Origin of the sequence: Chondromyces apiculatus DSM 436 (assembly GCF_000601485.1) — a bacterium.
Taxonomy (GTDB): Bacteria; Myxococcota_A; Polyangia; order Polyangiales; family Polyangiaceae; genus Chondromyces; species Chondromyces apiculatus.
Window position 1 is genome coordinate 1 of the sequence record NZ_ASRX01000074.1, and the last position, 57,478, is coordinate 57,478.

The 57,478-nt window shown below is 69.8% G+C and carries 50 protein-coding genes (1 of these 50 cut by a window edge); 22 read left to right on the forward strand and 28 right to left on the reverse strand.

Features of this window, described 5'->3' with window-relative positions; all coding sequences use genetic code 11:
• Nucleotides 1-286: 286 nt before the first annotated feature.
• Together CAP_RS34750 and CAP_RS34755 are read left to right on the forward strand one after the other, a co-directional pair.
• A complete protein-coding gene (locus tag CAP_RS34750; RefSeq protein WP_044248904.1) occupies nt 287-1,570 on the forward strand; it encodes a hypothetical protein in 1,284 nt (427 codons plus the stop codon).
• A gap of 193 nt (nt 1,571-1,763) precedes the next feature.
• The gene (locus CAP_RS34755) at nt 1,764-2,903 is read left to right on the forward strand and encodes a hypothetical protein (RefSeq protein WP_044248906.1); all 1,140 of its coding nucleotides are present in this window, start codon (nt 1,764-1,766) and stop codon (nt 2,901-2,903) included.
• Between the two features lie 172 nt (nt 2,904-3,075).
• Here CAP_RS34755 and CAP_RS34760 read toward each other — a convergent pair whose 3' ends face one another.
• From CAP_RS34760 to CAP_RS34785, 6 genes are all read right to left on the reverse strand, one after another.
• Nucleotides 3,076-3,567 (reverse strand): hypothetical protein, encoded by a 492-nt coding sequence (locus CAP_RS34760; protein ID WP_231511865.1) that lies wholly within the window; start codon nt 3,565-3,567, stop codon nt 3,076-3,078.
• A gap of 334 nt (nt 3,568-3,901) precedes the next feature.
• Entirely contained in the window at nt 3,902-5,071 is a 1,170-nt protein-coding gene (locus CAP_RS34765) for a hypothetical protein (protein ID WP_044248911.1), read from the reverse strand.
• A 96-nt stretch (nt 5,072-5,167) separates the two neighbouring features.
• Nucleotides 5,168-5,548, reverse strand: a complete 381-nt coding sequence (locus tag CAP_RS34770) for a response regulator transcription factor (protein WP_044248913.1) — start codon at nt 5,546-5,548, stop codon at nt 5,168-5,170.
• 200 nt (nt 5,549-5,748) lie between these two features.
• On the reverse strand, nt 5,749-6,726 hold the full coding sequence (locus CAP_RS34775) for a hypothetical protein (protein WP_052376531.1): 978 nt from the start codon (nt 6,724-6,726) through the stop codon (nt 5,749-5,751).
• The gene (locus CAP_RS34780) at nt 6,726-7,562 is read right to left on the reverse strand and encodes a hypothetical protein (RefSeq protein ID WP_044248916.1); all 837 of its coding nucleotides are present in this window, start codon (nt 7,560-7,562) and stop codon (nt 6,726-6,728) included. Before CAP_RS34780 ends, CAP_RS34775 begins: the two co-directional genes overlap by 1 nt.
• On the reverse strand, nt 7,559-9,919 hold the full coding sequence (locus tag CAP_RS34785) for a TonB-dependent receptor (protein WP_081865580.1): 2,361 nt from the start codon (nt 9,917-9,919) through the stop codon (nt 7,559-7,561). Before CAP_RS34785 ends, CAP_RS34780 begins: the two co-directional genes overlap by 4 nt.
• Nucleotides 9,920-10,015: 96 nt before the next feature.
• Here CAP_RS34785 and CAP_RS34790 point away from each other — a divergent pair, with 96 nt between their 5' ends.
• Nucleotides 10,016-10,513 (forward strand): hypothetical protein, encoded by a 498-nt coding sequence (locus tag CAP_RS34790; RefSeq protein ID WP_044248919.1) that lies wholly within the window; start codon nt 10,016-10,018, stop codon nt 10,511-10,513.
• A gap of 2 nt (nt 10,514-10,515) precedes the next feature.
• Nucleotides 10,516-11,802 carry a hypothetical protein gene (locus CAP_RS34795; protein WP_044248922.1) on the forward strand — a complete coding sequence of 429 codons (1,287 nt, stop codon included), beginning with the start codon at nt 10,516-10,518 and terminating at the stop codon, nt 11,800-11,802.
• Between the two features lie 469 nt (nt 11,803-12,271).
• Here the strand turns inward: CAP_RS34795 and CAP_RS34800 are convergent, their stop codons facing one another.
• The 9 genes from CAP_RS34800 to CAP_RS34840 form a co-directional block, all read right to left on the reverse strand.
• Complete coding sequence (locus tag CAP_RS34800) at nt 12,272-12,826, reverse strand: hypothetical protein (protein WP_044248925.1); 555 nt, start codon at nt 12,824-12,826, stop codon at nt 12,272-12,274.
• Between the two features lie 192 nt (nt 12,827-13,018).
• Complete coding sequence (locus tag CAP_RS34805; protein WP_044248928.1) at nt 13,019-13,492, reverse strand: hypothetical protein; 474 nt, start codon at nt 13,490-13,492, stop codon at nt 13,019-13,021.
• A gap of 166 nt (nt 13,493-13,658) precedes the next feature.
• Nucleotides 13,659-15,059 carry a hypothetical protein gene (locus CAP_RS34810; protein WP_197041488.1) on the reverse strand — a complete coding sequence of 467 codons (1,401 nt, stop codon included), beginning with the start codon at nt 15,057-15,059 and terminating at the stop codon, nt 13,659-13,661.
• 131 nt (nt 15,060-15,190) lie between these two features.
• Complete coding sequence (locus tag CAP_RS34815) at nt 15,191-16,012, reverse strand: heme ABC transporter ATP-binding protein (protein WP_442340133.1); 822 nt, start codon at nt 16,010-16,012, stop codon at nt 15,191-15,193.
• Nucleotides 15,982-17,046 (reverse strand): FecCD family ABC transporter permease, encoded by a 1,065-nt coding sequence (locus tag CAP_RS34820; protein ID WP_052376533.1) that lies wholly within the window; start codon nt 17,044-17,046, stop codon nt 15,982-15,984. The genes CAP_RS34815 and CAP_RS34820 overlap by 31 nt, the downstream gene beginning before the upstream one ends.
• Nucleotides 17,043-17,936 carry a heme/hemin ABC transporter substrate-binding protein gene (locus CAP_RS34825; protein ID WP_052376534.1) on the reverse strand — a complete coding sequence of 298 codons (894 nt, stop codon included), beginning with the start codon at nt 17,934-17,936 and terminating at the stop codon, nt 17,043-17,045. Before CAP_RS34825 ends, CAP_RS34820 begins: the two co-directional genes overlap by 4 nt.
• Nucleotides 17,933-19,060, reverse strand: a complete 1,128-nt coding sequence (locus CAP_RS34830; RefSeq protein WP_081865582.1) for a hemin-degrading factor — start codon at nt 19,058-19,060, stop codon at nt 17,933-17,935. The genes CAP_RS34825 and CAP_RS34830 overlap by 4 nt, the downstream gene beginning before the upstream one ends.
• On the reverse strand, nt 19,057-20,154 hold the full coding sequence (locus CAP_RS34835; protein ID WP_231511866.1) for an HmuY family protein: 1,098 nt from the start codon (nt 20,152-20,154) through the stop codon (nt 19,057-19,059). The genes CAP_RS34830 and CAP_RS34835 overlap by 4 nt, the downstream gene beginning before the upstream one ends.
• Complete coding sequence (locus tag CAP_RS34840; protein WP_231511867.1) at nt 20,151-22,223, reverse strand: TonB-dependent receptor plug domain-containing protein; 2,073 nt, start codon at nt 22,221-22,223, stop codon at nt 20,151-20,153. Before CAP_RS34840 ends, CAP_RS34835 begins: the two co-directional genes overlap by 4 nt.
• Before the next feature lie 128 nt (nt 22,224-22,351).
• On the opposite strand from CAP_RS34840, the gene CAP_RS46210 reads away from it, so the two are divergent.
• The 4 genes from CAP_RS46210 to CAP_RS34860 are packed head-to-tail and all read left to right on the forward strand — an operon-like array spanning nt 22,352 to nt 28,701.
• Nucleotides 22,352-23,629, forward strand: a complete 1,278-nt coding sequence (locus CAP_RS46210; protein ID WP_156041416.1) for a hypothetical protein — start codon at nt 22,352-22,354, stop codon at nt 23,627-23,629.
• A gap of 14 nt (nt 23,630-23,643) precedes the next feature.
• Nucleotides 23,644-24,915: an imelysin family protein gene (locus CAP_RS34850; protein ID WP_052376536.1), complete on the forward strand. Its 1,272-nt coding sequence runs from the start codon at nt 23,644-23,646 to the stop codon at nt 24,913-24,915.
• On the forward strand, nt 24,908-26,392 hold the full coding sequence (locus CAP_RS34855; RefSeq protein WP_081865583.1) for an HTTM domain-containing protein: 1,485 nt from the start codon (nt 24,908-24,910) through the stop codon (nt 26,390-26,392). The genes CAP_RS34850 and CAP_RS34855 overlap by 8 nt, the downstream gene beginning before the upstream one ends.
• Entirely contained in the window at nt 26,359-28,701 is a 2,343-nt protein-coding gene (locus CAP_RS34860) for a TonB-dependent receptor family protein (protein ID WP_156041417.1), read from the forward strand. Before CAP_RS34855 ends, CAP_RS34860 begins: the two co-directional genes overlap by 34 nt.
• Here CAP_RS34860 and CAP_RS34865 read toward each other — a convergent pair.
• From CAP_RS34865 to CAP_RS34885, 5 genes are all read right to left on the reverse strand, one after another.
• The gene (locus CAP_RS34865) at nt 28,630-30,132 is read right to left on the reverse strand and encodes a sensor histidine kinase (RefSeq protein ID WP_044248936.1); all 1,503 of its coding nucleotides are present in this window, start codon (nt 30,130-30,132) and stop codon (nt 28,630-28,632) included. The genes CAP_RS34860 and CAP_RS34865 overlap by 72 nt on opposite strands.
• Nucleotides 30,129-30,818: a response regulator transcription factor gene (locus tag CAP_RS34870; protein WP_044248939.1), complete on the reverse strand. Its 690-nt coding sequence runs from the start codon at nt 30,816-30,818 to the stop codon at nt 30,129-30,131. The genes CAP_RS34865 and CAP_RS34870 overlap by 4 nt, the downstream gene beginning before the upstream one ends.
• A gap of 24 nt (nt 30,819-30,842) precedes the next feature.
• Entirely contained in the window at nt 30,843-31,061 is a 219-nt protein-coding gene (locus tag CAP_RS34875) for a hypothetical protein (protein ID WP_044248989.1), read from the reverse strand.
• 106 nt (nt 31,062-31,167) lie between these two features.
• Complete coding sequence (locus tag CAP_RS46215; protein ID WP_081865584.1) at nt 31,168-31,815, reverse strand: Spy/CpxP family protein refolding chaperone; 648 nt, start codon at nt 31,813-31,815, stop codon at nt 31,168-31,170.
• Between the two features lie 248 nt (nt 31,816-32,063).
• Complete coding sequence (locus tag CAP_RS34885; RefSeq protein WP_044248942.1) at nt 32,064-33,950, reverse strand: hypothetical protein; 1,887 nt, start codon at nt 33,948-33,950, stop codon at nt 32,064-32,066.
• Between the two features lie 144 nt (nt 33,951-34,094).
• Between CAP_RS34885 and CAP_RS34890 the strand changes: the two genes are divergently transcribed.
• The 4 genes from CAP_RS34890 to CAP_RS34905 all read left to right on the forward strand — a co-directional run bounded on the left by CAP_RS34890 (nt 34,095) and on the right by CAP_RS34905 (nt 38,864).
• Nucleotides 34,095-34,637 (forward strand): hypothetical protein, encoded by a 543-nt coding sequence (locus tag CAP_RS34890; RefSeq protein WP_156041418.1) that lies wholly within the window; start codon nt 34,095-34,097, stop codon nt 34,635-34,637.
• On the forward strand, nt 34,634-36,232 hold the full coding sequence (locus CAP_RS34895) for a GMC family oxidoreductase (protein WP_044248948.1): 1,599 nt from the start codon (nt 34,634-34,636) through the stop codon (nt 36,230-36,232). Before CAP_RS34890 ends, CAP_RS34895 begins: the two co-directional genes overlap by 4 nt.
• Before the next feature lie 447 nt (nt 36,233-36,679).
• Entirely contained in the window at nt 36,680-37,693 is a 1,014-nt protein-coding gene (locus tag CAP_RS34900) for a threonine aldolase family protein (RefSeq protein WP_231511869.1), read from the forward strand.
• Nucleotides 37,694-37,724: 31 nt separating this feature from the next.
• Nucleotides 37,725-38,864 (forward strand): tetratricopeptide repeat protein, encoded by a 1,140-nt coding sequence (locus CAP_RS34905; RefSeq protein WP_156041419.1) that lies wholly within the window; start codon nt 37,725-37,727, stop codon nt 38,862-38,864.
• A 39-nt stretch (nt 38,865-38,903) separates the two neighbouring features.
• On the opposite strand, the gene CAP_RS34910 is transcribed toward CAP_RS34905, so the two are convergent.
• Nucleotides 38,904-39,314: a hypothetical protein gene (locus CAP_RS34910; protein WP_044248953.1), complete on the reverse strand. Its 411-nt coding sequence runs from the start codon at nt 39,312-39,314 to the stop codon at nt 38,904-38,906.
• Between the two features lie 194 nt (nt 39,315-39,508).
• Between CAP_RS34910 and CAP_RS34915 the strand changes: the two genes are divergently transcribed.
• Nucleotides 39,509-40,315: a hypothetical protein gene (locus CAP_RS34915; protein WP_044248954.1), complete on the forward strand. Its 807-nt coding sequence runs from the start codon at nt 39,509-39,511 to the stop codon at nt 40,313-40,315.
• 364 nt (nt 40,316-40,679) lie between these two features.
• On the opposite strand, the gene CAP_RS52860 is transcribed toward CAP_RS34915, so the two are convergent.
• The gene (locus CAP_RS52860; protein WP_044248955.1) at nt 40,680-40,871 is read right to left on the reverse strand and encodes a hypothetical protein; all 192 of its coding nucleotides are present in this window, start codon (nt 40,869-40,871) and stop codon (nt 40,680-40,682) included.
• Between the two features lie 940 nt (nt 40,872-41,811).
• On the opposite strand from CAP_RS52860, the gene CAP_RS52865 reads away from it, so the two are divergent.
• The 5 genes from CAP_RS52865 (at nt 41,812) to trxA (ending at nt 47,244) form a co-directional block, all read left to right on the forward strand.
• Nucleotides 41,812-42,447: an FHA domain-containing protein gene (locus CAP_RS52865; RefSeq protein ID WP_197041490.1), complete on the forward strand. Its 636-nt coding sequence runs from the start codon at nt 41,812-41,814 to the stop codon at nt 42,445-42,447.
• Nucleotides 42,447-43,904, forward strand: coding sequence for a Stp1/IreP family PP2C-type Ser/Thr phosphatase (locus CAP_RS46220; protein ID WP_052376538.1), 1,458 nt, complete (start codon nt 42,447-42,449; stop codon nt 43,902-43,904). The genes CAP_RS52865 and CAP_RS46220 overlap by 1 nt, the downstream gene beginning before the upstream one ends.
• A 101-nt stretch (nt 43,905-44,005) precedes the next feature.
• On the forward strand, nt 44,006-45,541 hold the full coding sequence (locus CAP_RS34935) for an ABC transporter permease (protein WP_081865585.1): 1,536 nt from the start codon (nt 44,006-44,008) through the stop codon (nt 45,539-45,541).
• Nucleotides 45,538-46,539, forward strand: a complete 1,002-nt coding sequence (locus CAP_RS34940) for an ABC transporter permease (RefSeq protein WP_044248957.1) — start codon at nt 45,538-45,540, stop codon at nt 46,537-46,539. Before CAP_RS34935 ends, CAP_RS34940 begins: the two co-directional genes overlap by 4 nt.
• Before the next feature lie 63 nt (nt 46,540-46,602).
• Nucleotides 46,603-47,244, forward strand: a complete 642-nt coding sequence (gene trxA / locus CAP_RS34945) for a thioredoxin (protein WP_044248959.1) — start codon at nt 46,603-46,605, stop codon at nt 47,242-47,244.
• 7 nt (nt 47,245-47,251) lie between these two features.
• On the opposite strand, the gene larC is transcribed toward trxA, so the two are convergent.
• Both larC and larB read right to left on the reverse strand, forming a co-directional pair.
• Complete coding sequence (gene larC / locus CAP_RS34950) at nt 47,252-48,457, reverse strand: nickel pincer cofactor biosynthesis protein LarC (protein ID WP_231511870.1); 1,206 nt, start codon at nt 48,455-48,457, stop codon at nt 47,252-47,254.
• A gap of 173 nt (nt 48,458-48,630) precedes the next feature.
• Complete coding sequence (gene larB / locus CAP_RS34955; RefSeq protein ID WP_044248960.1) at nt 48,631-49,386, reverse strand: nickel pincer cofactor biosynthesis protein LarB; 756 nt, start codon at nt 49,384-49,386, stop codon at nt 48,631-48,633.
• An 83-nt stretch (nt 49,387-49,469) separates the two neighbouring features.
• Between larB and CAP_RS51350 the strand changes: the two genes are divergently transcribed.
• Together CAP_RS51350 and CAP_RS34960 are read left to right on the forward strand one after the other, a co-directional pair.
• Nucleotides 49,470-50,294, forward strand: coding sequence for a hypothetical protein (locus CAP_RS51350; RefSeq protein ID WP_156041421.1), 825 nt, complete (start codon nt 49,470-49,472; stop codon nt 50,292-50,294).
• A gap of 90 nt (nt 50,295-50,384) precedes the next feature.
• Nucleotides 50,385-51,767 (forward strand): TldD/PmbA family protein, encoded by a 1,383-nt coding sequence (locus CAP_RS34960; RefSeq protein WP_231511871.1) that lies wholly within the window; start codon nt 50,385-50,387, stop codon nt 51,765-51,767.
• Between the two features lie 452 nt (nt 51,768-52,219).
• Here the strand turns inward: CAP_RS34960 and CAP_RS34965 are convergent, their stop codons facing one another.
• Both CAP_RS34965 and CAP_RS49140 read right to left on the reverse strand, forming a co-directional pair.
• Entirely contained in the window at nt 52,220-52,876 is a 657-nt protein-coding gene (locus tag CAP_RS34965) for a helix-turn-helix domain-containing protein (RefSeq protein WP_044248962.1), read from the reverse strand.
• 213 nt (nt 52,877-53,089) lie between these two features.
• On the reverse strand, nt 53,090-54,547 hold the full coding sequence (locus CAP_RS49140; RefSeq protein ID WP_197041491.1) for a lamin tail domain-containing protein: 1,458 nt from the start codon (nt 54,545-54,547) through the stop codon (nt 53,090-53,092).
• A 160-nt stretch (nt 54,548-54,707) separates the two neighbouring features.
• Here CAP_RS49140 and CAP_RS34970 point away from each other — a divergent pair, with 160 nt between their 5' ends.
• Nucleotides 54,708-55,067 carry a helix-turn-helix domain-containing protein gene (locus tag CAP_RS34970; RefSeq protein ID WP_044248964.1) on the forward strand — a complete coding sequence of 120 codons (360 nt, stop codon included), beginning with the start codon at nt 54,708-54,710 and terminating at the stop codon, nt 55,065-55,067.
• 39 nt (nt 55,068-55,106) lie between these two features.
• Here CAP_RS34970 and scpB read toward each other — a convergent pair whose 3' ends face one another.
• Together scpB and CAP_RS34980 are read right to left on the reverse strand one after the other, a co-directional pair.
• Complete coding sequence (scpB, locus tag CAP_RS34975; protein WP_231511872.1) at nt 55,107-55,898, reverse strand: SMC-Scp complex subunit ScpB; 792 nt, start codon at nt 55,896-55,898, stop codon at nt 55,107-55,109.
• Between the two features lie 322 nt (nt 55,899-56,220).
• Nucleotides 56,221-57,309, reverse strand: coding sequence for a segregation and condensation protein A (locus tag CAP_RS34980; RefSeq protein WP_081865587.1), 1,089 nt, complete (start codon nt 57,307-57,309; stop codon nt 56,221-56,223).
• A 104-nt stretch (nt 57,310-57,413) separates the two neighbouring features.
• On the opposite strand from CAP_RS34980, the gene CAP_RS46225 reads away from it, so the two are divergent.
• A protein-coding gene (locus CAP_RS46225; RefSeq protein WP_052376540.1) for a serine/threonine-protein kinase crosses the window boundary here: on the forward strand, nt 57,414-57,478 show its beginning. Its footprint extends 2,296 nt past the window's final position; the window shows 65 of its 2,361 coding nt (coding positions 1-65); it begins with the start codon at nt 57,414-57,416; the stop codon falls past the right edge of the window.

The following is a 57,478-nucleotide window of genomic DNA, read 5'->3' on the forward strand; positions in this document are numbered from 1 at the left end:
GCCTTTCCCCCGGCCGTCAGCGCCACCCCGGCCCCCCGGGATGCGCCTGCCGCACGGGCGCCGCCCCCCCATTCCCCGGCCACTTCTGCGCGGGCGAGGTCCCCGCCGACCATGCCCAGGGTCCCACGAGGTGCTGCGGTGGCCACGCCGCCACCCTTACACGACCTCCCCCGAGGTCGACCAACTTCCGAGGGGGTATGGAAATGGGCAGGCAACTGGTTTAACGGTGGAACCCGATGCGTCGGGAGCAGAGCGCGCGACAGGTCGTAAGCCGCCTGGAGAAACGATGAACGAGTACACCCGGCGGGAAGAAGTACGGGCCACGTTCATCGCGTCCGCCATCCTCGTGATCTGCATCGCGCTGGCCGTGTTCCGGCTGGTCAGGGTCGAGGGGCGTCTCGTCCCCGATCCGAGCGCCAGGCGGCAAGCGCAGGAGTCCGAGGCGCGCGTGGGCACCGCCACGAGGTGCGTCACCGCCGCGACCCAGAGCGCGGACGCGGTGAAGTACTTCGGCAAGTTCGCCGACCAGATGAAGATGGGCGTCCCGCTCCCGCCGCCCGAGGACCCGCGGGTGCGCCGCCAGCCCAACCGCCGCGCGCCTCCTGCGCCTCCCCTCGCGCCCTGGAGCGGCACAGCCGAGCAGCTCCACAAGCAAGCCCGCGCCGTCACCGCCTGCCGCGAGCACACCCTCGCCGGCCTCGGCGCCCCCCGGCCCGATCTCGACCCCATCTGGAAGACCTTCACCGACGTCGAGGCCCTGCAGGCGCCCTCCGCCGGTGACAAGACCGCCGAGGACAAGGCGGCGCGCCAGCTCTACGAGACGGTGAAGCCGCTGCTCCAGCCCGACGCGCTCCAGCCGCTCGTCAAGGTGACCCAGGAGGTGGAGGCCCGCACCAAGACGGACAGCGAGCGAGACAAGGCCCGCGCCGCCACCGCCGTCGTCCGCGAGCCGCTCCCCGAAGGCCTCCTCAACCGCCGCACCGCCGTGAGCCTCGGCGTGGGCCTCACGGTGATCGCACTCCTCGTGAGCTACCTGAGCGTGCGCGTCGCCTCGATGCGCCGCCTCGGGACGCTGGTGCCCCTGCGCGACGCCGCCCGCACCGGCAGCCCCGGGGCGCAGACCGCCGCCATCCTCAAGGCCGCCGCCGCGCACAACGGCGGTGAGCCAGGCCTGGTCATCGGCTCGGCCGTGGGCGGCCTCCTCGCCGCCCTGCTCAAGCCCGCCGACGCCGATCTCTTCGTGGCCGGCGTGATGGCCGGGCTCCTCATCGGTCTCGCCATCCAGTGGGCCATCCGCATCGGCATGGGCGCCCGCAAATGGCGCGCCCGCGCCGCCGAGCTGTCCGAGATCGAGAAGCCCGCCATCCCCATCGTGCTGGTGATGAGCGACGTGCACCCCGGCCTCGAAGGCAAGTTCATCGAGTACCTGCGCTCCCTCAGCCCCGAAGAGGCCGCCTCCGCCGTCGAGAAGCTCGCCTCCCAGGCCGAGGAGCGCATTCTCGCCTCCGCCGAGGCCCAGCGCGCCGCCCTCCACGCCCAGGCCGCCGCCAACGCCGGCTACCCGATGTGACACGCCCGCGCCTGTGACGCGGCACTCACGCGTCCCCACACCAACGCCGGGGGTGCATTCGCGTACCACTCCGGAGGAAACTCCCCCCCTCCCTGCTCACCGTCCCGCCCGCCCGTGGTTCGCGGTGACCCCGGGAACGCCCCGACGGACATAAACTCGACCCCGAGCCCGGATCATGGAAAGGAGTTGGCCCATGGGAGAAGCCTCGACCCAGGTCAGGACGGAAGCCCCGAAGACCGGCCCGCTCCAGCCGACCCCCAGGCGAACGCCCCGGCTGCTGCGCGCAGCCGCGTGGCTCTCCCTCCTCGGCATCCTCGGGACCCACCCCGCCACGGCCCAGGACGCCGAGCCCTCCAAGGACATCGCCGCTTCCCTCTCTGCACAGGTCGCCAACGCAGAGCCGGAGCCCCTGCCCCTCGCCGAGCCCCGCGGAAGCGAGGAGAGCGCCGCCACCGACGCGGAAGCCAGGCCCCGCAAGACGAGCAGCCGCGCCACCCCCGCCAAGCAGCGCCGGGGCGGCATCAACCCCTGCATGACCCCCGACCCTGGCTGGGGCGTGCACGATCACTGGTCCCGCGCTCCCTCGATGGGCCAGATGATCTCTCCCCACAAGGGCGGGATCACCAAGAGCGGGGCGTTCGACGTGATCATCCACTTCCACGGGCACGAGGCCGTGCGGAAGGAGTTCGTGAAGACCCCGACCGGGATGGTGCTCGTCGGCATCGATCTCGGGATCGGCTCCGGCGCCTACGCGAACGCCTTCGCCTCCCCCGGTACCTTCGAGCGCCTGCTGGCCAGCATCGAGGCCGGGATGGCCAGCAAGACCGGGAAGAAGAACGCCCACATCCGCAAGCTCGCACTCTCCGCGTGGAGCGCCGGCTACGGGGCCATCGAGCAGATCCTGCGCCAGCCCTCAGGAAAGAAGGTGGACGCCTTGGTGCTCCTCGACTCCCTCCACGCCGGCTACGCCGACGAGCAAACCAAGGCGCTGAAGTCGCTTCAAATCGAGCCCTTCGTGGAGTTCGCGCGCAGCGCCGCCAAGGGCAAGAAGTTCATGTTCCTCAGCCACTCGTCGATCATCCCCCCCGGGTACGCCTCGACCACCGAGGTCGCCGAGTTCCTGGTGAAGCGCATCTCCGGCAAGCTGAAGAAGTCGAAGCGCGAGGACGTGCTCGGTCTCGACATGATCCAGCGCTTCGATCGCAACGATCTCCACGTCCGCGGCTACACCGGCGACGACAAGCCCGACCACTGCGCCCACATCGGCCTCATGGCCGACATCGTGCGCGTGCACTTGCAACCCCGCTGGAAAACCCCCAAAGGCCGCCTTTAAGTACTACGGTACTGCGTACCCTGGAGCAGGGACCCAAGGTCCCTACGGTACTGCGTACCCTGGAGCAGGGACCCAAGGTCCCTACGCTCCCGATGGTCGCTACCCCCTGCGCCTCCGCACGAGGTCCGTGCAGCAAGTGCGGGACGAAGGCGGCTAGGGAAACGGGTGTGAGCTAGGCATCGGGCATCGACGCGAGGTCCATCTGCACCGTCACGAAGGTGCCGTAGCTCATGATGGTGATCGAGTCGCTGTCGATGATGAGGATCCTCACGCACCGCATCGGCGAGGGTACGAGCAGGTCCCGGTAAGGGTCCTGCACCTCGGCGTCATCCGTGGGCAACGCCGCGCGCAGGAAGGCGTGCAGCCGCGTCCTGTGCCCCAGGATCACGCTCGCCGAAGGCAGCGCCGAGAGGTGCACGGAGCCTTCTCCGCCTCTCCCGGCAACCCGACCCGGGTTCGTCTTCAGCGCATCCTGGAAAAGCACGTGGGCCTCCGGAGCCACGATCAGCACCGCGAGATCCGTGACCTCTACGCCGTTGTCCGTGCAGAAGCGCTCCACCTTGGTGCAGACGTTGGTCTCCATCGACTGGAAGAGGCGGAGCCGGCTCCGCTGCCCCTCCGAGACACCAGGCTCCTGCAGATACCGGTCGAGGTTGGATCGCACGGTTCCATCGCAGTCGTTCATCATGTGGCCTTGCTGCGACCGTTGGGCGGGATGGAGGCCCCATGCCTGCTCCTGTCCCCCTGCCCACGGCTTCGCTCCCCCTGCCCCGACGTGATGCACGGACGCGGCCACCAGCCGCTGTCTCCCCCGCGCGCAGCGACTGCCCAGCCGGAGCGCCGCCGGAGACGAGGGTGCATGCAGCACTGGGCCAAGGCATGCAGCCACGACACGCGGCACGCAGTCCATGCAGCGTGCAGAGCAAGCGTCACGCGGCAGCGCACGCCCTGTCAGGTGTGGTGAGCGCGGCGGGAGCGCGAGGCCCCGCCATGAGCTTTCAGGGCGCCGCGGCAGCCGTGGGCGCCTGGAAGCGACCGACGAGCTCGGACTGCAAGACGGCCCGCTGCTGATTCCCCGGCGGAGCGCCCGGGGGTACGACCTGCGCGACCAGCTTCTGCCGGATCTCCCCTTCACGCGGCACGAGCCCCGCAGCATCCCAGACGATGGTCCCCTTGCCCGCAGACTCGAAGGCGTCGAGGGGCGTGCTGACCTCCTGCCCCGGACCCATGGTGAGCTTCACCGTCCCTTCCTCCGCGTACTGACGGGAGTCCACGCTGAAGGACACCGTGCCATTCGCCTCGATCTTCTCGACCTTGAAGACCCGGTAACGGAGCACGGGGATCTTCGCCCCCGTCCAGACGAACCGATCGGCCACCATCCACGTCGCCCCCACACCCACCGGCTTCTCCGGCAGCGGCGGCGTGAGCAGCGCGACCGTCTCGGCAAGCGCATCGAGGATCGGTGCGAGCCCAGCATCCACCCCCTTCGCCATCTGGATCGTGAGCCCGCTGAACGCGTTGGTCGGCGAGAGCTGGTAGCGGATCTCGCTGCCCTTGAGCTTGCCGAACTCCTCGATCAGCTCTTTCGGCAGCCCCCCCGGGCTCATCGACGCCGGCACCGCCGACGTCACCTTGGCGATTACCGCGCTCCCCACCGGCGCCGGCGCCGGCGCCGCCTCCGCGCCTGCTGCGTCCTTCTTCGGCTTGTCCCCCTTCGCCTTCTCGATCTTGAACGACATCCCGAAATCGATGGTCGGCAGCCCCTGGGGCCCGCCCGTGCGCACGCTGAGCAGGACGGAGGTCTTCTGCTCCTTGCCGTCAGGCTTGGACGTGAGCAGCACCCGCGGCTCGCTGCCGTCGGTGAGCATCTCCGTCTTGTAGTTCATCGCCTTGGGGAGCGCGGCTTCCCCCGCGCCCGGCGCGAAGACCCCGTTCTCCGGCGGCCCATCTCCCGCCTTCGGCGTCGGCGGAGGCCCACCCACGGCGACAGCCGAGGCCAGCGCTGCCCCCAGGCGCCCGGCGTTCGGCGCCAGCGAGGCATCTTCCGCCCCGGCGTCGCTCACCGACACGCTCTCCTTCTTGTTCTCCTCCTCGCACCCGGCCACGAGCCCGAGCAGGGAGACCATCACGAGGGTCCTGGCGAAGCGTCCGCGCATCCCGATCTGCATGGGCCCGCGGTGTAGCCCCGGACCTCGGGCGCGGTCAACCCACGGGACAGCATGCTCCCCCGCGTCCCCACGTCGGGACCTCGACGTCCCGCGTCTTCAGCCCGCCGGACGCTGCGCTGGCTTCAAGCTGCCGATGTACTCCAGCAGTTCCAGCGGCCGGAACGGCTTCGCATGGTAGGCCGTCGCCCCCGCGAGCGTCGCGCGCTCCCGCGACTCCTTGTCGTCGAGGGCACTGATGATGACGATCGGCAGACCCTTGGTGACCGGATCACTCCGCAACCGGGTGCACACCTCGAAGCCATCCATGGTGCCGGGCAGCATCAGATCGAGGAGCACCACGTCGTAAGGCTCCTTCAAGGCGAGCTCGATGGCCTCGGCCCCGGTCCGGACGCCCGTGACCTCGTGGCCGCTGGCTCCCACCAGCGCCTCGATCATGCGCCGGATGGCGTCTTGATCCTCGCAGAGAAGAATTCGCATGGCGGCGCGAGCGGAGGGTCGCATCCGTCGTGGCAAGCGGTCAAGGAGAACCCGTGCCCGTCCTCCTCCACGTCGACGGAGCAATGCGTCACGAGGTACGCGGCGCGGGCGCTCCGGCAGCTCCGGAAGCAGCCCGGCGGTAACCCTGCGGTGCCTGGTCCCGCCGCACCCCACCCGCTGCCAGTGCGTCCGCGCTTCCTTCAGCGCTTCAGCGCCTGCACCGAGCAGAGCCCGAGCCCGTTCAGGTGCGCCTGCGAGGCCGCCGAAACCCGCACGAACTCCTGCAGGTTCTTGTCGGGCAGCGGGATCGATCCCGGGTTGTACACGAGCGCCTGCCCTGCCTCGTCGCGCAGCGGCTCCCCCTCCGGATCGGTCAGGTCGGCGAGCCGCTGCCCCGCCAGCTCCTGGAAGGTGATGGTGGTGTCCCCGTCCTTGTTCGCCCCCCACATCGGATCGAACCGGAGCTGCGACTGCTCCGCGCCGAGCGTGTCCCAGAACAGGTGGTCGACGTGGAACGTGAGCTCCGCCTCCGTCGTCGCGCTGGGCCTCACGATGACCCCGTCGGTCCCATCGAGGCCGTTGGTGCAGTTCCGGTTGCGGGTGGGGTTGACGATCCCCCACGTGAAATCGAAGCGCCCCCGCTCGGCGTGCGTCGCCTCTCCGTCGATGTAGAACGTGAAGCCGCCCGCCTTCATCAGCGAAAGATCCTCACCCGACACCCCCTCCAGCGCGACGCTCTCCTCCCCCGCCTCGACCACGCTGAAGCTCACGCTGTCCCAGCGGCGCGCCGCGAGCCCCTCGATCTCCTCCGCCGTCGGGTCGCCCGTGTGCAGGTCCGCCACGTAGCGCGCCCCCGAGGCGCTCCCCACCTCGCCATCGAGCCCGGCCACCTCGATGTCGCCGAACGACACCAGGTACTTCCGGAACGCGATCGACCAGCCATCCCCGAACCGGATCTCCACGCCCTGCTCCACGTACGGATACCCGTCGCGCGCCGCCCCCTCCCCGCTCACCCGCACGCGCAGGCTCCCCGTCCCGCCGTCCTCCTCCCCGCCGCACGCCGCAGCCCCGCAGGCGAGGAGCAGCATCCCCACGCCCGCGAGCCCCCGCGCACCCGCGCTTGCCACCCGTCGCCCCCGCGACTGCACGCCGGCCCCGCTCGCATTCTCCGTCGCCATCAGCGCTCTCCCTCTCCACCCTCGACGAGCCGCGCGGTGAACGCCGACCCTGGCGCGCCCGCGGGCGCAAGGCTCCGCGCCCCGATGTACCAGGCCCGCTCGATCTGGCTCCCCGGCGCGATGGGATAGCGCCCCTCCGCGTCGGGCTCGCCGTCGAGCAGCACCTCGAAATTCGCCTCCCGCAACCACGACGACGGGTGCACCGCGACCACCACCGTCGCCCCCTCGTCGATCACCCCGTCGAGCGGCACCCCCTGCACCTTCCGCTGATCGCCCTCGGCCGGCAGATCCAGCCCTCCCGCGAACGGGATGCGCGTCCCCTCGCGCTCGGCGACGCCGCTCACGTAGAGCTGGTAGCCGTGCAGCCGCTCCCGATCCGGCAAGCTCGCGCGCGGCGGGTCGAGGTGCACCGTGAGGGAGCGCGCCGCCCCCGCGATGCCCGGCCCCTCGAACGTCGGAAACGACGCCGGGTCCAGCAGGTCGAGCAGCGTCTGCCCCAGCCACTCGCCCTTGGCCACGCCTCCGTCGTAGTGGCTGTCCCCCGGGTGCGCGTGCGCCTCCGGCACGAGCCACCGCAGCGGCAGGAAGCGCTCGTCGCGCCGCGCGTACACCGGGGCGTTCTCGTAGACGAACACCGGCCCCACCGCCGCGAACGCCTCGTCGAGCGTCACCTCCCAGCCCGTCGCCGTGGTGAAGTGCCCGAGCGGCTCCCCGGCCTCTCCCTCGGCGTGCACGGCGATCGCCATCCCGATCATCTGGCCCCCCGTGTCCGGCGCGCACCCCGCCGACACCCAGGCGAGCATCACGGCGCACCCAGCACGACGCCACAGGCTCATGACTCTGGCTCCTCCTGATCCAGGTAGGCCGTGAGTGTGCCCAGGATCTGGAAGGGCGCACCCGCGATCACGTGCCGCGCCGGGAGCTGCGAGGCGGGCGCCTCCGGGTCGGCGAAGTTGCTCGGGTAGTTCAGCTCCACCTCGCGGTTCCGCCGGTCGAACAGGTTGGTCATCTCCGCGCCGACCTCGAACCACCGCCACCGGAGCCGCGCCGCCGCGTCGATGGTCCCGTACGCGGCCCCGAGCTGCTCGAACGGCAGCGGCCGCCGATCCACGAACTGGAGCCCCACCGCCGCCGACGCCCGGAACTGCTGCCCCCGCACCGTGAAGGGATACCGCTCCGAGGCGTCGAGCCGGAACACGAACCGCGGCACGTACGGGAGCCGCGACCCCGCCGCGAGATCGAAGGGGCTCGCGTCGCCCGGCGGCAGGTACGCCTCCGCCCACGTCAGGCTCGACGCCACGTCGAACCCGATCCCCGGGTGCGCGATGCGCCCCCACACGGTCGCGCCGAACCTGCTCGACGCCCCGATCGGCGTGTTGCGCCCCCGCTGCTCGTCGAAGACCAGATCGTTCGAGACCCGCGTCGCGAACCCCGACAGCCGCGCCTCTGCCGACAGCGGCCCGCCCAGCGTCCGCGACACGAGCGCCGTCTCCGCCGCGACCACCCGCGCGAACGGCGCCGACTCCCCGTCCGACAGCGCCTGCGCGTCGCTCGACCGCGTCCCGAGCCCCAGCGACGTCATCCACGACAGCCAGGGGGCCACGATCACCGTCACCACCCCCCGCGGCTGCACCGCCACCCCGAACGCCTCGCTCCGCGTCGACGGCTCCCGCGTCCCCACCCGGTCCACCTCGGGTTGCTTGCGGTCCTCCACCCCGAACATGAACGAGTCGAGCCGCAGCCCGGCCCGCAGCGTCAGCCACCGCAGCGGCCTCGCGTGGATCGACGCATACGCCGCCGCGTTCGTGATCCTCAGCCCGTTGTCGAAGTCCCGGGCGTAGGGCACCCCGTCTGCGCGGCGCAGCCGCCGCAGCATCGCGTCGGCGCTGTCGTGCCGGAAGAAGTACCCGAGCTCCACCTCGTGGCGGCGCTCCAGCCAGTCCACGTACCGCGTGTAGCTCCCGCGCGAGCCCACGGTCACCGCGTCGTAGACCTGCTCCGTCCCGTCCCCCCGCTGCGCCGCGCCGTCGGTGGTCACGTCGAGCTCGTAGCCCGTAAAGTTCTCGCGGCTGCGCAGGTTCTTCACCGTGGCGAAGACCTGCGCATCGAGCGCGCTCTCGTCCCCCTTCTTCTCGAGCTGCGCGCTCAGCCCGTGGCGCTGCACCGACCCCCCCTGGTTGGGATCGTACGTGCAGAAGAACTGGTCGTCGAAGTCCTCCCCGCACCCGGGCACCTGACGTGTCACCAGATCGTCGAGCCGGATCACCCCCGCCGTGTCGTACCGGGTCGCGTAGCTCGTCGCCAGCACCCGCAGCCTGGTGTCCTCGTCGAGCGCCCACCCGATCTGCGCGAGCGCGCGCGCCGCCTGGTGCGCCCGGTTCTTCCCCCACCCGTCCCCGCGCACCCACTCCACCCCCACGAAGGTGTCGGCCCCGAACCCCCGCGGCCCCCACAGCGCCAGAAGCTCCGTGCGCCCGAACGTCCCGTACCCCGCCCGCGCCGTGACCCCTCGTTCCTGCAGCCCCAGCGTGTACTCCGCCGATCCCGCCACCGCGAAGTCCCCTTGCCGCACGTCGAACGGCCCCTCCACCACCCGCAGCCTGTCCACCAGCCGGCTGATGAGGAAGTTCGTGTCCGCGAACCCGTGCCCGTGCGGGTTCGACGGCTCGTTCAGCGGGATCCCCTGCAGCGAGAACTCGATGTCCTGCCCCTCGCCGGCGTCGAACCCGCGCAGGAACACCGCCGACGGGTGCCCCTCCCCGCCGTGGTTCGCGAGGAACAGGCCAGGCGCGAGCGTGAGCAGGCGCTCTGCCGAGGTGCGCGGCACGTCGATGAGCTGACCGACCACGATCTGGTAGTCGCTCCCCGCGCGCGGCGCAGGCCCACGGCGCGAGCCGCTCACCATCACCTGCAGCGGCCCCGACGCAGGCGGCTCCCCTCCCGCCGCCGGAACCGCTTCTCCCCCATCGGCGGGAACTCCGTCCGCGGGATCCCCCTCCAGAGCCGCCCCTTCGGCAGCCGCCGCATCGGCGGGAGTCCCCTCCGCGGGAGCCCCGTTCACGGGCGCGCCTTCCGCGTCGGCGGCAGGCGGCGTGGACGCTTGCTGCGGCTGGGCGAGGGCTGGGGCAGGCGCCAGTGCGAAGAGCGTCAGGAACGCCCCCGCGCCCGGTCTCAATATGCAACGGAGTTGCATGTGCTTACTGAGTTGAGATATTCCACGGTTGTGTTTGGAGCACAAGCGCTACGCGCACCGATGCGGGCCTCACGACCCCCCTGGTTCCGGCTCTCGATGACGGGATTCCTGGTCCTCCTCGCGGCGGCCGGGTGCGGCGACGGCGGCGACGGCGGCGACGGCGGTGAGGCGCCCGCGGTCGGCTGCCAGATCGAGGGGAGAGACTACGAGGTCGGGGAGCAGGAGATCGCGCACGCGTGCGGTCACGTCGAGGAGGGTCCGTATGGCGCTCTCCCCTCCGGCGACGACCTCGCCAACCTGCACATGCTCTACACCGTGGCCCTCGACGACGACGGCGCCGGTGCCTTCGGCGGCACCCTCACCCTCACCGCGCGGGAGACGTCGACCCACGTCTTCTATTACCTGTCCGACGTCCCCGCCGCGTACCACGACGCCGCCGGGGAGGACCTCTGCATCGCCCACACCTTCGTGCCCACCGGCTGCGACGCCATGCGTCGCGTGGACCTCGTCGACCTCGTCGATCAGGAGGCGATCGAGATCCTCCTGGGCCCCTCGACCGAGGCGTACGCCAGGGTCGTCGCAGAGAGGAAGTGACATTGCGCCCCCCGACGCGCCTCGGCCTCTGGCTCTCCCTGCTCCTCTGCGCGTCGGGCGCTGCGGCCTGCGACGGCGGCGACGACGGCGACCCCGCCGCGCCGACACCGCCCATCCACCCTGCGTGGCGCCGGACCCGCCTCGTCGTGGCCGACGCCGACGCTCCTCAGATCGAGGTGATCGACATCGAGTTCGGCGAGAGCGTCGGCACGCTCCCCCTCGCAGTACCCGCACTGGATCTCGTCGTCTCCGGCTCCGGCGAGCACGTGCTCGCCACTCACCTCGGCGGCGCGGACGTGATCTACCCCGGCATCTCGCTGCTCGACCACTCCGAGGGCGCGACCGACTCCGACGCGGCCCACATCCACGTCTACAAGTTCCCTCCCCGCCTCCTCGACTACGCCCTCACCGGCACCGGCGTGCCGCGGGCGATGGCCTACGCGCACCGCTTCTCGGTCCTCTTCCCCGGCGAGCTGAACGTGCGCTCGCCGCTGGCCCTGAGCTTCGACGAGCAAGCGTTGCTCGCCGAGCCGCCGACGCCCCCCGAGGCCTGGGAGATCCCCATGACGGCCCGCATCGACACGGCGATCCCGCTCGGCGACGACCTGCTGGTGGCAGGCGACACCGGCCTCATGGCGCGCTCCGGCGACGACGCCTACGTCGAACTCGCGCGCGACTGCCCCACCCCGCCCGTGGCCCGCGCTGGCGGAAGCGTCGCCGTCGCTTGCAGCGAGGAGCTGGTGAGGGTGGAGCCCCCCGCGAGCCACGAGACCACGCGCACCTTCTTCCACGAAGCCGGTGCTCCGCGGCCCCTCGCGCTCACCGGCCACGTCGCGCGGGCGCTGGTCCTCGCCTACGCCGGGGGCACCAGCGTCGACCGCCACGACTTCACCGGCGATCCCCTCTCCTCACCGCACACCCGGTCCGCGCTCACGCTCCCCGCCGAGGCTTGCGACCTCGCGCTCGACCCCGCCCACGGCGAGACGCTGACGGTGCTCTCCCCCGACGGCGTGGTCCGCCTCCTCGACGCCGACGACGGCGCGCTCCTCGCCGAGCAGGCCGTGGTGGCGCCCTTCTCCTGCGCCGACGCCGTGCGCCCCCGCCTCGCCCAGGCCCCCGCGCGCGCCTACGTCTCCGATCCAGCCCGCCGCGAGATCCACGCGCTGTCCCTCGACGGCGCCCTCGACCCCGTCGGCATCTGGCCCCTGCAGGTGGTCCCCTCCTCACTCGCCGTGGCGGGCATCGACGAGGCGACCCGCAACCTCGGCGACCTCTCCGACACGCCGTAGCTCCGGCGCCAGCGTCGTCCGCACCAGGGGATGGCGCGCACTCCGATCACCTCGGCAGCCCAGGCATGCCTCCGCACACCTGCCGAGGCCCGCCTGGGCTGCCGAGGTGCCCTCCGAACACGCGGCGATGGTCACCTGGGTTGCCCAGACATGCCTCCGCACACCTGCCGAGGCCCGCCTGGGCTGCCGAGGTGCCCTCCGAACACGCGGCGATGGTCACCTGGGCTGCCCAGGCATGCCTCCGCACACCTGCCGAGACACGCCTGGGCTGCCGAGGTGCTCTCCGAACATGCCGCGATGGTCACCTGGGCTGCCCAGGTGTGCCTCGGCAGGTGTGTCTATGGTCACCCAAGCAGCAAAGGTCAGACGTTTCAGCGGGAACGGAGGATCGTCGCGGGTGAGATGGGCTCAGGGCGGAGAGAGAGGATCTGCCCCGAGGGGGGTAGGTGGGCGCAGAGGTGGGACGCGCTCAGTGCTCGTGCGCGGCTTCCTCGACGAGGATGATCACGCTGTCCATCGAGGTGGGGCCGATGGTGAGGGTGTAGATGGCGCCATCCATCGGGAAGACCTGCTTGCTCTGCATGAGCGAGCAGGTCTCGGAGCAGGAGCTACCGCGGCAGGTGTCCTCGGCCGAGAGGAGGTCGCCGGCGCCGTCCTGCACCGTGACGGCGATGTCGGCGGTCGCGATGAACGCGAGGTCCGCCGCTTGCGCGACCCGGTAGGTCACCACGCCCTGGAAGCCGCCGACGCCGTTGTCCGGCAGGGTGATCTTGTAGGCCACGTGGGTCTCCGCGAGCTCGGGCGCGCCGGTCGCGGTCTCCGTGGCGGTGATGTCCTCGAAGGGGCCCTCTTCGAGGTGCTCGCAGACGTGGTCGTCGACCGCGTGATCGTCGGTGCTGCTGCTGGTGCTGCTGCTGCCCGTGGTCTGGTTGGTGCCGCTGCTGCCGTCGTCGCCATCGTCGTCACCGCCGCAGGCGACGAGGGCCAGAGAACTCAGGAGGATCATCGCGAAGCGAACGTTCATGGGGAGTCTCCTCGGAAGGTGGCGCGAGGCTATCGCCGCCTCGCATCGCGTCGAGCCGACGTACCATCGCGAAAGGCAATTGCAATCAAATATCAGGTGCGCTCATCGCTTGCGCCCTTGAACGCATGATGACGTGTCTCCGGCGTCCTCGGAATCCCCCGCGTCCTCCGCGTCCTCCGCGTCCTCCGCGCATCACCCTGTGGCGTCGTCGCCGCGCACGGGCAGGATGGGGGCCCAGGTGAGACGCGCGAGCAGCTTGTCGTCGATGAGCATGCCCTTGTCGCTGAAGACGAGGACGTTGCGCGTCTCCTTGTCATGGTCCTCGGCGACGAAGAGGATCCCGCGGCCCTCGCCGTTGTACCCGAGCTGGACGATGGCGTTCTTGAGCCAGCGGCCGCCGCCGCTGATGGTGAGGTCCTCGGGTAGCGAGTAGAAGCCCTGCGCGGGGAGGCGCTTCAGCGTCTCGGTCCAGCTCATGGAGCGCAGGACGATGACCGGCTCTCCCCAGAACCAGCGGTTGCGCCTGTTCTGGCCGGGCCGCACCACGAACGGGGTGCCGTTGTCACGGGCGCCGACGTAGACGAGGACGTTGGCGGGGATGGCCTCCTCCTGTCCGGGGTAGGCGGCGGTGGTGCGGTAGAGGCCGGGCTCGGGTGCTTTGATCATGGAAGCGATCCTCCGTGGTAGGTCGTGGTGAAAGGCCGCGGTCGCGCCGCGGCTGCCTCCTCAGTGCACCAATCGGGGCGCGGATGCACCCGTCACGATCTTGCCCTCGGTGAAGATGGGGCGGGGCTTCAGCCCGGGCGCGGGTGCGCGGGTGGGAGCGTGCCGGTCAGCGCGCGAGCTTCATGACGGTGCCGGAGGTCTGGTTGACCCAGTAGATCGCGAGGTCGTCGGCAGCGATGAGGCGGGGCTTGCCCTGGCCGGTGAGGATCACCTGCTCCGCGGCGGGCGGGGACGAGGAGGTGCGGGTGATGGTGCCCTGCTGGTGGTTGGTGAAGTACACGTCGGGACCAGCGACGGCGAGGCCGTACGCGCCGGCGGAGGCGGAGGTGGCGAGGACCTCGGTGGGGCCGCCTGCCATGGGGGCGCGGACGATGCTGGGGCCAGCGCCGGTGTTGACCCAGTAGACGTGATCGCCCTGGGTGGCGACGTAGAGGGGGAGGTCCTGCAGCTCGGCGATCCGCGAGGGAGGGCCGCCGCCGAGGGGGAGGTACTCGATGACGCCGACGTCGGCGGAGGCGACGGCCCAGAAGAGGCCCCCGTTGCCCAGGGCGACGCCGTACGGCTTGGTGCCCGGCGCGGAGAACGCGACCTCGAACTGCTGCAAGGGGCCGGTGACCGGATGGCGCATGATGGTGCCGTCGTTGTTGGCCCAGTAGACGTGGGTGTCCGTGACGGTGATCCCCTTGGGGTTCATCGGTCCGCTGGCGAGGGTCTCCTCGGCGCCGCCGGCGACGGGCACGCGGCGGACGGTGCCGCCGCTGTAGTTGGTCCAGTAGACCCAGCCACCCGCGACGGCGATGCCGATGAAGGGGTAGGTCTGGCCCGCGGCGAGCACCTGGACGTCGCCGCCCATCTTGGGGATGCGCGCGACGCTGCCGCTCGGGGAAGACGCGACGCCCGCGTTGGTCCAGTAGACGTGGGTGTCGTCGAGGGCGATGGTCCAGGGGTTGCTCTGCTGTGTGGCGAGCACGATGGGCTGACAGGTGCCCGCGACGCAGGCGCCGCCGAGGCACGAGTGGCCGCAAGCGCCGCAGTGTTCGGGGTTGTTCGAGGTGTCCGTCTCGCAGACGGTGACGGGATCGGCGTCGCACTCGGCGAGCGGCGCGATGCACCCCACGCCGCCGCCGCCAGTCCCACCGACACCATCCCCTCCCGCACCGCCAACGCCGCTGCCGCCAACGCCGCTGCCGCCAACGCCGCTGCCGCCAACGCCTGCGCCGCCGACACCTGCGCCACCGACGCCGCTGCCACCAACGCCCGCGCCGCCGACGCCTGCGCCACCGACTCCGGCACCGCCAACCCCATCGCCGCCGACACCGCTACCGCCAACGCCTGCGCCGCCTGCGCCGCTGCCACCAACGCCGGCACCGGCACCGGCACCGCCGACGCCGGCTGCGCCGCTGCCACCGCTCCCGCCCACGCCAGGGCCGTTGCCGCCCGTGCTCGACGTGCCCAGGCCGGTGTTGCCCGGGGTGCTGTCGTCGCCGCAGGAAGCCGTGGTCGTCATCAGTCCAAGGAGGAGCGATGCCGCTCCGAACCGCAATTCCCTCATGATCGTTCCTTCTGTGCCTCTGTCGGGCGCGCGGGGGCGCCGTGGTGTCGTGGGGTTCGAGGTGGTGATGCCGTGATGTGGCAGCGTCAGATGTCGTCGGTCTCGACGAAGACCAGAGGATGTCCGGGGGCCGTGGGGGCCTTGAGGATCTGGGCGACGACGGAGAAGACGTCGCGGAGGAGGTCGGGGGTGAGGACGTCCGCAGGGGAGCCCTCCGCGACGAGGTGGCCCCGCGAGAGGACGCCGATGCGGTCGGCGTACTGGGCGGCGAGGACGAGGTCGTGGAGGACGAGGATGACGGCGGCGCCGCGCTCGGCCTCCTCGCGGGCGATGCGGAGGACGCGGTGCTGGTGGGCGAGGTCCTGGCTGGCGATGGGCTCGTCGAGCAGGAGGCAGCGGGGGCCCGCGGTGTCGGTCGGGGGGAGCTGAGCAAGGACGCGGGCGAGCTGCACGCGCTGGCGCTCGCCGCCGGAGAGCGTGGTGTAGATGCGGGCCTCGTGGGCGCCGAGGCCGACGCGGCGGAGGGCCTCGCGGGCGATGCGGAGATCGTCAGGGCCCTCGCTGCGAGCCGCGTGGGGGGCGCGGCCCATGAGCGCGACCTCGAGGGCGGAGAAGGCGAAGCGGAGGGAGGCTTCCTGGGGGAGGACGGCGCGGGCGCGGGCGAGGTCCTCGGGGGGGAAGGCGCGCAGGGGGCGCTCGGCGAGGAGGACGTCGCCGGTGGTGGGGGGAAGGTCGCCGGAGAGGACGCGTAGGAGCGTGGATTTGCCGGCGCCGTTGGGGCCGACGAGGGCGAGGACTTCGCCGCGGGCGACGCGCAGGGAGACCTCGGTGAGGAGGTCGGCGCGGCCGATGCGGATGCCGACGGCGCGGGCCTCGATCATACGCGACCCGCGCGGGCGCCGCCCCAGAGGAGGGCGAGGAGGAAGGGGGCGCCGAGGAGGGCGGTGAGGATGCCGATGGCGAGCTCGCGGGGGGCGATGGCGGTGCGGGCGAGGAGGTCGGCGAGGAGCAGGACGATGGCGCCGACGAGGGCGGAGCCGGGGAGGACGGCGCGGTGGTCGGGGCCGACGACGAGGCGGACGAGGTGGGGGGCGATGAGGCCGACGAAGCTGATCAGGCCCGCGACGGACACGGCGGCGCCGACGCCGAAGGCGGCGAGGGCGATGACGTTGCGCTGGACGCGGTCGACGCGCACGCCGAGGTGGCGGGCTTCGATGTCGCCGAGGAGGAGGAGGTTCAAGGGGCGGGCGAGGCGCTGGAGCAGGAAGACGCTGACGATGAGCGGGGGGGCCGTCCAGCGGAGGGTGTCCCAGGAGGCGCCGCCGAGGCTGCCGAGGGTCCAGAAGGTGATGGTGCGGAGCTGTGCGTCGTTCGCGGCGTCGATGACGAGGCCAACGCCCGCGAAGGCGAGGGCGTTGATGGCGATGCCGGCGAGGAGGAGGGAGCCCGGGTGGCCGTCCTCGCGGCCGATGCGGAAGGCGGCGAAGGCGGCGAGGAGACCGCCGGCGAAGGCGGCGACGGGGATGAGGGGGACGCCGGTCCCGACGGCGCCGACGAGGAGGATGGCGAGGGCGGCGCCGAAGGAGGCACCGCTGGAGATGCCGATCAGGCCAGGGTCCGCGAGGGGGTTGCGGAGCAGGCCCTGCATGGCGGCGCCGCTCGCGCCGAGGCAGGCGCCGACGAGGATGCCGAGGACGATGCGAGGCAAGCGGATGGCCCAGAAGACGGCGACGTCCTGGGAGGTGACGTGGACGGGGAGGACGAGGCCGAGGGGGCGAAGGGCGATGGCGAGGACCTGGGCGAGGGAGAGGGGGACGGCGCCGATGGAGGCGGCGAGGAGCGTGACGAAGGCGAGGAGGGCCGCGAGGGTGAGGAGGATGGTGCGCCTGCCCGCGGGGCGACGCGCGGCGTGGGCAAGGGCAGAGAAGGCCGCCGAGGTCATGGCGTGCGGAGCTTCTGGGCGAGCTCGCGGGCGGCGGCGGGCGTGCGGGGGCCGAGGCCGAGGAGGAGGAGGTCGTCGAGGGTGACGACGCGGCGGGCCTTGCCGGCAGGGGTCTGGGCGAGGCCGGGGAGGGCGAGGGTGCCGTCGATGCCGCCGAGGGAGGCGAGGCCGCGGCTGGGGACGAGGATGACGTCGGGCGCGGCAGCGGCGATGGCCTCGGCGGACATGGCTTTGTAGCCGGAGATCTCGGCGGCGGCGTTGACGCCTCCCGCGAGGGCGATGAGGGCGTCGGGCGGGGTATCGGCGCCGCCAACGAGCTGGGTGCCGGCGCCGCGCGCGTAGATGAGGAGCACGCGAGGGCGCGTGGGGAGCGCGGCGAGGTCGCGGCGGGCGGCGTCGAGGTCGGCGGTGACGGTGCGGGTGAGGGCCTCACCTGCTTCCTTGCGGCCGAGGGCGTCGGCGACGGCGCGGATGCGCTCGGGGATGCGGTCGAGCTGGGGGTCGGCCTGGATGACGCGGGTGGGGACGCCGGCAGCCTGGATCTGGGCGATGGCGGTGGGGGGGCCTGCCTCGGAGGAGAGGAGGACCAGCGTCGGGCGGAGGGCGAGGATGCCCTCGGTGGCGATGGTGCGCTGGTAGCCAACCTTGGGGAGCTTGGTGGCCTCGTCGGGGTAGAGGCTGGAGGTGTCGACGCCGACGACGTCGGGGCCTGCGCCGAGGGCGAAGACAAGCTCGGTGACAGGGCCGCCGATGGAGACGATGCGGGCCGCGGAGGGGGCGCCTTCGGGAGGCGCGGCGCCGTCGCGGCAGGCGAGGAGGAGGAGGGCGAAGACGAGCGCGACGAAGGCGTGGCGCGCGGGGCGGGTGACGTGCGGGGTGGCGGCCGTCACGGGGTGGGCTCCGCGGCGGCGAGGAGGTCGCGCCAGGCGGTGGACTCGGGCTGGCCAGGTTTGCGCTTGCCGAAGAGGTAGGCGACGGTCTCGCCGGCGGCGTCGAAGAGTTCGAGCGAGGTGACCGGGCCGTCCTCGGTGGGCTTGCGGACCACCCAGGCCTGGGCGAGGCGCTCGGTGCGCACGTGGAGGTTGAAGCGGGGGTCGAGGATGTTGAGCCAGGCGCCGAGGGTCTCGACGCGGGCGATGGGGCCGGTGTGGATCTGGATGGCGCCGCGGCTGCCGACGAAGATCATGATCGGCAGGGCGTCCGCTGCGGCGGAGGTGAGGGCGCGGGTGAGGATGGTGGGGGAGACAGGGCGGGCGCGCTCGGGGCCGCCGAGGCGCAAGGCCTGGGTGCGGGTGACGCCGAAGCGGCGCAGGAGGCCGAAGAAGCCGTGCACGTCGGTGAGGGCGTCCCAGGCTTCGCGCAGGCCAGCGGTGTCGATCTCGCCATCGGGCTGCTCCTCGGGGTGAGGTGGGGGTGGGCTCGGCTGGAAGCCGGGGCGCTGGTCGTCGCTGCGGTAGGCGGCGCAGAGGGCGTCGTAGGCGGGAACGCGGTCAGGGTCTTCGAGGTAGACCTTGTGGATGGAGTCGCCCTGGCGGTCGAAGAACTGGAGGCTCCGGCGGATGCCGCGGGGTCCTTCTTCGCGGACGGCGAAGCAGGTGGCCCAGTGGTCGAGGAAGAGGCGGAGGTCGATCTCCTCGCCGACGACCTGGCCCATGCGGCCCGAGATCTCGACGCGCTCGTAGCGGCCCTTGCGCTCGATCACGGCGGTCTCGTTGCGGGTGATGGTCTTGACCTCGCCGAGGGAGGGGATGCGCAGGAGGAGGACGGCCATGTCGCCCGCGAGCCGCTCGACGCCCGTGCCGCTCTCGATGTCGGCGCCGCAGCCGGTGGAGAGGAGCTCGGCTTCGCTGACGCCGAGGGCCGCCGCAGCATCACGGGTGAAGGCACGGGGGTGGGCGCTGCGGTAGTCGGCCCAGCGCGCGCGGAGGTCCTTCCCGACCTGAGGATCGGGCCCGGTGGGGAGGGTCTGCGCGGCGTCGGGGGCGGCTGCAGGCTTGACCTGAAGGGCGGTCACGGCGCGGCCCCCTCGCGGCGGACGCGCAGGACGACGCGGCCGGGGGTGTCCTCGGTGGCGCCTTCGAAGCGGTCGATGCGCACGATGAAGCGGGTCTCGCCGTCGGCGGCGCGCACGACCCAGGTGCCCGCGGCGGGAGCGGGGGTGGCGCCGCTGCGATCGAGCCAGAGGTCGGAGAAGGCGCTGACGACGCGGTCGCCGCGGTACTGGAGCGCGGGGTCGGCGAGGTCGGCGTAGTCGATGGCGTCGAAGCGCGCGATCTCGGACTCGGGGGTCTTCGCCTGGAGCTGTTCGAGGGTCTCCGCGTCGGACTCGGCGCTCTGCAGATCGATGGCGCCCACGCCGCGGGGGCCGCCGAGTTCGCCGTTCACGATCACCATCTCGCGGCGGAAGCAGAGGTGCCAGTCGGAGGAGGAGGCGGACTCGGACGGGGTCTTCGAGACGACGGTGCCGGTGCCGAGGTCGACGCACTCGCTCGGCGCGTCGACGGGGCCGCCCGCGCCGCCAGCGTAGGCGTTGACATCCTTCAGCGACACGGTGGGGCCGATGCCGCTGTCGAGGACCTCGGCGTAGCGGACCTGGTAGAGGGCGCTGGCGGGAGCGCCCTGGATCTCACCGTAGTAGCCGAGGAGCTGGACCTTCCAGAGGCGGCTCCCGTCCTTGATGGCGTGGACGTGGTAGCGGCTCCACAGGCGGTGGGTGTTGCCGTCGTAGAAGTACCAGCCGAGGAAGGCGCCCCCCAGCTCGTCGGCGGAGATGAAAGGGATCTGGGGGACCTCGCCGGTGTCGAAGACCTCGGGTTCGAGGGGGCCGAAGGCGCCGCCGTCACCCGCGCCGGAGGGGCCGCTGTTGGTGAAGACGTCGTAGCCGGAGAGGGCGAGGTCCCAGTCGGTGGAGGTCTCTCCGCCAGCCACGACCTCCGGGACGTCGAGCTTGACGTAGGCGTGGCCGGTCGCAGGGACCTCGACCACCAGCTCCTGGTCTTCACCGGCGGTGGTGGTCTGTCCGTCATCCCCCACCTCCTCGGTGCACGCTGGACAGGCGAGGCCCAGCGCGACGGCAAGCATCATCCACGATCGTTCGTACTGCTTCATGGCTCCTCCGATGGCATCTCGGCGATGAGGCCGAGGTAGATGGTGCGGCCGTCGAACGGCCTTTGATCCCCTGTACGCCCTGGATCCCGGCGGGACGCCAGCGCATTGCGCACGCCAGCGTAGATCTGGGCCCCTGTCCACAAGGTGCGGGCGAGGCGCACGTCGAGGGTGTTGAAGCCGGGAGAGCGCAGGTTCTCGTCGACGAAGGTGTCGCTCACGACCCGGAAGCGGGTGACGAGTTCCAGCTCGGCGGGAAGCTCGGCGCGCAGGGCGGCCATCACGGTGTGGGGTGGGCGGCCGCTGAGGGGACGCTGGTTGGTGTCGTCGCGCGTCCACAGGTACGCATAGCCGACCTCGGCGCTCAGCCAGCTCACGGGACGCAGGGTGGCCCGCACGTCCACGCCCGCGGTGCGGGCGCGCGCGACGTTCTTGTAGGAGTAGGCATCGATGCCGCCGGACGAGGCGGAAGGGTCGAGGGCGAAGTCGATGAGGTCGGAGATCCAGGTGGTGAAGCCGCCCGCGCGGAAGCTCACTTCGTCACTGACGGTGAGGGAGGCGTCGCCAGTGACGCCCCAGGAAGCCTCGGGGCCCAGGTCGGGGTTGCCGATGACGCGGTAGCCGTAGAATGAGTGGTCGAAGAGGAAGCCGAGCTCCTTGGCGCTCGGGGCGCGGAAGCCGCGGCCGCCAGCGAGGCGGAGCGAGAGGCGGGACGTGGGGCGGTAGGCGAGGGCGAGGCGCGGGGCGACAACGGCGCCGTAGCGCAGGTGCATCTCTCCGCGCACGCCGGGCATGATGGTCAGCTCGTCGAAGGGGCGCCACGCGAGCTGTCCGTAGAGCGCGCCGACGCCGAGCCGGGTGCGCGGCACCTCTTCCTCTTCGTGGACGGCGATGGCGTCACCCACGGCCTCGGCCCGGGAGAGCGACTGGGAGAGCTCCTCCATCTCGGCGCGGGCGCCGATGACCCAGGTGCGCGTCTGTCCGTCCACCAGCGTGGCGATGGACTCCAGGCTCTGCATGGTGCCCTGGCGCTCGCGCAGCTCGTCGATCGGCGAGTCGCGGCGGTCCTTGCGGTTCTCCTGGGAGATCCACTGCCTGCCCGCGGTGAGGCGTAGGCCGGAGCCGCCACCGAGGTCGACCTCCTCGGTGAGGTGGACGGCGAAGCGGTCGGAGACGGAGGGGAGGTCGAGGACATAGGATCCGAGGCCGGGGATGCTCTGGACCTCGACGCCGTCGGAGTCGTCGCGGAGCCAGCGCGCGCGGGCGCGGAGCTTGATGCGCGGGGAGAGGGTGGCGCCTGCACGCAGGCCGATCATGTGCTGGAGGCGCGCGGGGGCGAGGAGCGCCGGGGTGCCGTCGTCGAGGGGGACACCTGCGCGTTGCTCGAGCGCGACGTCGGCGCCGGCCCAGAGTCGGTCGCCGCGGTAGGCGCCGCTCCCCTGGACGAGGCCTCCGGGGCGCAGGCGGCCTTCCAGGCGTACGCGCCCGCTCGCGCCCGTGAGTGCGGGAGGCGCAGAGAGGATGTTGACGACGCCGCCGATCGCGCTGGCGCCGTAGAGCGCGCTCATCGGTCCAGCGACGACCTCCACGCGCGAGACGTCGGCGAGGGGGAGGGAGGAGAGGTCGATGGCGCCGCCGACATCGCCGATGACGCGCTCGCCGTCTTCGAGGACGAGGACGCGGTCGCGATCGAAGCCCTGGATCTGGATGGCGCTGGGGTTGCCGAGGGAGCCGTAGGCGCCGGGGTTGACCTGCACGCCGAGCTGTCCTTCGAGGGCCTCGGCGACGTTGGTGGCGCCACGGCGCTCGGCTTCGGCGCGCGTCACCAGGTCGGTGCGCACCGTGGAGCGCTGGATGGACTCGGGTGTGCGCGTGCCCGTGACCACGACATCGATGGGCGCGGCGGGTGCGGCGTCGGTGGTCCCTGCGGCCTGCGCACGCGCGATGCCCGGGCCGAGCAGCGCGCACAGGGCGATCCCGAAGGCCGCCGCGCCCCTCTGCTGCTCTCTGGCCTCACACCCACACACCAGCAACGTCGTGACTCCGACCTGCGCCGAGGAAAGTTGGCTCAACGCGCCAGGCGAAGATAGGGAACTTGAAAACCACTTTCAACATATGTAGCGTGCCGCGCGTTCCTCAACATTCCGCAACATTCCTGCGGACGGCTTTCGCTCTTCCACTCGCTGTTAAGGAGAATCCGATGCTTCGATCTGTGCTCGTTCGTGCTCTCACGCTGACCCTGCCCCTGACGATGCTCGCCGTTGCTTGCGACGACGGCGGGGACGAGGGGTCCACGGAGGCCACCACGACGACCACCTCCTCCTCCACCTCCGGACCGGGCGGCGCCGGTGGGGAGGGTGGCAACGGTTCTGGCGGCAACGGTGGTGAAGGGGGCTCGGTCCAGGATGCGTGCGCCCCCGCCGATCCGGACACGTACGATGGCGCGAACTTCGAGACCAACGCGGCCGCGGAACTCGCGCTGCGGACCCACCTCACCAACCTGAACCAGGCGATGCGGAACGCGGAGATCGACCTGACGGTCACGCCGTCGGCCGACGAGCTGCTCGAGCTCTACGACGCCGGGACGCCGAGCCTCCTGGAGCTCACCACGGACTACTACGGGGACCAGATCCTGTCCGTGCTGGAAGCCTTCGCCGAGGCCGCAGGCAACACCTGGACGCCCGCGGAGCCGCCGGTCCCGCCGGGGGGCCAGTACGGCGCGTACATCTTCTCGGAGTACGGCACCGACCTGCGGCAGGCCGTCGAGAAGGGGCTGTTCGGGGCGGTGTTCTACCACCACGCGGTCACCCTCGCGGGCGGCACGATCGACGAGGCGACCATCGACCGGATGCTCGCTGCGTTCGGCGCGCACCCGACGTTCCCGGGTGACAGCGAGACGACCGATCCGGCGGTGAACCCGAACCCCGATCGCATCGGCGCCCAGTACGCCGAGCGCCGGAGCCCGAAGTCTGCCGACGGGCCGAACCGCCCCGCCGATCCCGCGAACCCCGGCCCCTACTTCCGCATCAAGGCGGACTTCATCAAGGCCCAGGCCGCGGCGCGCGCGGGCTCGGCGTGCGACGCGGAGCGGGACGAGGCGATCCAGCGCATCCTGCAGGAGTGGGAGCGGGTCAACGCGGCCACGGTGATCTACTACATGAACAGCGCGTCCACGCAGCTCACCACGGACGGCGCGCCGACCGCCACGCTCGCTGCGGGGCTACACGGCTACGGCGAGGGGACGGCGTTCCTCCACGGCTTCCGCGGGCTGCCCGTCGAGGGTCGGATCATCACCGACGCGCAGCTCGACACGCTGCTCGGCAGCATCGGCGCGGCGCCCGGCGAGACGCCCACGTCCTACCGGCTCATCACCGACCCGGCCGCGTCGGTGCCGAACCTGGTCGCGGCGATCGGTGAGATCGCCACGATCTACGGGTTCACGCCCCAGGACGTCGACGCCTTCAAGGTCAACCACTGAGCCAGGGTCGAGGGATGCGCACTTCCCGGAGCGGGCTCTTGCTCACTGGCGCGCCGATCGCCGCTGCCGTCGCGCTCTACGCGCTGTCGAGCGGCTGCGAGCGGGTGTCGTACTACTCCACCTCGGGCAGCGCTCCATCGGGGACAGGCGCAACCACGACCACGGCGGCGAGCACCGGGCCCGGCGGTCCGTCGGGTGAGGTGACGCGGTCGCAGGTGCTCGCCGCGGTGGGCACCTGCGCCGCTGCGCTCTACACGAGCGTGGCGGCCGCGGCGGTGGAACTCGACACGGCCACACAGGCTGCGTCGGGCAGCGATGTCGAGGCCCGCGCCACCGCGCGCGAGGCGTGGGGGAAGATGATGGATCTCTGGCAGCAGGCAGAGCTGCTCAGGATCGGCCCCGCCGGCCCCACGGCGCTGCCGCAGGGACAGTCGCTGCGGGACTACGTGTACTCGTGGCCTCTCACCAGCCGCTGCCTCACGGAGCAGACGATCGTGTCGAAGGCCTACGAGGCGAGCAGCTTCGCGCAGACGGCGCTCATCAACGTGCGGGGCCTGGCCGCGACGGAGTACCTGCTCTTCTACGAGGGAGCGGACAACGCCTGTGGCGCGAGCGCCACCATCAACTCGGCAGGCACGTGGGCCGCGCTTGGCCCCGCCGAGCTCGCGGCCCGCAAAGCGGCTTACGCTGCGGTGGCGACGGCCGACGTGGTGGCGAAGACACGGCAGCTCGCCGACGCGTGGGCGCCCGACGAGGGGAACTTCGGGGCGGCCCTCGCGAACGCCGGAGAGTCTGGCTCACCGTTCTCGAGCGCGCAGATGGCGCTCAACGCGGTGAGCGACGGGATGTTCTACGTGGAGCGGGAGGTGAAGGACCTCAAGATCGGCCGGCCCCTCGGGCTTTACGAGTGCGCGACCGACACCTGCCCCGAGGCGGTGGAGTCGCGCTACGCGCGCGTCGCCATCCGCCACGCACGCAACAACCTCGCCGGCTTTCGCCGCATCTTCGCCGGCTGCGACGAGGGGGATCAGGTGGGCTTCGACGATCTGCTCACCGCCTCGGGCTCCGGCGCGCTGGCGGAGCGCATGCGCGCGGACGTCGACGCAGCCATCACCGCCGCCGAAGGGTTCTCGGATCCCGACCTGATCGGCGCGCTCGCCAGCGACCGCGCCCAGGTCGAGGCGCTCCACGCGAGCGTCAAGAAGATCACCGACGCGCTCAAGACCGAGTTCGTCTCGGTGCTCGATCTGGAGATCCCGCAGGTGGTCGAGGGGGACAATGACTGAGGAGGGCGGCGGAACGCCCTCGGGTCCGCGGCGGGCGTGGCTCGACCGGGCCCAGGCCGTGCTGCTCGCGCCAAAAGACGCGGCAGGTCTCGCGGCGTTCCGCTTCCTCTTCGGGCTCCTCGGCTTCGTCAGCGCCCTGCGCTTCCAGGTGTACGGGTGGGTCGACGATCTCTTCGTCACCCCCCGCTTCACCTTCCATTACTTCGGTGCGGGGTGGGTGGCGCCGCTGGGGCCCGCGGCGACGCACGCGCTGTTCCTGGCCCTGACGGTGCTGTCGGCGTGCGTCGCGCTCGGCCTCTTCTACCGCCCCGCCGTCGTGCTGCTCTGCCTGGGCTTCACGTACGTCCAGCTCCTCGACGTCACCAACTACCTCAACCACTACTATCTGTTCAGCCTCCTGGCCGCGCTCATGGCGCTCATGCCGCTGAACACGGCCCACGCCCTCGATGCGCGCCTGTTCCCGCGCATCCGGCGGCAGGCGTTCCCCGCGTGGTGCACCTACCTGCTGCGCTTCCAGGTCGGCGTGGTGTACACCTTCGCCGGCCTCGCGAAGGTCACGGAGGACTGGCTCGTCCACGCGCAGCCCCTCCAGATCTGGCTCGCCGCGCGCACGGATCTGCCGCTCCTCGGCCCCCTCCTCACGCTCCCCGAGGCCGCGCACGTCATGAGCTGGGCAGGGTGCCTCTTCGATCTGTCGGTGGCGTGGTTCCTCCTCGCGCCGCGCACCCGCCCCTTCGCATACGTCGCCCTCCTCGTCTTCCATGCGCTCACCAAGCTCCTCTTCCCGATCGGGATGTTCCCGGCGATCATGGTCGTCGCGGCCATGGTCTTCTTCTCCCCCGGCTGGCCTCGCCGCTTCTTGCCAGCACGGTGGGCGGCGCGCCTCTTCAGCCCAGACACACCCCTCGCGGCGTCCCCTCCCCTCGCTGGTGCCCCTTCCACAGCCACCGCGTCCGCCTCGCCGTGGCTCGGGCCAATCCTCGCCCTGACCGGCGTCTACATGGCCCTCCAGCTCTTCTTGCCGCTGCGCACCCACCTCTACGGAGGCAACGTCCTCTGGCACGAGCAGGGCATGCGCTTCTCCTGGCGGGTCATGGTCCGGGAGAAGAACGGCAGCGTCACCTACCGCGTGACGAACCCCACGACGGGCCGCACCACCGAGGTCCACCCCCGCAAGTACCTCGATCAGCGGCAGCAGCGTGAATTCTCGGCGCAGCCCGATCTGATCCTGCAGCTCGCGCAGCACATCGCCGATGATGTCGGGAACCGCGACGGGGTTCGTCCCATCGTGCAGGTCGACGCCATCGCTTCTCTCAACGGACGCCGCCCTGCGCGGCTCATCAATCCCGACATCGATCTCGCCCGTACCCCTGATTCGCTCGCCCGCGCTGCGTGGATCATGCCCGCCCCGAACGAGCCTCCTCCAGTCATCCGCCCCGTCGCATGGAAATCTGCAAGCTACGACGCCTCCCGCTGATCGCCCCGCTCTTCGCCGTCCTCCTCGCCGCGCCCGATGCGGGCGCCCAGGGCTCGCCCGACGTGCCACAGGATGCCGGACAGGTGCCGCCCACGGACGCCTCTCCTCCTGCTGCCCCGGAAGCCGCCGCACCTGTCGACCCGAGCGGTGACGCCGCGGTCGAGGTGGCCGCAGGAGGCACCCCCGCCGCCGATGCGGAGCCCGAGCTCCAGGACCCCACCGAGGTCACCGTGGTCGGCACCCGCGCGCGCGAGACCAGCGGCTCGGCGCACGTCATCCGATCGAAGCAGCTCGAACGCTTCGAGTACGACGACCCGCACCAGGTCCTGACCAGCGTCCCCGGCATCTACGTGCGCGGCGAGGACGGCTTCGGCCTCCGGCCCAACATCGGCATGCGCGGCGCCATCTCCGATCGCAGCAAGAAGCTCACCCTCATGGAGGACGGCGTCCTCTTCGGCCCCGCGCCCTACAGCGCGCCCGCGGCGTACTACTTCCCGCTCATCACCCGCATGAGCTCCGTGCGCGTGGTCAAGGGACCGTCCGCCATCGTCTACGGACCGCACACGGTCGCTGGGGCCATCGACCTCGTCACCGCGTCCATCCCGGAGGGGCCCAAGGTGATGCTCGACCTCGCCGCCGGGCAGTACTTCTCGCGCAAGATCCACCTCCGCGCGAGCACCTCCGACGAATCGGGGCGCTTCGGCGTCCTCGTCGAGGGGGTGCACCTCGGCAACACGGGCTTCAAGGATCTCGATGGAGGCGGCGACACCGGCTTCACCCGCAACGAGTGGATGGCCAAGGGCCGCTACGACCTCGGCACGGATCACGGCATCCACCAGGAACTGGAGCTCAAGGTCGGCTACTCGAACGAGGTCTCCAACGAGACGTACCTCGGCCTCAGCGACGCCGACTTCGAGGCCACGCCCTACCGCCGCTACGCCGCGAGCAGGCTCGATCGCATGGAGTGGAACCGCACCCAGATCGCGCTCACCCACCGCCTCCAGTTCGGCCCCGCGGTCGACCTCACCACCACCGCCTACCGGAACGACCTGCACCGCATCTGGAACCGCGTGCACAGCTTCCGCGGCGCCGCCTTCTCCACGGTCCTCGGCAACCCTGCGGACCCGCGCAATGCGCTCTTCTACAACGTGCTCACGGGCTCCATCCCGGCCACGACCTCCGAGGAGTCGCTCCTCATCGGCCCGAACGACCGCACCTTCGTCTCCCAGGGAGTGCAGACCACGCTGCAGTGGAGGCCCCGCACCGGCCCCATCACCCACCGCGTCGAGGTCGGCACCCGCGCCCACTACGACTCCATCGAGCGCCTCCACGAGCGCGACGGCTACATCCTGGAGGGCGACGCGCTGGTCGGCGACGGCACCCCCACCGTCGTCGAGGCCCGAAACCTCGCGTCGACGCTGGCGCTCTCGATGTACGCCGTCGACGCCGCCACCTGGGGCCCGGTCACCCTCACCGCCGGCGCCCGCCTCGAGTCCATCCACGGGCGCTTCGAGGACTACCTCACCGACGTGCGCTCCGGCGGCATCCAGCAGGTCGTCCTCCCCGGCGCCGGCCTCTTCGTGGCGCTCCCCCACGAACTCGGGGCGTTCGTCGGCGTCCACCAGGGGTTCTCGCCCATCCCTCCCGGGCAGAGCGATCTCGTCAAGCCCGAGAAGAGCGTCAACTACGAGGCCGGCGTCCGCTGGTCACCGCGCCGCTTCCGCGCGGAGCTGATCGGCTTCTTCAACGACTACTCGAACCTCGCCAACGTGTGCACCTACTCCACGGGCTGCATCAACGACGGCATCGACCAGCAGTTCGACGGCGGACAGGCCGACGTGTACGGGCTCGAAGCCTACGTCGAGAGCGAGCAGGAGGTCGCCGAGGGCATCACCATCCCCGGGCGGCTCGCCTACACCTTCACCCGCGCCATCTTCACGAACGACTTCAGCTCCGCCGACCCCATCTTCGGCACGGTCTTCGAGGGCGACACCGTCCCCTACGTCCCCACCCACCAGCTCTCGGCCTCCGTCGGCGTCGAGGTGGGGCGCATCGGGGTCAACGTCGCGGGGACCTACGTCAGCGAGATGCGCGAGATCGCTGGCGCGGGCGACCCAGGGCCGGGCGAGGCCACGGACGCCTACTTCCTGCTCGACGCCAGCGCGAACGTGAAGGTCTTTGAAGGGCTGACGCTCTACACCACCGGCAAGAACCTGCTGAACAGCACCTACATCGCGTCACGACGCCCATTCGGCGCGCGACCCGGAGCCCCGATCTGGATCCAGGTCGGCGCGAAGATCGAGCTGTAGCCCCACCCGCGCACCGCCCTCGGCGCGGTTCTCCGCGTACGCCGCCCCCCCGTGCGCCTCGGCGATCCGCTTGCAGAGCGAGAGCCCGAGGCCGAGCGCACCCCGCGTCTCGCCCCCTGCCCTGTCTCCCACCTTCTCCGTCCTCTTCCCCTCGCCGCGGTAGAACGGCGCGAACACCCGCCCCTCCTCGCCCACCGCGAAGCCGGGCCCGGCGTCCTCCACCTCGAAGGCGACGCCGTCCCCGCGGGCCCTCACCCTCATCCGCACCACGCCTCCCCCGTGCACCCGCGCGTTCTCCAGCAGGTTCGCGAGCGCCCGCGCGAGGAGCGTGGCGTCGGCCTCCAGCCACCCTGGCGCGCTCTCGTCCACCTCCAGCACACTCGGATCGAGCCCCGCGCGCTCCAGGGCCCTCACCGCCACCTCCGCAGGCACGAGCCGGCTCACGGTCAGCGCCTCGAAGTCGAGCCGCGAACTCGCCAGCAGGTCCCCCACCAGCGCGTCGATCTCCACCACCTCGCGATCGAGATCGTCGAGCAGCTTCGCCCGCAACCGCGTGCCCGCTTGCGTCGCCTGCGTCGCTTGCGCCGCGTGGACGCCGGACATCTCCTGAGCATGGGCCCCCTCCTCTCCCTCCTCTCCCTCCTCGCCTTCTCCGTCGCGCGCCGGCGCCTCGCTCGCCCGCGCCATCTCGGTGAGCAGCCGGATCCGCGACAGCGGCGTGCGCAGCTCGTGGGACACCGCCGCCAGAAGCTCTCGCTGATCTGCGAGCTGCTTCGCGATGCGCGTGGCCATGTCGTTGAGCGTCTCCCCCACCAGCGCCACCTCGTCCACGCTCCGCCGGTCGATGTATACCCGGCTCCGGAGGTTGCCGTCGCCGATCTCCCGCGCCACGCGCGACAGCTCCCCCAGCGGATGCGCGAGCCTGCGGGAGATGATCCCCGAAACGGCCCACAGCGCACCGACGATCACCGCGAGCACGGTCACCATCCGCAGCGGCGCGCCCGGACGCAGGCGCGGGAAGCAGGCCGTCACGGAGCCGACGGCCTCGCCTGCGCGCGCCACGGGCACCTGGAACGCGCCGCGCGCGCTGCACGGTGGACCGTAAGCCGAGAGCCGCTGCCCTCCGGCGTCCTGCAGCGCCACCCCCGCCTCCAGCTCCTCGGCCAGCGAGCGCGCCAGCGCGTCGCGCTCCGCGGGCTCGGCCCAGACGCGCGCGAACTGGTGGCCCACGAGCGCCTCCACCCGCGCGACCTCCTGCCGGTAGCTCGAGGGCCAGCCCCCGCCGAGGAGGTGCATGGCCCCCGACACGGCCGCGACGGTCACCAGGATCGCCGCACAGAACCACACGAAGAGCCGCCGGTGCAGGCGCGCGCGCAGGTACCGCCGCACCCGACCCCCGCGCGGCGGCTCGTGCCTGCAGTGCCTCCTCACGTCACGTCCTTCGCGAGCACGTAGCCGACGCCGCGCACCGTCTTGATGAGCTTCGGAGACCGCGGATCGTCGCCGAGCTTCTGCCGCAGGTGCGAGATGTGCACGTCCACCGTGCGCTCTCCCACGTGCACGTCCGAGCGCCCCGCCTCCTCCAGCAGCGCATCGCGCGGGACCACGCGCCCCGCGCGTCGCGCCAGCGCCACCAGGATGTCGAACTCGATCCCCGTCAGCTCCGCCGCCTTGCCGGCCATGGTCACCACCCGCCCCGGCACGTCGATCACGATCTCCCCCACCACCAGGCGCTCACCGCCTCCGGCTTCCGCGCGACCCCGCCGCAGGACCGCGCGCAGCCGCGCCAGCAGCTCGCGCGGGCTGAAGGGCTTGGCGATGTAGTCGTCGGCGCCCATCTCCAGGCCCACCACCCGGTCCGCTTCTTCACCGCGCGCCGTGAGCATCAGGATGGGGATGGAGCTCTTCGCCCGCACCCGGCGCACCACCTCGATCCCGTCCATGCCGGGCATCATCACGTCGAGCAAGATGGCGTCGAATGTGCCGGCCGAGAGCGCGGCGAGCCCCCGCGGTCCATCGGGTGCCCCGGTGACGGAGAACCCGTTCTGCTCCAGGTAACTCGCGAGCAGCTCGTGCAAGCGGGCGTCATCGTCGATGAGCAGGATGCGCTGGGCCATGGCCTTCGAGGCGGGAAGGTACCATCACCAGGCGCGGACGGGAGCCGGGGCCTGCAGGGCCGCGCTTCCTCCTGCGCGCTCGGTGTCCGCGCGGCGGGCCGCGTCCACGCACACCGAGGCCACGTGGCGCTCGAACTCCGCGCGCCTCGCGTGCGCCCTGCACCGCATCGAGGAGAACCCCGAGGCGAACCCGCCGACAGTCCCCACGCTGAGCAGCACGATCATCAGCTTGCGACGCATCATGATGTCCTCTCCGTTCCGATCTTCACCGCGCGGATCACGAGCATCGCCCGCCCCAGCGCATCCCTCGCCACGCTTCTCGACACGCCTCCCGCCAGGTCCCGCGGCCTCAGGCCCACGGCGGCCCGCTCCGACGCTCGCCGCGCTCGCCGCGCTCGCCGCGCTCGCCGCGCTCGCCGCGCTCGTCACGATCCCAGTGGTCTCCCCCCTCGCCCTGCTCCCAGTGCGCGCCGCGCCCACCGAAGCCGCGGAAGAACCCCTCGCCTTCCATCATGTCGGCGAGCCGCTCGCGCTGCCTATCGTCGAGCACCGCGTGCACCTTCGCGAGGGCACCGACCACTTCCTTCCGCATCGCCGTCAGCGCCTCGTCGTGCCTCGCGAACAGCTCCCCGAGCCGCGTCTCGTCGAAGCTCGGGCTGCGCGTCGCCGCCGCCACGTCGGCCCGCGTCCGGCGCAGCTCGCCCCGGTGCGCTGCCATGGCCTCGCGCAGCTCGTCGACGGCCGCCGCGATCACCTTCTCCTGCGACGCCGTGGTGTCGAGCCTCTCGAAGAGCATCCCCAGCATGCGCCGACGCCCTCCGCGCATGCTCCATCCTCCCCACCGGCCGCGGCGCCCCTCGTGTCCCCAGGGGCCACGCGGACCGCCGAAGCGTCCGCCGCCGTAGCCACCGCATCCACCCCCGTACCCGTATGCACCGCGCCGCAACGTCGCCACGAGGCCCATCAGACAGGCCGCACCGATCACGAAACCCAGCATGTTCCTTACCCTCCGGCGGCATCGCCGCCATGACCCGGGCAAGGTGCGCCCCTCGTGTGAAGGCTCGTCCGGCGCTACCGTGAAGAAGTGCAAAGGTCGCCGCAGCGCCCGTCCTCACGGCATGGCGCCAGCGACGTGCGGGCCGCAGCGCGCTTCAGTCCTTCGCGCCAGCGATGTGCGCAGCGAAAGGGGTAGCGACCAGCGGGAGCGTAGGGGCTGAAGGCCCCTGATCCAGGGTACGCAGTACTTCAGGCTTTGCGGCGCTTGCCGGAGCTGTCGTCGGGGGAGGGGGGGAGGCGCGCCGACTCGGCGGCGATCTCCTCGGCGGAGGGCACGCTGTACGGGTTCGTCATCTCCATCTCGTCTTCGGCATCGATGGAGTTGAGCAGGGCGAGCAGACCGGAGGAGCCGCCGGAGCGGCCGCTCGTGGAGGTGCGAACCCCGGAAGGCGCGCCGGATTTCGGCTCGGAAGGCGGAGGGGCGCCGCGACCTGGATCGACCATGGCGGGCGGCGCGATGGCGCCGGGGCTACTGACGGGCGCCGGACTGCCCGAGGAGAGGCCCTCCATGATCGAGATCGCGTTGAGCCCGACACCTGCGGAAGTGGGGGGGCCTGCCGAAGCTGGAGGGCCTGCCGAAGGCGGCGGGCCTGCCGAAGCTGGGGGGCCTGCCGAAGGCGGCGGGCCTGCGAAAGCTGGCGCGCCCGCGGATGGCGGTGGCCCTGCCATCCCTGGAGGCCCCGAGGATGGCGGCGGACCTCCCTGGCCAACCGGGCCTGCGGGAGGAGGTGACCCTGCAATGCCGGGCGCGCCAGCAGCGCCAGGACCAGCGCCGGGACCCGCGAAACCTCCCGCGCCTGGGCCGGCCGAGGAGGGCCCGGGACTGGATGGAATGCCCGATCCGGGTGGCCCGCTCGACGACGGCGCGCCTGCCATCTGGATCATCGGCGGCGCGGGGATGGTCGTGGCGGTGTGCAGACCGGGAGGCACGGAGCCCCCGGGTTTGCTCACGGGCATGCCGCCGCGGAAGTCCTGACCAGGACCGGGATCGAGGGGCTGCATCGTGGCGGGCTTGCCAGGTCCCTGGTCGAAGCTGCCGCCGCGCGACGAGGGCGGTGGACTACCTGGAGGGCCGCCGCCCCGGCTCCCCTCCGGGAAAGGGTTGCTCACCATCCCTGGTGGACCCCCGGCGAGGGTCGGGGGGCCGCTCGAGAGCGGTGGGGGAGGTGTCGAGACAGGCGCCTGCACGCCGACCGCGCTGCCTGCGCTGCCGGCCGGATGCGCGGCTCCCGGGGCTGCGCCGATCTCCGGCGGCCGGTGGGACGCCTCGGATGCGGTGCCCTCGATCTTCGGCCGTGGAGCCTCGAAGCGCATCGATTTTTGCGCCGCGTTCAGCACCGGGATCAGGTCCCGCAGCGGGATGCTGGTGGCGATGATCTCCGGCACGGCGATGGACAGATCGCCCTCGGCGTGGAAGGGCACGCCGGGCCTGTCGCGCTCCTGCTGGAGCCGCGCCTCGTCGATCGCGACCCGCACTTCCAGGGGGATGCGCGTGTGCCACACCCGGCCCTCGATGGCGGTGCGCACGTCCCAGGGTGTCAGGATGGGCGTGCGCCCGATCCCGTCGAAGGGGCTGCGGTCCGTGAGCAAGGACTTGAACAGCCAGGTCATCAGCTCGTGGTGGACCTGGGTGTCCTGCTCCCATGGCAGCGACTCGCGGAAGAAGTTCCAGTACGCGCCGGCGGGCCCGTACACCGCGATCTCGAAGGGCTGGAACTGCTCCTCGAAGACCCGCACCGACACGTCGCCGTCGTCGATCACGGAGTCGAGCAGCGCGCCCTGGAAGTCCGGCGCCTTCTTGCGCGCGGCCTTCGGGGCGAGCCCCGTGAGCGATGAGGTCACGCGCTGGCGCAGGTCGGCGCGCTCGCGGAGCCAGCGCATCCGCTCCACCGCGCCCCACCGCTCGCGGAGCCGCACCGGGCTCCACCACGGCAGGTCGAGCTCGCGCAGCCGGGCCACCAGCTCGGCCACGAGCTGGAGCGCGGGCTCGCTCGCGAAGTGGGCGCGGGACTCCTTGCGGAGCGTCTCATCATCCTTCTTGTCGGGATCTCGATGCTGCAGCGGTCGCTCAGGCATGGGCCCTCCGGCGGGGAGGAAGTCTCCGCTTCATCATCGCTTCTATCACAAGCCGGCAGACCACCACGGGCGGACGGCACTGCGGCGCTCACTCCCGCACCACCGGTGTGTTTCAGCCCGAACAAACGGGATAGGCTGCGGCCGATGCAACCCGCACGTCGAACGCCGCTGGCCAGTGGAACGACGCCCGCAAGCCTCACCTCTCGCGCGAGCGACAGGCCGCGCGGGGGCCTGAGCGCGCTGGGGCACCGCGTGGCCTGGGCTGCTGCCGAGACCATCCTCTGCGACGAGGACGACACCGGCGCGCTGGTCCCGCCGGGCGCCGGGGTGTGCGACCGTGCCGTCCGTGGCCTCGACGAGTCGCTCGCCAGATCGAGCTCGGACCTGAGGCGCGGCTTCTGGGTGCTCTCGGTGCTCCTCGAGTTCCTTCCCTTCTTCGTGATCCTCACCCCGCGCCGCATGACCAGCTTGCCGCTCGCGCGGCGGCTCGCGTACCTGGAGGCGCTCGAGAACCACCGCATCGGGCTCCTCTCCATGCTCCTCGTGGCCTTCAAGGTACCGCTCTGCGTGCCGGCGTTCGAGGAGGGGGAGGAGCTGCGCGGCACGGGCTTCGATCGCGCCACCCTCTCCACCCGCCGGATCATGCTCGCCGAGGGTGTGCGGGCCTCGCAGGAGGAAGCAGCGTGAACCGGGAAATCGCCTCGACTGAACCCATCGTCGATGGCCGCGATCTCGCGGTCGGATTCGACGAGGCCTGCGACGTGGTGGTCGTCGGATCCGGCGCGGGGGGCGCGGTGATGGCCACCCTGCTCGCGGAGGCCGGCAAGCGGGTGATCGTGCTGGAAGAGGGGCCTTACCACCGCCCCGCGGACTACCAGCGCTTCCAGCCCAGCGAAGCGGTGCGGAAGATCTTCCGCGAGGCCGGCATGGCCACCGCCTTCGGCGTGGGTCAGACACCGATCATCTCCATGATGATGGGCCGCGGCGTGGGCGGCTCCTCGCTGGTCACGGGCGGCGTGTGCTTCCGCATCCCGGGCGAGGTGCACCACCACTGGACGCGCGAGCTGGGGCTCTCGGAACTCGGAGAAGTGCAGCTCGAAGCTGCCTACGAGGCCGTGGAGGCGCGCCTGCACGTGCGCGAGGTGCCGGAGACGATGCGCTCGGCGTCGACGCGGCTCTTCGTGGACGGCGCGCGCAAGCTCGGCATCGAGATGAAGCCCATCCACCGGAACACGGGCGATGACTGCGAGGGCAACGGCCGCTGCAACTTCACCTGTCCCGCCGGCGCGAAGCGGTCGGTGGACGTGTCGTACCTGCCGTCGGCGATCAAGAACGGCGCGCGGGTGGTCGCCGATGCGCTCGTGGAGCGCGTCCTCATCGACCGCGGCCGCGCTGCTGGCGTGGAGGGGCACCTGCTCGGGCGCGAGGGCGACCCGCGGCGCTTCAGGATCCGGGCTCCGGTGGTGGTCGCGGCGTGTGGCACGCTGCACACTCCCCTGCTCCTCTCCGCGAGCGGCGTCGGCCAGAAGAGTGGCGCCCTGGGCCGCAACATCACCCTGCACCCGGCGGCGCGCGTGGTGGCGCGCTTCGATCACCCGGTGAACGGCTGGGACGGCGCGCTGCAGAGCGTCTACTCGGACACCTTCGCGCCTGACGGCATCAAGCTGGTCGGCGTGTACACCGCGGTGAACGTGCTCGCCGCCGCGCTGCCCGGGGTGGGCCCCGCGCTCCGCCGCCGCGTGCGTGCGCTGCAGAACTGCGCGGTGTTCGGGGCGATGATCCACGACGAGGGAGGCGGCCAGGTGCGCACCGGGATGAGCCGCGAGCCCATGCTCTGGTACGAGATGGCGCCGCGCGACCTCGGGCGCCTGCGCCGCTCGATCACCATCCTCTGCGAGATGGCGCTCGCGGCGGGTGCGAAGGAGATCTTCACCCCGGTGTTCGGCTTCCAGCCGCTGAAGACCATGGACGAGGCGCGTGCGATGGAGCGCGCGACCATCGACGCGCGGCGGATGGAGTGCATGGCCTTCCACCCCCTCGGCAGTGCCCGCGTGTCGAACGATCCGCGGCGCGGCGTCGTGGATCAGAACGGTGAGTGCTTCGATCTACCGGGGTTGTTCGTGGCCGACGGCTCCATCCTCCCGACCAGCATCGGGGTGAACTCGCAGGAGCCGATCATGGCGATGACCACGCGCCTCGCCTGGCGCCTGAGCGAGCGCTTCCCGAAGCTCGCCCGCGCCGCCTCCCCGCGCTCCGTGCACGGCGCCGCGACCCTGGGGTGACTGCCCGCGGGGTCCTTCGCACGCGAAGACGGTCCCCGCGTCCACGCGCGCGCTCGCTCCGCCTGCGAAGACGGTCCCCGCGTCCACGCGCGCATGCGATCCACACGCAAAGACGGTCCCCGCGCCGAAGGATGCGCCCGATCCGCATGCGAAGATGGTCCCCGCGCCGAAGGATGCGCTCGATGTGCAGTTCCGTGGCCTGGACTCCCCCGAGCCGGGACACAATCGTGTGGCCGCCCACATCCTCACGGCCGCCACCTGCTCCGCTCCCCCCGTCTTCCGAGCTGGTTCCCGCACCTCGGCTCCAGCGTCCCCAGCCAGGAAAGGGGGGTAGCGACCAACGGGAGCGTAGGGACCGCCAGGTCCCTGATCTAGGGTACGCAGTACCGGATGGTTGACCTGCGGTCTGACACTGTGACGCGACCTACTGAGGCCATGCGCCGGATCATGGCTGTGGCCGAGGTGGGAGACGACGTTTACCGGGAGGATCCCACGGCGCGGCGGCTGGAGGAGAGGGTCGCCGAGATCACTGGCAAGGAGGCTGCGCTCTTTGTGCCGAGTGGCACGATGGGCAACCAGATTGCGCTGCTCTGTCACACCCAGCGTGGCGACGAGGTGGTGGTCGGCGAGGGAGCGCACTGCGCGTACTACGAGTCGGGTGCCGGGGCGGCCTGGAGTGGCGTGCAGTTCGAGGTGGCGGGGCGGGGCGGGCTGTTCACAGCGGCGGAGCTCGAGGCGGTGATCAAGGCCCCCGCGTACTACATGCCGCGCACCCGCGTCGTCGCCCTGGAGAACACCCACAACCGCGCGGGTGGCGTGGTGTTCCCGGAAGACGAGGTGCACGCGATCGCGCAGGTCGCGCGGGCGCATGGGCTCGCGATGCACCTCGACGGCGCGCGGCTGTGGAATGCCTCGGTGGCGACGGGGCGCGCGGTCGCAGCGCTCGCGGCGCCGTTCGACACGGTGAGCGTGTGCTTCTCCAAGGGGCTCGGCGCGCCCGTGGGCTCGGCCCTGTGCGGGAGCGCGGAGACCATCGCGGCGGCGCTCCGCTTCCGGAAGATGCTGGGTGGGGGGATGCGTCAGATCGGGGTGCTCGCGGCGGCGGCGCTGTATGCGCTCGATCATCACGTCGAGCGGCTCTTCGAGGACCACGCCGCGGCGAAGGTCATCGCGGCGGCGCTGCGCGACGTCGCGGGCGCCTGGGTACCGGCGCCGGAGACGAACCTGGTCATGGTCGACACGCCGGGGATACCGGCGGCGCGCTTCGTGGAGGCTGCCGAGCGGCGGGGGGTGCGGGTGAGCGCCTTCGGTCCGCACCGGACGCGGATTTGCACGCACCTGGATCTCCCGCGGGAGGAAGTGCTGCGCGTGGCGGAGGTGCTGGTGGAGGCGCTGCGCGAGGCGAACGCAGAAGCGAGCGCAGGGATGGGTGCAGGGACGAGTGCGGGGACGGTCGGGTGAAGGGCGCTCGCGGGGAGTGCAGGGGCGCGCGGTGAGAGGCCGGGCCGGGTACGCGCGCGCGGGGTTCAGGGGCGCGCTGCTCGTTGCGCTCGCGGCGCTGGGGGGTTGCGCGTCGCGGCCCGGGGAGGCTTACGAGCAGGCCTTCGCGGCGGGACAGCGCGCGTACCACGCAGGTCGCTATGCCGAGGCTGCGCGCGCCTTCGCGGGTGCGACCGCCGAGGCGGAGCGGGTGAAGGACCGCGATGAGGCGCGCTTCATGGAGGCGCGCGCACACGAGCGCGAGGGAGACTGGTCGGCAGCGAAGGGGGCGTACGAGAAGCTGGTCGCGGCGTCGCCGTCGGGGCCTCGCGCGGTGCGCGCGGAGTACGAGCTCGCCGAGATCGCGATCCGGCGAGGTGATGCCGACGTGGGGTTCGGGGCGCTCTTCGCTGTGCTCAAGCGTCACCCGGAGCATGGCCTGGCGCGGCGCGCGCTCAAGCTGCTCATCGAGCACGAAGAGGCGCGGGGAGGGGCGCGCGGGGCGGCAGCGTGGCTGACGCGCGAGGGCGCCGCGCTGCGAGGCACGGAGCTCGATCAGATGGTCACCTACGAGCATGGACGCGCGCTCGAACGGAGTGGCGATCGGCGAGGAGCGATCCGCGTGCTCGTGCAGGCGGCGCGCGCCTACCCTTACCCGGGGGGCGCGCTCACGGACAATGCGCTGTTCCATGCAGCACGCCTGGCGGAGGAGGAGGGGCGCCCCGAGGAGGCCATCGGGTACCTGCGCGAGATGGTCGCGCCGCGCGAGAAGGCTGCGACGGGCAGCTACGAGCGGCCGCTCTTCGACGACGCGCAGCTCCGCATCGCGCAGATCTACCGGGATACGATCAAGGATCGCGCCGCAGCGCGCCGGGAATTCAGGAAGCTTTACGACGCGCACCCCTCGTCGTTGCTGCGCGACGACGTGCTCTGGGAGGAGGCGAAGCTCTGGCGTGAGGATGGGCGGCAGGAGGAGGCATGCTCGGTCGCTGCCAGGATCCGGCGAGATTTTCCCGAATCGCGGTTCACGCGGTGCGTGCACCACCTCTGCCCGACGATGCAGGCTCAGAAGCAGCCGTGCGCCGCGTATGTGGAGCGAACATTGACGGAGGGAGAGGCCTCAGGCGAGGAGGGCCTGGACGAGGGACCGTGAGAGGCAGGAGAGAAACGCCCCCCACGCAGCGCTGAGCGCTCAGCGTCCTTCTTCTTCTTCTTCTTCCTCTTCCTCGTCGTCCAGGTCGTCGTCGTCATCGTCGTCGTCGTCGTCGTCGTCGTCGAGGTCGTCCTCTTCCTCGTCGTCAGCCGCCTCTTCATCGTTCTTGCCGCGCCCCTCGTACTTGAGGTCGATGCCGAGGTCGCCGAGCTGCGTCTCGATGAGTTCGAAGAGTTCGTCGACGTCGTCGCCGCCCCACTCGTCGAGGATGTCGGTCAGGAACTCGAAGAAATCGCCGCTGTCCAGTCGGCGCTCGATCTCTTCGACCTGCTCCTCCGAGAAGGCTTCGAGGACATCTTCGCGCAGAGCCTCGGTGTCGCCCTCTTCAATGGCGTCGGCCCCTGAGTCACGAATCTGCCTAACGGCACGCTTGTCGAGGTGAATCTCCATAGGGGGATAGCTCCGTTTAGGCGACCCTCGCGGCCGCCGTCAAGCGGGCGCAGAAGATCTCTTCCATGGGGCAGGCGTCGCCTGCAGGGGTCGGTCCGGCCCTTCCGGACCCCTTCCTTCACCCCTTCAACATTGCCGGCCGAGCGAGGCTCGCGTATTCACGCTGTATCGTGCGTCTCCGAACGGTGCGAGCGGTGCTCCAGGCCCTGGCGGCGGCCACCGTCCTCTCGCTCCGTGCGACGCCCCTCCTCGCGCAGAGCGCGACGCCCGCGCCTCCTGCCTCCTCGCCAGGAGGCGCCAGCACCGGAGGAGCCCCGACCGAGGCGGCGTCGACGGAGGCCGGGGCCGAGCCGTCCAGCGGAGACGGCGCGCGCGTCGAGGATGCGCCCGCGGCGGTCAGCGAGGCGAGGGCGGGCGAAGAGGAAAATGAAGAGGCCTTGCGCCCAAGGCCCCCACCGCTGCACGTGGAGTACGCTCAGTACGGGGTGGCGCTCACGACGGAGCTCAACCTCGATGCGGGGGCGGCGTGCACCGAGAAGGTGAGCGGCTTCGAACCGTGCATTCTCGGTAGCGGTGGCGGCATCTTGATCCGCGGTGGTTACCGCTCGCCGGGCCCCTGGTACTTCGGCGGGTCTTACGAGTTCACGAAGATGGACTCCAGCAACCTGTACCGGCTCGGCATCTTCCAGCAGCTCCGGGCGGAGATGCGTTACCTTCCCGATCTCGGCTACCGCCTCTCTCCCTACTTCTCCGCGGGCCTGGGCGGTGTGGCTTACGGAAACGAGTGGGGCGCCGAGACGGGCGGGGCGGTGCTCACGCTGGGCGCAGGCGCGGAGCTCGAGATCTCGCGGCTCACCGTCATCGGCCTGAGCGCAGGGTACAGGCCCGTCCTCCTCGCGGGCTGGACCGACACCGCGGGCTACCGTCGGCGCACTGCGATTGCCCAGTTTTTCGGTCTCGAACTGATGATCGAGGTACGCACTGAACTCGGTCGACGCTGAAGTCAGGAGCGCTCAAGGCTGCACCAGGGCGAGGTTCACCCCGGGTATCCAGCGTCGTCATGAAGGGAAACCCGACGCGCGACCCCTCCCAGGCTCTTGACTAGACCGGCGGTCCGCGGTCCCCTCCCCGGGTGATCTGCGATGTGTGCGGGCGGCAGAACCCCGACAACCTGACCTTCTGTCAGGACTGCGGGAAACGGCTCAAGGCCAAGGGACCGCGGGTTGCGCCGACGCCCCCGAGAGGAATGCCGGCGATGCCACAGCCGGCAGCCGCGCCACAGCCGGCGATCGCGCCACAGCCAGTCGCCTCATCGCCCGCGGCCGCTCCGACACCGGCAGCAGCGCCGCAACCGATCGTTGCACCTCAGCCGATCGCCACCTCACCCTTCGTCATCACCCCGACTCCGATCACCCCCGCGCTGCCGGTCGTCGCGCCGCAACTCGTCGCCTCGCCGTCGACTCTCGCGCAGGATCCGGCCCCGCCGCACGCTTCGCCCATGACCCGGGAGCCCGCCGCTCCTGCGCTCACCGCTCCCGCGCCGCTCACGTTGCTCACGTCAGCCAGCGCTTCTCACGCAGGAGAGCTGGCAGAAAACGACGCCGGAGCTGCCGCAGGACGGGTCCAGGGACGCCAGCGGCCGGAAGCCCCGGGCTTCTCCTTTACACCTCCCACGCCCCCTGCAGTCCCCTGGACCCCCGGGGGGTCCTCGCCGCCGCCTGCCACGGAGCCCGCGGAGTCGCTCATCCCCGCCACGGTGGCGCTGCGCGTGATGTGTCCGACCTGCGACGCCGAGAACCCTCCCGGGTACCGCTTCTGCGTGACGTGCGGAGCATCGCTCAAGACGGCGCGGGCCGAGGGGCGCGTCCCTGCAGCGCCTTCGACGCAGCTCGGAGCGGTGCTCCCCCCGGCGCTTCCCCAGGCCGCGGCTGCACCCCAGCCCCTGGTATCTCAGCTCGCGACGCCTCGACCTGCGGCACCTCAGATCGATGCCACCTTGCGTGTCGATCGCGGCCATGAGCGCGCACGCGAGGAGAGCGTCGCGCGCGCCGCAGCGGAGCCGGCAGGGCGCGCGGCTTTCGCGGTGGGCGGAGCCGGGAGCGACAAGATCGTGGGGGCGCCAGTGGTGGACATCGCGGCTGCACGACAACCGCCCACGCGGCTCGTCGCGTGCAGCCGCTGCCACGGCCACTGCCCTGCGGGGACGCGCTACTGCAAGTACTGCGGGGCGCCGCTCGAAGGGGAACGCCACGATCCGGTGACCCTCGGAGGTCCGGTGGGGGCCGGGACCCTGACGGAAAAATCCACGTCACCTGCGGATGCCCGGGAGGCTGCGCCGTCCTCCGAAGAGACCTCCACACTCCCCAGCTCCGCGGAGACGGCAGGGAGTCCGAAGCAAGCGCAGGTCGGAGCGCCGCCCCTGCGCTCACCGCACGCGGTGCGGCCGGCCAGCGCGTGGGCAGAGGCTCGCGCGAGCCGGGCGCCGGATGGACGGCTGGTGGTCATCATCGAAGACGGCAGCGAAGGGAAGTCTTTTCCGCTGTCTGGCCGACAAATCGATATCGGCCGCACCGAGGGGGACATCCACCTCGAAGACGATCTCTACGTCGCTCCGCGGCATGCGCGGCTGATCCCGCACGACGGGGGCTGGATCTTCCGGGACCTCGGCTCCGTCAACCGCAGCTACCTGCGCATCCGGCAGCCGTATTCTCTGCGAGATGCTGACTTGCTTCTTCTGGGGCTGGAGGTGTTACAATTTCAGACTGTGAGTGACGGGGAGCGAGGCCTCGGCCATGCGATCCAGCACGGAACTCTGCTATTCGGCTCGCCGGCCGTCCATCGACGTGCGCGGCTGTGCCAGAGGACGGTCGAGGGTGTGGTGCGCGACGTCTACCACCTGCACCGGGATGAAACCGTGATCGGTCGGGAAACCGGGGATATCGTGTTCACCTCAGATCCGTTCCTCTCGCGGAGGCACGCCGTCGTTCGGAGAAATCCGGTCACCGGCGAGTTCACCCTGACGGACCTCGACTCGTCGAATGGGACGTATGTCGCGGTCCGGGAGGACGTGCCCCTCGCGAACGGGGATTTCGTTCGCATCGGGCAGCACCTGTTCCGCGTGGACCTATCGTGATGAGCGACCCGACCGCCCGCGAAGTTAGTGACGACGTTCCCGGGACCGATGGCCCCGGGAGCCATGATCCTTCGCGGGAGAGCGCCCCTCCAAGGAGCGAACGCCCCGACGATGGGGCTTCCTCCGTCGATCACGGCGACGGCACCGCGCCCGAACCCGAAGGAGAAGGCCGCAAGGCCGACGCCGAGGGTGAGGATGGAGGCGCGGAGCCTCGCGGGAGCAATGGCTCGTCGCCGTCGCTCGTCGAGAGCACGGCCCCCGGCGACGTGAAGGAGCCTTCCCGCACGGGGGTACGGCTCCGGATCTTCGGGCGCACCGACGTCGGTCAGGTGCGCGAGCACAACGAAGACAACTTCATCGTGGCAGACCTGACCAAGGGAAGCCGCGGGTTGATGGAGGCGGAGCGCACGCAGAGCGTGGGCGAGCGCGGCGCTCTCTTCGGGGTGTGCGACGGGATGGGCGGCGCGGCGGCCGGAGAAGTCGCGAGCCAGCTCGCGGTGGACATCATCTATCAGCGCATGCTCGCAGGCGGGACGCCGGCCGATCACGACGAACTCGCGGCGCGGTTGGTTCTCGCGATCGAGGCCGCAGGGCTGCGCATCTTCAGCGAGGCCAAGCTCGATCGGACGCGGCGCGGGATGGGCACGACCTCGACCATCGCGGCGCTGCTGGACGATCACCTCTTCCTCGGGCAGGTGGGCGACAGCCGCGCGTACATCCTCCGCGGCGAGCGGCTGGTTCAGGTCACGCGCGATCAGTCGCTCGTGAACCAGCTCATCGAGGCCGGTCAGCTCACCGAGGAAGAAGCAGAGACCTTCGAGCACAACAACATCATCCTGCAAGCGCTCGGCACGGCGGAGTCGGTGCAGGTCGACCTGACTTGCGTGGTCCTCAAGCGGGGCGATGTGCTGCTCCTCTGCTCCGATGGGCTCTCGGGGATGGTGCGCAACGACGAGATCCGCGAGGTGCTCCGGACCATCGAGGAGCCGCTGGAGGCGTGCCGGGTGCTCACCGAGCGCGCCAACCAGGCCGGAGGTCACGACAACATCACCGTGGTCGTGGCCCGGTTCGAGGGAGACAGCCTCGAGGATCCGATGCGCGAGGACATCGAGGGGCTGAAGTACACGAAGTACCAGCTCCCCGAGCATCTCCTCGCCGCGAACTCCTTGCCCGAACCGACGCGGCGCGTGAGGGAAGTGGAGGAGCGGAAGGTGTCTCAGCGGCCGCCGGCGCCGCGGGTGCATGCCTCCGGTGGGGATGAGGGCTCGGCCGAGGAAGACGAAGACGACGAGCACGACGAAGACGACGAAGACGAGGGTCGGCCGGTCAGTCGTTCCGCGCTCAGCGACGAGGCGATCCACCTGCCTACCGAGGGTGCTCCCCAGTGGCTGGTGATCATGATGATCGCCAGCGCGGTCGCCTGCGTCTTCATCGCTGGCTACTACCTGTTCCGATAGCGCCTTGTGGGGCGGGGCGCGTGATCGGCTGCAGGCGATGATCCACGAGGGGCAGGTATTGCGCGTCGCAGTGCCTGTCTCTCGGGCGGCCTGAGCCCTTCATGCTTCGTCACGCGCTTCGCCGGATCCTGTGGACCTTGCCGACGCTCTTCGTCGTGTCGGTGGTGACGTTTCTGGTGCTGACGTTCGTGCCCGATCCGGTCGACGATCCTCGCTTCACCTCCGCACTGACGCGCGCGGATCGGGAGCGGATCCGCCGGGAGCGCTACCTCGACCTGCCCACGTTCTTCAATCCGGCTCCGCGCGATGTGCAGGCGCGCGCGATGGAAGCGGTGCGGCAGATCGTGACAGGGGGCGCGGAGGCGGCGCGGGCTGCGACCGATCTTCAGCGCATCGGCGGGGCGGCGCTGCCGCACGTGCTGCCGGCGCTGGACACCCTCGCGCCGGAGCCTCGCACCCAGGTCGCGCTCGCGCTGGCGCCGATCGCGCGGAGGATGAAGCTGCCGCGCGCCGAGGATGCCTACGATCCGGGGAGAGCCGTGGCGTTCTGGACCCGCTTCTGGGACGACCGGGGCGTGGAGTTCCGTGCCGCGTCCGTGCGCAGCGCCGTGCAGCGCTTCACCCGCTACGGATCCGACTCGCGCGCGGCAGAGATCCTGGAGCTCGACACCTTCGCGCTGGAGTACGTGATCGGCGCGCTGGTGACGCCTCAGGACGCGGCAGGCGTCGCGCAGGCCAGGGCGCTCGTGGCGATCGCTGCCGAGGTGACGGGGATCGATGACCGGATCAGCCCGACGGACGATGTGCAAGCGGCGCAGGCTTGCGTGGCCCGCTGGAAGACGTTCTGGTCGGTGTACCGCGGGGACTATGCGGTGTTCAGCGGCCCGTCGCGGGTGGCAGCGATGGTCCTGGAGACCCGCTACGGGAAGTGGGCGCTCGGGGCGCTCACCCATCGCCTCGGGCTGGCGGCGAACGGGGAGCCGGTGCTCGATGAACTCGGTCGACGTGCGCCCGTGACCCTGGCGCTGGTCTTCGGGGCGATCGTGCTGGCCTACGCGGTGGCGATTCCACTCGGCGTGATCAGCGCGGCCTCCAGGGGGCGCAAGACGGACCTCATCATCGCGTGCATCGTGCTCGGCATGACCGTCGTCCCCACCGCGGTGCTCGCCGTGCTCGCGCACCCGAAGGGAGGCGCCTACGGAGGGAGCTTGCTCTTGCCCACCGCGCTCCTGGCCGTGGCGCTCGTCGCAGCGCCGACACGTCAGCAGCGGTCGGCTCTGGCGACGGTGCTCACCCAGGATGTGATCCGTGCGGCGCAGGCGCGCGGTGCGAGCCGGGTGCGGGCGCTGCTCTCGCACGGCCTGCGCAACACGCTCCTCCCCGTGGTTACCCTGGCGGTGGTCGAGCCTCCGCTGGCGATCGGAGGCGCCTTTGTCGTGGAGCACGTCTTCCGGCTGCACGGCCTGGGTGAGGCGACGATCCTGGCCGTGCAGGCGCGCGACGCGAACTGGCTGATGGCGCTCTCCATCTTCGCGGCGGCGGTCGCGGCGCTTGCGGTGATCGCGACCGACCTCGCTTACGTGCTCCTCGATCCGCGGCTCGCCTCGGCCGTGCTCTCGCGGAGGCGACGCGGGTGACGCACCTGTCGATCCTCTGGCGCAGGATCGCGTGGAGCCGGAGGGCTTCGCTCGGGGCGACGCTGCTCGGGGTGCTGGCCCTGCTGGGGATCTTCGCCGAGTTCATCGCGGCCCCGGCGCCGCTCGTGTGGGTGGGACCGCGGGGCGTGGAGGTCTTGCCGGCCATCACGGAAGCCGAGGCGCTGAACGCGATGGGCGAGGAGGAGCGGAGGGCGCGGTACGCTGCGGGAGCCGGGCTGTGGCCTGTGGTGCGCCATGGTCCGACGCACGCGAGCGAGGCAGGTCCGCGCGCAGCGTCGTCGAAGGAGCACCCGTTCGGCACGGACGCCCACGGGCGCGATCTGGTGGCGCGGCTGGTCTACGGGGCACGCACGGCGCTGGGGCTGTCGCTCTCCGCGGTGCTGGCGGGGATGTTCCTCGGGGTGATCCAGGGGGGGCTGGCCGGGATCTACCGGGGCTTCTGGAACGATCGGCTGGTGCGCCTCGTGGAGACGGTGGACACGTTCCCGGCGATCATCATCGTGGCACTGGTGCGGGCCATCGAGCGCGAGCCGTCGGCGCTGTCGCTGGTGATCGCCGTGGCGATCGTGCGGTGGGCCGAGATCGCGCGGCTCGTGAGGGCAGAGGTGCTGCGCGCGTCGGCAGAGGACTACGTGATGGCGGCCAAAGCGCTGGGCTGCACGGAGCTGCGGGTGTTCTACCGTCACATCCTGCCCAACGCGATCGGGCCGGTGATCGTCAGCTCGGTGTTCGGGGTGGCCTCGGTGGTGCTCCTGGAGGCTGCGATCTCGTTCTTGCCGATGGGCGCGTCCACGGCCTCGGCCTCCTGGGGAGAGACGCTGGCGGAGGCAGCCCGGTATCCGGAGGAGTACCGTTTCCTCGTGCTGCCAGGGGCGCTGCTGTTGCTGACGGTCGGCGGTTCTTACCTGCTGGCGGATGCGCTGCGGGATGCGGTGGATCCGCGCACCGTGCGCGTTCGGGATCAGGGTGGGGCGTGAGAGCTCTTCCATAGCGCCGGATCCGCTCGCATCCGGTGCGGATGCCGGGTAGATCTCGCGGGCATGTCCGTCCCCGAGATCTCCGAGCAGGACTTCGAGCGTGAGGTGCTCCGCAGCGAGCTGCCCGTGCTCATCGATTTCACGGCCACGTGGTGCGGGCCCTGCAAGACCGTTGCTCCCGAGGTTGAAGCGCTCGCGCGCGAACTCAAGGACAAGGCGAAGGTCGTCAAGATCGACATCGACAAGTCGAAACGGATCGCGACGATGCTTCGGGTCCAGGCCGTCCCAACCTTCATGGTGTTCCACAAGGGGCGTCCGGTCGCCGCCGATCAGGGAGTCCTGCGCAAGAACCAGCTTCGCGCGCTGGTCGAGCCGTTCTTGCCGCGCGCCGAGGGAGCGATCCGCGCCCCCGAGCTGGCCCAGCTCATCAACGAGCAGCAGGTCGTCGCGGTGGACACGCGCGAGGCGAGCGCTTTTAACCGCGCACACATTCCGGGAGCCGTGAACATGCCCATCGAGGAGATCGAGGGCCGACTGGCGGAACTCCACATGCTCGCCGGGGCGCCGGTGCTCTACTGCCGGAGCGGCGATAAGACGAAGGATCTCGCCACCAAGATGGCGGAGGGCGGGATGCCGGTGGCGTTCCTGGAGGGAGGCTTCCTGCAGTGGGAGGCCGAGATGCTGCCGATCGAGCGCCCGGACTGACGCTCGATCAGAGACGGGCAGCGGCGAGCGCGGCTGCGACCACCTCGCGCACGGGGACACCGTGGGCGCGCGCTGCAGAAGCGCAGTCGTCAAATTCCGGCTTTACCTGGGGCGGTCCGAAGGGGCCTTCGCTGATCTTCACCCGGATCGCGCCGTAGATGGTCTCAACCGTGACCGAGCGCCTGGGTCGCTCGGTGCGGTTCACGGGGAGGCGGCGTACGCCGATGGTCGTGGTCTCCGTGAGGAGCGCAGTGGCCACGGCGTCGGCCTGGGGTGTGGGCGCGAGCGCGGAGATGGTGAGGGCGGGGCGGCCCTTCTTCATGGTGATGGGGGTGGCCCATGCGTCGACGGCTCCGACCGAGAGCAGGACCTCGATGGCGTGGGCCGCCACCTCACCCGTCATGTCGTCCACGTTCGCTTCGAGGATGACGTGCGAGGACGTCTCGGGGTCCGCTTCGCGTGCCGGCCGCGTCCCGAGGACGACGCGCAGGAGGTTCGGGCGATCGGGTAGCTCACGGTGACCTGCACCGAAGCCCACGCGCTCCGGAGCGAAGGTCGGCCAACGCTCGAAGCGGGTCGCGGTGGCAGCGATGATGGCTGCGCCGGTCGGGGTGACCAGCTCTGCATCAAGCTCGACGCCGTACGTGGGGACGCCGCGCAAGCACGTCACCACGGCCGGCGGAGGGAGGGGCAGGATCCCGTGCTGCGCGCGGACGAAACCGCGTCCCATCGGGAGCGGGGAGCCCACGACCTCGGCGCCGATGTGTGTGATCGCAGCGGCTGCACCGACGATGTCCACGATCGCGTCGACCGCTCCGACCTCGTGGAAGTGGACCTGCTCAAGGGGCATCCGGTGCACGGCGGCTTCGGCTTCTCCGAGGCGACGGAAGATCTTCCTGGCGAGAGAGGACACCTGTGGGTCCAGAGGTGCAGCAGCGAGCATGGCGTCGATGTCGCCGTACGTCCGCTCGGGCTGCGGTGCTTCCACATGAACATCGAATGAGGTGGCGACGATCCCGCTCCGGTGGGCGTGGCCGCGGTGGAGGTGGAAGCCTTCGATGGGCAGCGCGGCCACGGCGCGCTCGATCACCAGGAGGGGAACTCCGAGATCGAGGAGCGCGGAGATGGTCATGTCGCCCGCGATGCCGCTGAACGTATCGAAGAACAGGAGCTTACCGGCGCCGGCTCCTCGTTCGAGGAGCGGGAGCTGCAACGCGGTGTGCTCGTGATCGCGGGCATGGCCATGCTGGTGCGCATGGCCATGTTCGGGAGCGTGACCATGCTCGTGCGAGTGGCCATGCTCGTGCGAGTGGCCATGCTCGTGCGAGTGGCCATGTTCGTGCGAGTGGCTGTGGGAGTGGTCGTGGGAATCACCGTGCGCCATGGCTATGAACTCCCGGGCAGCATCCTGTGCGCTGCCATCGCGGCTCCGAAGCCGCTGTCGATGTTGACCACCACCACCCCGGAGGCGCAGGAGGTGAGCATCGAAAACAAAGCCGTGAACCCGCTGAGCGCCGCGCCGTATCCGATGGAAGTCGGTACGGCGATCACGGGGGTTGCGACCAGGCCGCCGACGACGCTCGGCAGAGCTCCTTCCATGCCAGCGATCACGATGACTGCGGCCGCGTGGCGCAGCTCGTCCACGCGAAGCAACAACCGATGCAGTCCCGCAACGCCGACATCGTAGATACGATCCGGTCGAAGCCCTATCGCCAGTAGCGTCTCTGCGGCTTCCTCAGCGATGGGGATGTCGCTGGTGCCAGCGGTCACCACGGCGATCGGTCCCACAGCGCGCTCGGGTGGTGGCTTGACCGTGACTTTGCCGGTCCGAGCCAGGGGCGCATACTGGAAGCTCGGAACTCTTGCGGCGATCGCTTCGCCCTTGTCTGGCTCGATGCGGGTGACCAGCACGCTCTGACCGACGCGCACGATCTCCTCGATGATGGCGACGATCTGGTCGACGCTCTTGCCCTGACCGAAGATCACCTCGGGGACACCCTGTCGGAGGGCGCGGTGGTGATCCACGGTTGCGATGCCAATGTCGCGGAACGGGAGCTGCTGAAGCACCTCAAGGGCCTGATCAGTAGCCAGCTCACCAGTGCGCACCCGCTCCAGGAGTTCGCGGACGTCGCGGGGGTCCATTGGGCAAGGCGCTTAGCGCGGCACGGCTCCCAGAGCAAACTGCAAACTTTGGCGGTGGGCATCGAGAGCGCTAGGTTCCGCCCGTGCCCGTGTTCATCGCTCCCCTTGTCGGCTTCGCCCTCGGTGCGCTGCTCGCCTGGTTGTCGGCTGCCTCATCACGGCACACAGGAGCCCCCCCTCACCGCGTTCCGCTGCCCAGACGGGGAGACATCGGCCCTCTGCGGTTCGGGGGAAACAGCGGATGGCAGGTCACGGAGCATCGCCCTCTTGTTCTGGCCAGCCTGTACGGACTTCTGGTCTACACGCCTGTGTGCGCCTACTTCCTGGTGTTCGCGCCTGACTGGAGCTTTGCGTACCTGGTGGATAGCCGCAAGATTCCCTCTGCAATCGATCTGCTGCTGCTGATGGCCGATACGGTTTCCGTACCGATGGGGTTCCTCGCGCTTGGACGTGCCGGTGCTCAGCGTTCACTGCGTGCCTTCGGAGGGATCGCCGGCGTGCCGCTGGCGGTCGCCGCCCTCATCGCCTTGGTGCTCGGAAGGCGCCTGTCGCTCGAGGGCAGCTATCGTCAGGTACACGGCGGCTTCGGGGTGCACGCAGTGGCGGGGGGACCGCTGGGTTACGCGATACTCTGGATGCATGGTCTCCTCATTGCGGGGCTAGCCTTCGCAGCCCGAGCGATGCTGGAGGGAAGCCGCGCTGGGGAGCGCCGAAGTGGGCAAGGAGAGTCCGTGCAGGGGCCTGTGGCCGGCTCGACGGCTGCAACGGCGCGAAGCTTGCCGCTCTCCGAAAAGCCGCCCACCGGCATGGGTGATCCCCTCAGAACTTCTGGCGGGGGCGCCTCTGGCAGATCGCGCCTGCTGGGAGCTGCGCCTCACGGAAAGACTCGTCCGGACAAGGGGGACTGAAGCGCGCCTGCTGGGCAGGCCCCGACTCTCCTGAACTCTCTGCGACCGAGCGATTGACGAATCTGCGCTCGTCCACCACCCTGAGCGCCCATGTCCGCCCGCTCTCACGTCGATCAACAAATCCAGGACTTGATGCAGCTGGCCAGCGAGGTCGTGGAGCAAGCCCGCCGTGGCGGTGCTGACGTCGCGGAAGCCATCGCTCGGTCGGGATCCGAGCTTTCTACCAAGGTGCGACTCGGGGAACCGGAGCTCGTCGAAGAGGCAGCCCATCGGAGCCTCGGGATGCGTGTGATCAAGGATCGGCGTGTCGCTCTCACCTCGACCTCCGACCTTACCCCTCGCGGCCTTGATCGCTTCGTCAAGGATGCGCTCGAGCTGGTGGAGATCGCTCAGGAAGACGCCTTCGCAGGCCCCGCGGACCCCGAGCTGATCGCGCGTGGGCCGGTTCCCGATCTGGACCTGTACGACCCGGCCGGAGGGGAGGTCACCGCAGCTCAAGCCATCGAGCTCGCACGCCGTGGTGAGCAAGCGGCACGCGAGGCAGATAGCCGGATTACCAACAGTGACGGCGCCACGTTCTCACGCACCGCTGGGGCCTTCGCCATCGTGCTCTCTGGCGGTTTCCGCGGAGGGTACGCCGGCTCGTATGCCTCGCTCGTCGTCTCACCGGTAGCCGATGATGAAGGAGGCAAGAAGCGCCGTGGCTATCACTACAGCGCCAAACGCCACCTTGCCGAGCTGGATTCCCCTGAAGCCGTGGGTCGCGAAGCGGCACGCCGCACGTTGCGCAAACTGGGCGCACGAAAAGTCCCGACCTGCGAGGCGCCGGTGATCTTCGACCCGGATGTGGCCCGATCCATCCTGGGACTATTCGCTGGGTGCATGATGGGCAGCGCAATCTGGCGAAAGTCGAGCTATCTCGTTGGGCGAGAAGGCACACGCGTGGCCAGTGAACTGGTTACTGTCGTAGACGATCCGCTCATCCCCCGCGCACCAGGCTCGCGCCCTTTCGATGGGGAAGGTCTCCCAGCACGACGCAACACAGTCGTGAAGGATGGGATTTTTCAGACGATCCTGTGTGATAGTTACAGCGGCCGGAAGCTCGGACGGCAGCCAACTGGCAATGCTGCGCGAGGCAGTGGAGGCGGGGTCGGACCGTCGACCTCGAACCTGCTCCTTCAGCCGTCAAAAACATCACCGGAGGAAATCCTGCGCTCTACACCGCGGGGTCTGTATGTCACCGAGATGATGGGATTCGGCTTCAATGCCGTCACTGGCGATTTCTCTCGAGGTGCTTCAGGATTCTGGATTGAGGACGGACAACTGGCTTTTCCCGTGAGTGAAGTGACCATCTCACTCAATCTGGACGAGCTGTTGCAACGCATTGATGCGCTCGGCAGCGATCTCGACTTGCGTACATCAACGGCTGCTCCCACGCTCCGCGTTTCCTCGATGACCATCGCAGGGAGCTGACCCGCCGCGGCGCTATGGTGCTCGTCCTGGCGCAGAAACTCTGCAGAATACTCCAAGGTGGGCTTTTGCTGCTCCTGGCCATCGGGCTGTGCAGAACAGGCGCCGGATGTACATCCATTGAGCGAGATCTGTGCGAGGCGCGCTGCGCCTGTAGCAATTGCACAGACGACGACATGGATAGCTGCTTGGCCAATACAAACGCCGAAGCGGATACAGCGGCGGCTTACGACTGCTCAGAGGTCTATGCAGAATATGTCAGATGTCAGCTCATGATGTCACGATGCCGTGACAATGAGTTCTTTCTTGACGGAATCGATTGTTCTGCAGAATTGGTCGAACTGAGCGAATGTCGCCTGCGCGGGACATCACTCGATTGAATCCAGACAGCGCCGCCTCACTGGATCCTCAGTTCCGGAAGCGCGCAGGGGGACTCGGCCCGACGATAGTCCCTCTCAGCGTGGAAACTCACCCGAGGCCATGCTTCGAGGGACGTCTTCCACCACGCTGGGTCCCACCGCTTGCTGCACTTGGTTCCCTGTCCCTGCTGACAAGCCAGGGGCCGTCGGAACCTGAGTTTCAGGTAGCAACGCCGTCTTCAGCCCTTGAGCATCCGCTCGACCCAGTCGTGTAACAAAAGGTGGCACATCCGTTGGCTCGTCTGAGAGAGCCATGAACACTCCCTGGGGACATGCTCGATGAAGTGCCTCGAAGAACCCCGAAAGTTCTATTTCCGGCGGTACTGAGCGCACATCAACGATGAAAGCATCTGCCGGCTCAGCCCCAGCATAAATGAGCGCATCATACGGGTGGTCTGCATGACGTACCGGCACACCGTCACCAAGAGACCTACTCACATGAGCGAGTGAATCCTTGCCCCCGATGGCCATGATGAGCTTCGAGGTTGCGCGGGCGAGTTCACGTGGAACGGCGTACCCCCAGGCCCTCAGAAACTCAGCGACATCTGCCGCACGAAAACGCAGGTGCCTACCAGGCGTTCGGAAGTGAGCAATCCTCCCGCGATCCACCCAGTTATGAATGGTCTTGAGGTCGACCTCGCACAGGGAGGCGAGGTCAGATGCGGTCAGCAGCTTTTCTCGAGAACCAGACATCGCTGTACTCCACGCGAAGGTCACCCGTTACACCCTCACGTGAAACGCAAGGGCAGCCCCTCATCAGGTAGTTTTCCACCTGAACCGGTTGCTAAAATGTAATCTAACTCTCAACCGCAAGCCCGCCACCCGCTTTGCTTGATTTTCTCAGAATTAGCCCGAATTCAACCAGCACACATGCACTCAGGCAGGTTGAGCAGGTCCCCGGCTTGCTCACTCAACTTCTCCCTTCACCATGTTCTCTCTGCCTGGGTCTGGGTAGCTAGCGACGAACGTGCCAGCGAGTCCATCTGGAGCGCGTGGGGTCGTACGGCATAGGCTCATCCCTGGCCTAGACACCTTGAGGGCAGGCACGCGCGACACGATCTTTCCCGCGAAGTCCCGCAAGCGGAGCGGCTCACCTCCGTTAGCCAGACCGTTTTTTCCGAGTTTCGGTACCCGCAGCAACAGGGTCCCCTCCGCAGGGCTTGGGTCGAGTTCGTCGTCCTCCTGGAACGTCTCGTTGACGACCAAGGCGAACGCACCAGGCAACAATGTGGCAGTTGGCAAAGGAGTCTGGCCCCCTACATCTTCAAGAATGTAGCCACTGAGCTGCGCAGCGACTGTTCCGTCGTTGTAGAGTTCGACCCACTCTTGCGCTGGCTCGGCTCCAACGGGATTGGCGAGCACTTCATTGATGATGACATGAGGCATCGGGTCGAGTGTCGTTGAGCTGAAGGTGCTCTCCAGGGGTCGTCCGGCCACGTCGATTGCAATCACCTTGAGGTTGATGACAGCAGACGGCATGAGTTCTGAAATCAGAAAGGGCTCCCCAGGTCCTGCTGCTGCTACAAGGTCGACACCTTCACCACCCACTGCCCACAAGAGGGGCATTTCAGGTGAGTGGACGAGGATGCGATCATCAGACACCGAAGCGCATCCAGGCCCAAAGCCGACTTCGCCTTCTGCGCATGCACTTTCACGAAGCTCGACAGGGGGCGCCTCGACCATGAAGGGGCGAGGGTCCAGGCCGCCAACTCCTCCACCCCCCACAGCAACCGTTGGTGGGCCGATAAAAGGGCCATCGTCGGTATTTTCGCGAGTGGACTCGAATCGAACACAGGCATGGCCGATGCCATCTACCGCATCACGTCGCAGTGTCCCGGCTGGGCCATCAGGCTCAAGTTCGATGACATCTGCAATGAGCGGTAGAGAATTGGGTCCACACCAAACGCCAAATGAAGTCGTCGCGGATAGGCCCAGCGGCGGCCAGATACGTGAAAGGAAGGGAGAGGCTTCCTGCGCAATCCGCAGAGTTTCGACAGTCTCGGGGACGCCACTCGCAAGGGAGTAAACCTCCCCCGGATTGAGCGGAACCGTCGGTGCTACCACGATGACCATATCGTCCGCTGGAGGCTCCTCAACCCACGTCAGGGCGGGAATGCGTCTCTCGGAAAGCGCCTTTGACAGCTCACCGTGCACAATCTGGCGAAGATGCCCAGCCCCGAGCTCACCTTCAAAAAGGCCTACTCGATCGAGGTCGACGACTGAACCTGCTGGAAGCCGAAGATATGCTCTGAAGACTTGCGGAGCCGCATCCAGCGAGGCTGAAGGTGAAAGCGTCACATAAGGGCTGAAAGCAGATGGAGCTTCTTCCGAAGAAACCACGCCAGGCCGCGGAAGCTCGGGCATGCAGCCGGCCAAGATCACCGCGATGAGGGAGGCCCAGGGAGGAGCTGAGAGGTGCGTGACTGGTGAAACGGCGCGAAGGCTCATACCTGGATATCGTCTCTTCAGCGGCTCCAGTTGCCTCCGGTCGCATCTTTTTTATGCGGAGCTATGCTCCCCTCCGATGGATGGGGAGCAGATCAAAGCGCTGAGGCAGAAACTTGGCTGCACGGCGCGAGAGCTGGCCATGGCGCTAGGCCTTGAGCAGGAGACGGTGCTTGCCTGGGAGCGTGGCGAGATATTCCCTACGAAGCGGTACGTAGCCCGGCTGGAGGAGATCCAACTGGCGGGTCCGTCTGCAATCCCCCGGGTACCGAAGCGTCGGCGTGAACGCCCCTCTTCTCCACTGCAGGCACTGGCAGAACCGGAAACATGGCAGCTACTCCGAAAGCTGCTCGCTCATGCAGAGCTACGCGAGCAAGTGATGAGACTTGCTGAACCCTACCCAGATCCCGCCGGAGGGCTTCCGGACGATTCTTCCTGAACTCTCTGGCGGCCTCCGCAGCGATGGCCGTCGAGAGTGTCACGCTCCTCCCTTGAGGGGCTCCTCGCTTTCAACGCTGTGCTCGGCTCTCTCCACCTCCGTCCAGTCCTCAAGCACGGCCGAGTGCTCAGGCGTCACGAACTCCGGAGCAGCTCCCGGCACCATCTCCAGACCAGCATCCCTGCTACCCGCTGGCTCGACCATGAACGCCTGCAGGCTACCTTCTGCGCCGGCAAAGCCCCCGGTCGCCGCTCCTTCCGTCGCAGCCTCTGGAGGGTCTTCTCCCATCTCGCGCTCGTAAGTGCGCCGGGAGTCATCGGTGAGTTCGGTGAACTCGCGCAGCGTGGGGAGTTCATTCAGAGCGCGAAGACCGAAGAACTCAAGAAACTGAGGGGTTGTCCCGTAAATCATGGGGCGACCCGGCTCGTCCTTCTTGCCCAGAATGCGTACGAGATTGCGCTCCAGGAGGGATTTGAGCGCTGCGCCCGAGTCGACGCCGCGAACCTCGTCAACCTCGGGACGGGTCACTGGCTGCCGGTAGGCCACGATGGCCAGCGTCTCAAGCTGAGCCCGTGACATGCGGACCGGCTTCTGGTCCGTCATCTCTCGAACGAAGGGCGCGAAGGCAGGGCTGGTACGAAACACGAAGCCGCCAGCGACTTCATCGAGCCGGAAGCCACGTCCTTCGTAGTCGGCGAGAAGCTCGGCGAGCAACTCTCGAACGACCCGCGGCTCCGCGTTGGCAGCTCGAGCGAGCTCGCGAGCGGGCATGGGTTTGTCCGCCGCAAAGATCAGCGCTTCCAGAACACCTTTGAGGTGCCTGCGTGCCACCGGAGAGAGTGACGCTGCGAGCTGCGCTCTCGCCTGCACGAGGTGCTGGAAATGGGCCCACGCAGCAGCCCTGAAGCGCAGTCCCTTGTCTCGACGTGGAGCTTTCTGCGAGCCCTTTCCATCCTCTCGGGTCCACTTTCCTTCCTGGCGGGTAGCCTCGGCGCCGGGATGCAAGGGGGGGTTCGCCACCGAAGCAGCTTCCACACCTGGCGCCGCGCCCTGCAGGCCTCCCGAGAGCCACGCGAAGGCCGCAGCGCGGAAACGCTCCACGGACTCCGGGCGTGATGAATGTTCAGCACCGCCATCTGAACGCTTCTTTGCATCACGAGTCGGCATCGATCCCCTCGTGGACCTCACCGTCGCGACGCACATCCTCGCTGTCCTCAGCGCTGGGTGAGGGGCGCTGGACTGACGTTCCTTCAACGGTCGCGGAGGCAACCGCCGTGGCGCTGGCGTGGGGAGCCTTCGTTGTCAGGATGTCTTGCGCTGCATCATCCTGAACTGAAAGCTCGACGTAGATGGCAGACAGTGGGTCGACCTGGTGAACACGGAGGAGCTTGAGCTTGCACATCTCGAGCACCGCCAGGAAGGTGATGACGATCTCGAACTTCGATACCGGAGCACCACGTGGAAGCCCATCGAGCAGTAGCGCCTCGAACGTCATCGCTCGACGCGCCGAGAGCTTGTCAGTCACCTCGAGGATGCGATCCGTGATCGAGATCCGATCGAACGTCACCTCGTGGTCAATCCGGACATTGGTACGCTTCAGGATCTTCTCGAAGGCGTCGAGCAGGTTGACCGCGTTCACCGCGGCGAACGGCGCTGGACCCTGCGGGACTTCCTCCTCGCTCATCCCCCGCGTGAAGATATCTCGACCCAGCGTGCCCCGGTCGCTCAGCTCCTCCGCAGCAGCCTTGTACTTCTGGTACTCGAGCAGACGTCGAACGAGTTCGGCCCGCGGATCTTCTTCCTCATCACCCGGCATGCCATCGTCATCTTGACCAGCGGGGACGACGGGCAGCAGCATCTTCGATTTGATGTGTGCCAGCGTGGCGGCCATGACGAGATACTCGCTCGCCAGATCGATCGTGAGGGCCTTCATCACGTTCAGATATTCGAGGTATTTCTCGGTGATGAAGCTAACGGGGATGTCGAGGATATCGAGCTCGTGCTTCTGGATGAGATGAAGCAGCAGGTCGAGCGGTCCCTCAAAGGACGGGAGGTGGATGACATACTCGCCATCCCGGGAGGGCTGCTCAGGCTCGACATGAGCAGGTGCCTTATCTGAGAACTCGGCGGCACCACGGGGGACCGCCGTGACGGTGTTCCTTGCGGAGGCCGAGGTCGGCGTGGCGCGCCCCGATGTCCTGGGGGAGTCGCCCCGGGCAGCGCTCTCCTTCCGGGCCTTCACGCAGCCGCGCTCTCGTTCTTGCTGTTCAGGAGGTCCAACCGGCCACTCACAGGGCCGACCCTACCCTCTGGGCGCCGAGCGGTCCACGCCCGGCATGGCAGCCGGTGGACTCCAGCCTGGTCGAAGGTCAGAAGGCGACCTCCCTCCTCGTTCAGGTCTTCAACCCGCC

Bases quoted from the DNA above. Each gene is read 5' to 3' on its own strand.
- CAP_RS34965 (WP_044248962.1), bottom strand. From the start codon at position 52,876: ATGTCTGGTTCTCGAGAAAAGCTGCTGACCGCATCTGACCTCGCCTCC.
- CAP_RS34885 (WP_044248942.1), bottom strand. From the start codon at position 33,950: ATGCCTGAGCGACCGCTGCAGCATCGAGATCCCGACAAGAAGGATGAT.
- CAP_RS34765 (WP_044248911.1), bottom strand. From the start codon at position 5,071: ATGCAGATCGGGATGCGCGGACGCTTCGCCAGGACCCTCGTGATGGTC.
- CAP_RS34870 (WP_044248939.1), bottom strand. From the start codon at position 30,818: ATGGCCCAGCGCATCCTGCTCATCGACGATGACGCCCGCTTGCACGAG.
- CAP_RS34820 (WP_052376533.1), bottom strand. From the start codon at position 17,046: ATGACCTCGGCGGCCTTCTCTGCCCTTGCCCACGCCGCGCGTCGCCCC.
- CAP_RS46220 (WP_052376538.1), top strand. From the start codon at position 42,447: ATGAGCGACCCGACCGCCCGCGAAGTTAGTGACGACGTTCCCGGGACC.
- CAP_RS34855 (WP_081865583.1), top strand. From the start codon at position 24,908: ATGACTGAGGAGGGCGGCGGAACGCCCTCGGGTCCGCGGCGGGCGTGG.
- CAP_RS34770 (WP_044248913.1), bottom strand. From the start codon at position 5,548: ATGCGAATTCTTCTCTGCGAGGATCAAGACGCCATCCGGCGCATGATC.
- CAP_RS34810 (WP_197041488.1), bottom strand. From the start codon at position 15,059: ATGACGACCACGGCTTCCTGCGGCGACGACAGCACCCCGGGCAACACC.
- CAP_RS34970 (WP_044248964.1), top strand. From the start codon at position 54,708: ATGGATGGGGAGCAGATCAAAGCGCTGAGGCAGAAACTTGGCTGCACG.
- CAP_RS34890 (WP_156041418.1), top strand. From the start codon at position 34,095: ATGCAACCCGCACGTCGAACGCCGCTGGCCAGTGGAACGACGCCCGCA.
- CAP_RS34935 (WP_081865585.1), top strand. From the start codon at position 44,006: ATGCTTCGTCACGCGCTTCGCCGGATCCTGTGGACCTTGCCGACGCTC.
- CAP_RS34785 (WP_081865580.1), bottom strand. From the start codon at position 9,919: ATGCAACTCCGTTGCATATTGAGACCGGGCGCGGGGGCGTTCCTGACG.
- CAP_RS34860 (WP_156041417.1), top strand. From the start codon at position 26,359: ATGGAAATCTGCAAGCTACGACGCCTCCCGCTGATCGCCCCGCTCTTC.
- CAP_RS34850 (WP_052376536.1), top strand. From the start codon at position 23,644: ATGCGCACTTCCCGGAGCGGGCTCTTGCTCACTGGCGCGCCGATCGCC.
- trxA (WP_044248959.1), top strand. From the start codon at position 46,603: ATGTCCGTCCCCGAGATCTCCGAGCAGGACTTCGAGCGTGAGGTGCTC.
- CAP_RS34805 (WP_044248928.1), bottom strand. From the start codon at position 13,492: ATGATCAAAGCACCCGAGCCCGGCCTCTACCGCACCACCGCCGCCTAC.
- CAP_RS34780 (WP_044248916.1), bottom strand. From the start codon at position 7,562: ATGAGCCTGTGGCGTCGTGCTGGGTGCGCCGTGATGCTCGCCTGGGTG.
- CAP_RS34755 (WP_044248906.1), top strand. From the start codon at position 1,764: ATGGGAGAAGCCTCGACCCAGGTCAGGACGGAAGCCCCGAAGACCGGC.
- CAP_RS34960 (WP_231511871.1), top strand. From the start codon at position 50,385: ATGTCCGCCCGCTCTCACGTCGATCAACAAATCCAGGACTTGATGCAG.
- larB (WP_044248960.1), bottom strand. From the start codon at position 49,386: ATGGACCCCCGCGACGTCCGCGAACTCCTGGAGCGGGTGCGCACTGGT.
- CAP_RS34875 (WP_044248989.1), bottom strand. From the start codon at position 31,061: ATGATGCGTCGCAAGCTGATGATCGTGCTGCTCAGCGTGGGGACTGTC.
- CAP_RS34775 (WP_052376531.1), bottom strand. From the start codon at position 6,726: ATGGCGACGGAGAATGCGAGCGGGGCCGGCGTGCAGTCGCGGGGGCGA.
- CAP_RS34835 (WP_231511866.1), bottom strand. From the start codon at position 20,154: ATGAAGCAGTACGAACGATCGTGGATGATGCTTGCCGTCGCGCTGGGC.
- CAP_RS46215 (WP_081865584.1), bottom strand. From the start codon at position 31,815: ATGCTGGGTTTCGTGATCGGTGCGGCCTGTCTGATGGGCCTCGTGGCG.
- CAP_RS49140 (WP_197041491.1), bottom strand. From the start codon at position 54,547: ATGCCCGAGCTTCCGCGGCCTGGCGTGGTTTCTTCGGAAGAAGCTCCA.
- CAP_RS34900 (WP_231511869.1), top strand. From the start codon at position 36,680: ATGGCTGTGGCCGAGGTGGGAGACGACGTTTACCGGGAGGATCCCACG.
- CAP_RS34790 (WP_044248919.1), top strand. From the start codon at position 10,016: ATGACGGGATTCCTGGTCCTCCTCGCGGCGGCCGGGTGCGGCGACGGC.
- CAP_RS34910 (WP_044248953.1), bottom strand. From the start codon at position 39,314: ATGGAGATTCACCTCGACAAGCGTGCCGTTAGGCAGATTCGTGACTCA.
- CAP_RS46210 (WP_156041416.1), top strand. From the start codon at position 22,352: ATGCTTCGATCTGTGCTCGTTCGTGCTCTCACGCTGACCCTGCCCCTG.
- CAP_RS34750 (WP_044248904.1), top strand. From the start codon at position 287: ATGAACGAGTACACCCGGCGGGAAGAAGTACGGGCCACGTTCATCGCG.
- CAP_RS34800 (WP_044248925.1), bottom strand. From the start codon at position 12,826: ATGAACGTTCGCTTCGCGATGATCCTCCTGAGTTCTCTGGCCCTCGTC.